The 57,671-nt window shown below is 42.4% G+C and carries 56 protein-coding genes (1 of these 56 running past the window's edge); 34 read left to right on the top strand and 22 right to left on the bottom strand.

Translation table 11 applies throughout. The annotated features are described in order from the left end of the window. The 8 genes in view from HGG78_RS12795 to HGG78_RS12760 are tightly spaced (at most 60 nt apart) and all read right to left on the bottom strand, a layout consistent with a single transcriptional unit that may run on beyond the window. Window positions 1–307, bottom strand: partial view of an LpxL/LpxP family acyltransferase gene (locus HGG78_RS12795; protein ID WP_172533101.1) — the 5' portion only. It extends 1,400 nt beyond the left edge of the window; 307 of the gene's 1,707 nt are visible here — the first part of the coding sequence; the start codon lies at window positions 305–307; its stop codon lies off the left edge, out of view. Further along, entirely contained in the window at window positions 300–668 is a 369-nt protein-coding gene (locus HGG78_RS12790) for an ApeI family dehydratase (protein ID WP_172533100.1), read from the bottom strand. The genes HGG78_RS12795 and HGG78_RS12790 overlap by 8 nt, the downstream gene beginning before the upstream one ends. A 17-nt stretch (window positions 669–685) precedes the next feature. Next, window positions 686–2,062 carry an AMP-binding protein gene (locus tag HGG78_RS12785; protein ID WP_172533099.1) on the bottom strand — a complete coding sequence of 459 codons (1,377 nt, stop codon included), beginning with the start codon at window positions 2,060–2,062 and terminating at the stop codon, window positions 686–688. A gap of 7 nt (window positions 2,063–2,069) precedes the next feature. Continuing rightward, window positions 2,070–2,627, bottom strand: a complete 558-nt coding sequence (locus HGG78_RS12780; RefSeq protein ID WP_172533098.1) for a COG4648 family protein — start codon at window positions 2,625–2,627, stop codon at window positions 2,070–2,072. Continuing rightward, window positions 2,627–2,881, bottom strand: a complete 255-nt coding sequence (locus tag HGG78_RS12775) for an acyl carrier protein (RefSeq protein ID WP_053309266.1) — start codon at window positions 2,879–2,881, stop codon at window positions 2,627–2,629. The genes HGG78_RS12780 and HGG78_RS12775 overlap by 1 nt, the downstream gene beginning before the upstream one ends. Window positions 2,882–2,893: 12 nt before the next feature. Beyond that, window positions 2,894–3,157 (bottom strand): phosphopantetheine-binding protein, encoded by a 264-nt coding sequence (locus HGG78_RS12770; protein ID WP_053309267.1) that lies wholly within the window; start codon window positions 3,155–3,157, stop codon window positions 2,894–2,896. 60 nt (window positions 3,158–3,217) lie between these two features. Continuing rightward, the gene (locus HGG78_RS12765) at window positions 3,218–3,985 is read right to left on the bottom strand and encodes a lysophospholipid acyltransferase family protein (protein ID WP_053309268.1); all 768 of its coding nucleotides are present in this window, start codon (window positions 3,983–3,985) and stop codon (window positions 3,218–3,220) included. Next, a complete protein-coding gene (locus tag HGG78_RS12760; protein ID WP_172533097.1) occupies window positions 3,979–4,707 on the bottom strand; it encodes a beta-ketoacyl synthase chain length factor in 729 nt (242 codons plus the stop codon). Before HGG78_RS12760 ends, HGG78_RS12765 begins: the two co-directional genes overlap by 7 nt. Window positions 4,708–4,871: 164 nt before the next feature. On the opposite strand from HGG78_RS12760, the gene HGG78_RS12755 reads away from it, so the two are divergent. The 8 genes from HGG78_RS12755 to HGG78_RS12720 all read left to right on the top strand — a co-directional run bounded on the left by HGG78_RS12755 (window position 4,872) and on the right by HGG78_RS12720 (window position 14,632). Next, window positions 4,872–5,942, top strand: a complete 1,071-nt coding sequence (locus HGG78_RS12755; RefSeq protein WP_168521686.1) for a methyltransferase — start codon at window positions 4,872–4,874, stop codon at window positions 5,940–5,942. Between the two features lie 22 nt (window positions 5,943–5,964). Next, a complete protein-coding gene (locus HGG78_RS12750) occupies window positions 5,965–7,203 on the top strand; it encodes an NAD(P)/FAD-dependent oxidoreductase (RefSeq protein ID WP_172533096.1) in 1,239 nt (412 codons plus the stop codon). Between the two features lie 728 nt (window positions 7,204–7,931). Then, complete coding sequence (locus HGG78_RS12745; protein ID WP_172533095.1) at window positions 7,932–9,563, top strand: ABC transporter substrate-binding protein; 1,632 nt, start codon at window positions 7,932–7,934, stop codon at window positions 9,561–9,563. 119 nt (window positions 9,564–9,682) lie between these two features. Then, the gene (oppB, locus tag HGG78_RS12740; protein ID WP_053309272.1) at window positions 9,683–10,603 is read left to right on the top strand and encodes an oligopeptide ABC transporter permease OppB; all 921 of its coding nucleotides are present in this window, start codon (window positions 9,683–9,685) and stop codon (window positions 10,601–10,603) included. Between the two features lie 15 nt (window positions 10,604–10,618). After that, a complete protein-coding gene (gene oppC, locus HGG78_RS12735) occupies window positions 10,619–11,521 on the top strand; it encodes an oligopeptide ABC transporter permease OppC (RefSeq protein ID WP_053309273.1) in 903 nt (300 codons plus the stop codon). A 23-nt stretch (window positions 11,522–11,544) separates the two neighbouring features. After that, on the top strand, window positions 11,545–12,516 hold the full coding sequence (oppD, locus tag HGG78_RS12730; protein ID WP_172533094.1) for an ABC transporter ATP-binding protein: 972 nt from the start codon (window positions 11,545–11,547) through the stop codon (window positions 12,514–12,516). Continuing rightward, window positions 12,513–13,505: a murein tripeptide/oligopeptide ABC transporter ATP binding protein OppF gene (gene oppF, locus HGG78_RS12725; RefSeq protein ID WP_053309275.1), complete on the top strand. Its 993-nt coding sequence runs from the start codon at window positions 12,513–12,515 to the stop codon at window positions 13,503–13,505. Before oppD ends, oppF begins: the two co-directional genes overlap by 4 nt. 176 nt (window positions 13,506–13,681) lie before the next feature. Continuing rightward, window positions 13,682–14,632, top strand: a complete 951-nt coding sequence (locus tag HGG78_RS12720) for a glutathione S-transferase family protein (protein WP_172533093.1) — start codon at window positions 13,682–13,684, stop codon at window positions 14,630–14,632. Between the two features lie 104 nt (window positions 14,633–14,736). Here HGG78_RS12720 and pta read toward each other — a convergent pair whose 3' ends face one another. Next, on the bottom strand, window positions 14,737–16,881 hold the full coding sequence (pta, locus tag HGG78_RS12715) for a phosphate acetyltransferase (RefSeq protein ID WP_053309277.1): 2,145 nt from the start codon (window positions 16,879–16,881) through the stop codon (window positions 14,737–14,739). A 144-nt stretch (window positions 16,882–17,025) separates the two neighbouring features. Continuing rightward, window positions 17,026–18,222: an acetate kinase gene (locus HGG78_RS12710; protein ID WP_053309278.1), complete on the bottom strand. Its 1,197-nt coding sequence runs from the start codon at window positions 18,220–18,222 to the stop codon at window positions 17,026–17,028. 349 nt (window positions 18,223–18,571) lie between these two features. On the opposite strand from HGG78_RS12710, the gene yfbV reads away from it, so the two are divergent. The 5 genes from yfbV to HGG78_RS12685 all read left to right on the top strand — a co-directional run bounded on the left by yfbV (window position 18,572) and on the right by HGG78_RS12685 (window position 23,675). Next, a complete protein-coding gene (yfbV, locus tag HGG78_RS12705) occupies window positions 18,572–19,024 on the top strand; it encodes a terminus macrodomain insulation protein YfbV (RefSeq protein WP_053309279.1) in 453 nt (150 codons plus the stop codon). Between the two features lie 249 nt (window positions 19,025–19,273). Then, window positions 19,274–20,239, top strand: coding sequence for an ABC transporter substrate-binding protein (locus HGG78_RS12700; RefSeq protein ID WP_172533092.1), 966 nt, complete (start codon window positions 19,274–19,276; stop codon window positions 20,237–20,239). 61 nt (window positions 20,240–20,300) lie between these two features. Next, entirely contained in the window at window positions 20,301–21,245 is a 945-nt protein-coding gene (locus tag HGG78_RS12695) for an ABC transporter permease (protein WP_172533091.1), read from the top strand. After that, window positions 21,242–22,036, top strand: a complete 795-nt coding sequence (locus HGG78_RS12690; RefSeq protein WP_168521697.1) for an ABC transporter ATP-binding protein — start codon at window positions 21,242–21,244, stop codon at window positions 22,034–22,036. Before HGG78_RS12695 ends, HGG78_RS12690 begins: the two co-directional genes overlap by 4 nt. A 181-nt stretch (window positions 22,037–22,217) precedes the next feature. Then, window positions 22,218–23,675, top strand: a complete 1,458-nt coding sequence (locus tag HGG78_RS12685) for a GGDEF domain-containing protein (protein ID WP_172533090.1) — start codon at window positions 22,218–22,220, stop codon at window positions 23,673–23,675. A gap of 15 nt (window positions 23,676–23,690) precedes the next feature. Here HGG78_RS12685 and dusC read toward each other — a convergent pair whose 3' ends face one another. Then, complete coding sequence (gene dusC, locus HGG78_RS12680; protein ID WP_053309284.1) at window positions 23,691–24,641, bottom strand: tRNA dihydrouridine(16) synthase DusC; 951 nt, start codon at window positions 24,639–24,641, stop codon at window positions 23,691–23,693. 115 nt (window positions 24,642–24,756) lie between these two features. Between dusC and HGG78_RS12675 the strand changes: the two genes are divergently transcribed. From HGG78_RS12675 to serS, 4 genes are all read left to right on the top strand, one after another. Beyond that, entirely contained in the window at window positions 24,757–25,362 is a 606-nt protein-coding gene (locus tag HGG78_RS12675) for a YecA family protein (RefSeq protein ID WP_172533089.1), read from the top strand. Window positions 25,363–25,460: 98 nt separating this feature from the next. Next, window positions 25,461–26,063, top strand: coding sequence for an outer membrane lipoprotein periplasmic chaperone LolA (gene lolA / locus HGG78_RS12670; protein ID WP_172533088.1), 603 nt, complete (start codon window positions 25,461–25,463; stop codon window positions 26,061–26,063). 19 nt (window positions 26,064–26,082) lie between these two features. After that, window positions 26,083–27,432: a replication-associated recombination protein A gene (locus HGG78_RS12665; protein WP_171980984.1), complete on the top strand. Its 1,350-nt coding sequence runs from the start codon at window positions 26,083–26,085 to the stop codon at window positions 27,430–27,432. A 103-nt stretch (window positions 27,433–27,535) separates the two neighbouring features. Further along, window positions 27,536–28,843, top strand: coding sequence for a serine--tRNA ligase (serS, locus tag HGG78_RS12660; protein WP_172533087.1), 1,308 nt, complete (start codon window positions 27,536–27,538; stop codon window positions 28,841–28,843). A gap of 65 nt (window positions 28,844–28,908) precedes the next feature. Here serS and bioA read toward each other — a convergent pair whose 3' ends face one another. Then, on the bottom strand, window positions 28,909–30,198 hold the full coding sequence (gene bioA / locus HGG78_RS12655; RefSeq protein WP_172533086.1) for an adenosylmethionine--8-amino-7-oxononanoate transaminase: 1,290 nt from the start codon (window positions 30,196–30,198) through the stop codon (window positions 28,909–28,911). 133 nt (window positions 30,199–30,331) lie between these two features. Here bioA and bioB point away from each other — a divergent pair, with 133 nt between their 5' ends. The 4 genes from bioB (at window position 30,332) to bioD (ending at window position 34,059) form a co-directional block, all read left to right on the top strand. Beyond that, window positions 30,332–31,384 carry a biotin synthase BioB gene (bioB, locus tag HGG78_RS12650; protein WP_053309290.1) on the top strand — a complete coding sequence of 351 codons (1,053 nt, stop codon included), beginning with the start codon at window positions 30,332–30,334 and terminating at the stop codon, window positions 31,382–31,384. Beyond that, on the top strand, window positions 31,371–32,522 hold the full coding sequence (bioF, locus tag HGG78_RS12645) for an 8-amino-7-oxononanoate synthase (RefSeq protein ID WP_172533114.1): 1,152 nt from the start codon (window positions 31,371–31,373) through the stop codon (window positions 32,520–32,522). The genes bioB and bioF overlap by 14 nt, the downstream gene beginning before the upstream one ends. Window positions 32,523–32,620: 98 nt before the next feature. Then, window positions 32,621–33,379 carry a malonyl-ACP O-methyltransferase BioC gene (gene bioC / locus HGG78_RS12640; RefSeq protein ID WP_254068213.1) on the top strand — a complete coding sequence of 253 codons (759 nt, stop codon included), beginning with the start codon at window positions 32,621–32,623 and terminating at the stop codon, window positions 33,377–33,379. After that, window positions 33,376–34,059 carry a dethiobiotin synthase gene (bioD, locus tag HGG78_RS12635; protein ID WP_172533084.1) on the top strand — a complete coding sequence of 228 codons (684 nt, stop codon included), beginning with the start codon at window positions 33,376–33,378 and terminating at the stop codon, window positions 34,057–34,059. Before bioC ends, bioD begins: the two co-directional genes overlap by 4 nt. A gap of 54 nt (window positions 34,060–34,113) precedes the next feature. Here the strand turns inward: bioD and HGG78_RS12630 are convergent, their stop codons facing one another. Then, the gene (locus HGG78_RS12630; RefSeq protein WP_168521717.1) at window positions 34,114–34,281 is read right to left on the bottom strand and encodes a hypothetical protein; all 168 of its coding nucleotides are present in this window, start codon (window positions 34,279–34,281) and stop codon (window positions 34,114–34,116) included. Between the two features lie 316 nt (window positions 34,282–34,597). Between HGG78_RS12630 and htpX the strand changes: the two genes are divergently transcribed. From htpX to HGG78_RS12585, 9 genes are all read left to right on the top strand, one after another. After that, the gene (gene htpX / locus HGG78_RS12625; RefSeq protein ID WP_053309293.1) at window positions 34,598–35,464 is read left to right on the top strand and encodes a protease HtpX; all 867 of its coding nucleotides are present in this window, start codon (window positions 34,598–34,600) and stop codon (window positions 35,462–35,464) included. 247 nt (window positions 35,465–35,711) lie between these two features. Next, the gene (locus tag HGG78_RS12620) at window positions 35,712–36,131 is read left to right on the top strand and encodes a nuclear transport factor 2 family protein (RefSeq protein WP_172533083.1); all 420 of its coding nucleotides are present in this window, start codon (window positions 35,712–35,714) and stop codon (window positions 36,129–36,131) included. Continuing rightward, window positions 36,128–36,859: an SDR family oxidoreductase gene (locus HGG78_RS12615; protein ID WP_172533082.1), complete on the top strand. Its 732-nt coding sequence runs from the start codon at window positions 36,128–36,130 to the stop codon at window positions 36,857–36,859. Before HGG78_RS12620 ends, HGG78_RS12615 begins: the two co-directional genes overlap by 4 nt. 25 nt (window positions 36,860–36,884) lie before the next feature. After that, complete coding sequence (locus tag HGG78_RS12610; protein ID WP_172533081.1) at window positions 36,885–38,159, top strand: NAD(P)/FAD-dependent oxidoreductase; 1,275 nt, start codon at window positions 36,885–36,887, stop codon at window positions 38,157–38,159. Window positions 38,160–38,182: 23 nt separating this feature from the next. Next, window positions 38,183–38,965: a DUF1365 domain-containing protein gene (locus HGG78_RS12605; protein ID WP_172533113.1), complete on the top strand. Its 783-nt coding sequence runs from the start codon at window positions 38,183–38,185 to the stop codon at window positions 38,963–38,965. 12 nt (window positions 38,966–38,977) lie between these two features. After that, entirely contained in the window at window positions 38,978–40,225 is a 1,248-nt protein-coding gene (locus HGG78_RS12600; protein ID WP_172533080.1) for an SAM-dependent methyltransferase, read from the top strand. Continuing rightward, window positions 40,222–40,767 (top strand): DUF2878 domain-containing protein, encoded by a 546-nt coding sequence (locus HGG78_RS12595; RefSeq protein ID WP_254068212.1) that lies wholly within the window; start codon window positions 40,222–40,224, stop codon window positions 40,765–40,767. Before HGG78_RS12600 ends, HGG78_RS12595 begins: the two co-directional genes overlap by 4 nt. After that, window positions 40,700–41,260: a chalcone isomerase family protein gene (locus HGG78_RS12590; RefSeq protein ID WP_254068211.1), complete on the top strand. Its 561-nt coding sequence runs from the start codon at window positions 40,700–40,702 to the stop codon at window positions 41,258–41,260. Before HGG78_RS12595 ends, HGG78_RS12590 begins: the two co-directional genes overlap by 68 nt. Then, window positions 41,257–41,781, top strand: coding sequence for a DUF3833 domain-containing protein (locus HGG78_RS12585; RefSeq protein WP_172533079.1), 525 nt, complete (start codon window positions 41,257–41,259; stop codon window positions 41,779–41,781). The genes HGG78_RS12590 and HGG78_RS12585 overlap by 4 nt, the downstream gene beginning before the upstream one ends. 41 nt (window positions 41,782–41,822) lie before the next feature. Here HGG78_RS12585 and HGG78_RS12580 read toward each other — a convergent pair whose 3' ends face one another. Then, window positions 41,823–44,084 carry a YgiQ family radical SAM protein gene (locus HGG78_RS12580; RefSeq protein ID WP_172533078.1) on the bottom strand — a complete coding sequence of 754 codons (2,262 nt, stop codon included), beginning with the start codon at window positions 44,082–44,084 and terminating at the stop codon, window positions 41,823–41,825. Window positions 44,085–44,472: 388 nt separating this feature from the next. Between HGG78_RS12580 and HGG78_RS12575 the strand changes: the two genes are divergently transcribed. From HGG78_RS12575 to HGG78_RS12565, 3 genes are all read left to right on the top strand, one after another. Further along, window positions 44,473–46,833, top strand: coding sequence for an EAL domain-containing protein (locus HGG78_RS12575; protein WP_172533077.1), 2,361 nt, complete (start codon window positions 44,473–44,475; stop codon window positions 46,831–46,833). 63 nt (window positions 46,834–46,896) lie between these two features. Next, a complete protein-coding gene (locus HGG78_RS12570; protein ID WP_053309303.1) occupies window positions 46,897–47,577 on the top strand; it encodes a hypothetical protein in 681 nt (226 codons plus the stop codon). A 69-nt stretch (window positions 47,578–47,646) separates the two neighbouring features. After that, window positions 47,647–47,847, top strand: a complete 201-nt coding sequence (locus HGG78_RS12565) for a DUF4250 domain-containing protein (RefSeq protein WP_053309304.1) — start codon at window positions 47,647–47,649, stop codon at window positions 47,845–47,847. A gap of 16 nt (window positions 47,848–47,863) precedes the next feature. Here HGG78_RS12565 and metR read toward each other — a convergent pair whose 3' ends face one another. Further along, a complete protein-coding gene (metR, locus tag HGG78_RS12560) occupies window positions 47,864–48,775 on the bottom strand; it encodes an HTH-type transcriptional regulator MetR (RefSeq protein WP_172533110.1) in 912 nt (303 codons plus the stop codon). A gap of 263 nt (window positions 48,776–49,038) precedes the next feature. Here metR and metE point away from each other — a divergent pair, with 263 nt between their 5' ends. Then, window positions 49,039–51,327: a 5-methyltetrahydropteroyltriglutamate--homocysteine S-methyltransferase gene (gene metE / locus HGG78_RS12555; protein ID WP_172533076.1), complete on the top strand. Its 2,289-nt coding sequence runs from the start codon at window positions 49,039–49,041 to the stop codon at window positions 51,325–51,327. A gap of 67 nt (window positions 51,328–51,394) precedes the next feature. On the opposite strand, the gene HGG78_RS12550 is transcribed toward metE, so the two are convergent. The 7 genes from HGG78_RS12550 to HGG78_RS12520 all read right to left on the bottom strand — a co-directional run. After that, window positions 51,395–51,784, bottom strand: coding sequence for a GspS/AspS pilotin family protein (locus HGG78_RS12550; RefSeq protein WP_053309307.1), 390 nt, complete (start codon window positions 51,782–51,784; stop codon window positions 51,395–51,397). 1 nt (window position 51,785) lies between these two features. Continuing rightward, a complete protein-coding gene (locus HGG78_RS12545; protein WP_053309308.1) occupies window positions 51,786–52,082 on the bottom strand; it encodes a YciI family protein in 297 nt (98 codons plus the stop codon). An 89-nt stretch (window positions 52,083–52,171) separates the two neighbouring features. Continuing rightward, window positions 52,172–52,573, bottom strand: coding sequence for an acyl-CoA thioester hydrolase YciA (yciA, locus tag HGG78_RS12540; protein ID WP_053309309.1), 402 nt, complete (start codon window positions 52,571–52,573; stop codon window positions 52,172–52,174). 111 nt (window positions 52,574–52,684) lie between these two features. Beyond that, window positions 52,685–53,248 (bottom strand): septation protein A, encoded by a 564-nt coding sequence (locus HGG78_RS12535; protein ID WP_172533075.1) that lies wholly within the window; start codon window positions 53,246–53,248, stop codon window positions 52,685–52,687. 86 nt (window positions 53,249–53,334) lie between these two features. Then, on the bottom strand, window positions 53,335–53,589 hold the full coding sequence (locus HGG78_RS12530) for a hypothetical protein (protein WP_053309311.1): 255 nt from the start codon (window positions 53,587–53,589) through the stop codon (window positions 53,335–53,337). Window positions 53,590–54,007: 418 nt separating this feature from the next. Further along, window positions 54,008–56,590, bottom strand: coding sequence for an ATP-binding response regulator (locus HGG78_RS12525; RefSeq protein ID WP_172533074.1), 2,583 nt, complete (start codon window positions 56,588–56,590; stop codon window positions 54,008–54,010). Continuing rightward, window positions 56,590–57,671: acyl-homoserine-lactone synthase (locus HGG78_RS12520; RefSeq protein WP_172533073.1), on the bottom strand; the 1,082-nt coding region annotated here is incomplete at its 5' end. The genes HGG78_RS12520 and HGG78_RS12525, both read right to left, overlap by 1 nt.

Below are 57,671 nucleotides of genomic sequence, written 5' to 3'. Positions count from 1 at the left end.
TAGGGAGTGCTTGTACATCATGTTGGCCATCAGCATCAATTTGGATGACATGGCTAAAACCGAGTTGATGGGCATAACGAATACCAGCCATTACCGCTCCACCTTTGCCTTGGTTTTCCGTCAGGGTGAGCAGGTGGAGGTTGTCGCGTGAAGTGAGTGCATTTAATGCATGTTTTGTCTCTAGATTGCTACCATCATCGACCAATAACACAGGAAGTGTGAAAGACTCGAGTGATGAAACGACATTTGCGACAGTACTGCCGTGGTTATAGCATGGGATCAAAAAGCAGGCTCGATAGTCAGACACTAGGTTCACCAAGTTTCATTTTGCCTGAAGAGTGAGTGACTGTGTTGTCACCTCGTTGAGAGTTATAGCTGAACGAGAGTTTATTTTTCTCAGCATCCCATACCAGTGTCAGTTGTATGGTTGCATTGGGCAGAATTGGCTCTTGAAATTTAACCACTTCCATACCTTTAAATGCGGATGATACTAGTAAATATTCTTGTGCGTAGTGTAAAGCCCAATCAATCTGAGTCACTCCTGGTAGCAGAGGAAAATGAGGGAAATGCCCAGTAAAATCCAAAATATCGGAGTCAACCTTGAATGTTAAGACCACGCTATCGGATTGGGTCTCTGTAGCTAATAATGTCGGTTTTCGTTTGACCATAGTGTTGGGCTTAATCATCATGATGGTTGAAATAGTGTGACGAGTTCTGTCATTAGGCGTTTGCCTTGACTGTTGAGTGGGATCTCTTTTACCACTCTAAAGCGGCGAGGCAAAGCGATTGGTTCAAGCCATTGACGTAATTCAGAACGTAATAATAACCAGAGTTTTCCTTTTCCGAGCTCAGCTAGTTTGGCCTCTCCCTCAGGTGATAACACAAGTGCAGCGACTAGGATTAAGCGCTCGCCATCTTGTAGTGGAAGAACGGCGCTTTCAACTATCCAAGCTAATTGCTCAAGTCGTTTTTCGACTTCGACAAGAGATACCCGCTTTTCTTCGATTTTTATGATGCGATCGGTACGCCCCTTAAGAATAAAGTGTCGTGTGTCCGTGAATTCACATTCATCAGCCGTTTGGTACCAACCGTTAGGATCAATATGAGCTGAACGCAAAGCTAAGCAGTTTTCATGATTGAGCTGTGCATCAATAGACGGAAATAATTGCCAAGGTTGCATTTCATTGTGCTGCTGTCTGTAGGCTATCCCGCCAGTTTCTGTACTGCCATAGACTTCTATCGGGCGTTGATGAAATAGGGTGTCCGCATGACAGGATGCGCTATAGCTGAGTGGCCCCCCAGAAGAAAAAACAGCGCACATTGGCTTGGCATGTTCTTCTTGAGTTAGTCGTTTCAATAATGCTGGACTACTAATCAAGGTCGTATTTGGTTGCGCGTGAGCGATCACTTGTTCCGGGAATTCTAAGTTGTAAATTGCGAATGCTCGACCAGAGCATAGGGGCCATAATAGGCGAAATAGTAAGCCGTAGATGTGTTGATGCGAAACGGTACTTTCTATCTTTGAATCTTGCAGCACAGCCCCCCAGAGCTTTTCTAAAATAGCAATTTCAACGTCAAGTTGATGCAGTGTTTTAATGATAGCTTTCGGTATGCCACTGCTTCCAGACGTAAACAGCGTGACGCTATGTTGAGTTAGATCGAGTGTTGGGAATTCAATCAATGAGCTGGGATGTTGTGAATGTTCTAGAAGCAAACTGTCGGTTAAATGGGTGTGATGAATAGTTTCATCACACAGCAGAAGTTCGAAATAAGGGCTGAGTTCGGCTAAAGCCGCTGGTTGATAGTTTCCCGGTAAAACCAAATATTTATTGGCATGACACACCGCAAAAAATCCAACAGCAAAGAGATAACTATTATTAGAGCATAATGCAATATGGTGAGCGTTATGCTGACGCAGTCGATCTCGTAGTTGAGCTATGTCAAACAGAAATTGTGACCAACGGATGTGCTTTCCCCGATCAAAAGCAACGACATGATCACGGTCTTTGGGCGATGACAATAAAGTGGAAAGTGAATAAAAATCGTTGTTGTCGATATTCATAGTTTGCCTAGCTTTGACGAATTTTTTGTCTTACAAGCCATTCCCCAGCAAAGATAGCACCTGCAAGGAGGTAGCTGATGAGGCCGTTGTATAAGGTCCAGATTTCGATAGATTGAAAACAAGTAAATAGGGCAATAACGCCATTGAATATAAAATAAACACACCACACTTTGGTTACTGTGCGCGTGTAGGCAATGCCACTTTGCGGGAGGTCTGGTTCTTGTAAGCGAGCGAGTCGTTCAATGATGGTCTGCTTTTGTTTAAGGCTTAACGCAAAAACACTCAGCATGCATACATTGACGACAACGGGATAAAATAGTAACCAACCATGCTGTTTAAAGACTATGCCTAAAAGGGCTAAAGTCAGGCCAATCAGCCCACTTATCCACGCTAATTGCTTCAATTCCTGAATTTTGGCCTGCTGCCCTGCTACTATTCTTAAGCCGAAAATACAGGCTAGTAGAATTCCAACAGTCTGTAGACCAAATTCATTGATCCCTAAATAGACCGCGAAAGGATAGGCAAGCAGGACAATTGCAGACAAAACTGTCAGCAATTGGCGCATTAGTTTTCCTTCACGAGTTCAATTACCGCTTCTACAACGTCATTAACAGTGCGAACGGCTTTAAACTCTTCAGGTTTAATTTTCTTTCCTGTTACTTTTTGTAGATGGACGACAAGATCGACAGCATCGATACTGTCGAGATCTAAATCTTGATACAGATGTGCGTCAGGTTGAATTTCAGATTCATCAATTTCAAATAATTCAACGAGAGCTTCTTTAACCTGATCAAATACTTGTTGGTTTACTTCTGTCATAACGCTATCTGTTTATTTGTGGTTAGTTTGAGATGAAATATAACGTGCTAAATTTGCCACTGATGCAAAGTGTTGGCGAGTATGGGAATCATCAGCGTCAATAACGATATTGTACTTCTTTTTAATCGCCAAACCGAGCTCTAAAGCGTCAATAGAATCTAAGCCTAAGCCATCACCAAATAATGGTGCATCGGAGTCAATCTCTTCAACAGTGATATCTTCGAGGTTAAGAGCTTCAATGATCAGTTGTTTGATTTCTTTATGTAGTGTTTCCACGTAAACCTGCTTGTTTGTATGCAAATAGTTGCTAAAAATATTATCGTTTTTTAGTGAATACTAATGTTGTTTTGATGGGAAAAGCTTATCTGCAAGATGGCGGTTTAAATGCCTAGCTGCAGTGGTTGCATTCACAGCTTGATCGATAAAGGGCTGCGTCTCGATTTTACCTTTAATTTCCACATGGAAAAAGGGTTTAGTTTTGGGTACCTGATACCATTTGCTTTCTTTAGTAAGAAAGTGAGGAGAAACAGTAATATGGATGACTCGCAAATCACGTTGGGTTCTTATCGCAATTTGTGCTGCGCCACGTTGTAGTTTTGACTTAATCCCCGGGGTGGTGCGAGTCCCTTCAGGGAAAATTAACAGTACATTGCCTTGATCAAAGCGCTTTTCACACAAATTCAATAAATCATCTGGAGTTTCATTAGGTATGTAGCCCGCCGCTTTAACAATATGTTTCATAAATGGGTTCGCCCAAATTGCAGATTTGACTAAGCAATCGCATTGTTTTAACTGCGAAGCAATTAAAACATAGTCAATTAAGCTTGGGTGATTAGCGACAATAAGACAGTTTTTATCTTGTTTTAAAATATCTGCACCATCAATTTTATAATCAATTGCTCCGGTGAGTTTCATTAATTTGCAAAATAAATTGAATGTGAATTGGATGTTTTTTTGTACTCGATATTCACGCTTGATGCTTTGGCGAGAAAACAATGAAATAAGCGGGATGGCAATAAAACTGAGAAACAGGCCACCAAGGCCGAATATAGCGAAACAAAAACCAGTGGCGAAAACTCGCCAATATTGATTGATCTTTAACATGTACGTTGCCATTGCCAAGCATGCGTTGAGCCTTCAATTATCCAGCTAGATTGATTGGATAAATAGTGCTTAAGAAAAGTTAACGCTTGAGGCATTGTGAGTTTTTCGTTAGTTGAAGGGCAAGATGATATCGTTAAATTTGAACCTTGAGAAATAACGAGACCTAAGGCGTAACCCTGGTAATGATGAGTTTCAAATTGTTGATATTCATCTGGCAAAGGTTCGTCGAAATCAACTAACAGTACTTTGTTGTTTGGATGTTCTGCGAGATACAGCCAAGCTTCTAGCAGAGCACTTTGGAAGGTATTTTGTGAAGCGGCGATAGAGGTTAATGGTATTGGTTGTTTAGTCGCTATGGTCGCTAACCCTGCAGATGTATTATGAACCGATTGTGAAAATGCCATTGGTGATGCTTCTTCACCTTGCAATATAGCCTTGACGATATCGACACTGCGGTGTAATTCGCCATGGCGGCAAGAAAAAACCATGTAGTCAATTTTTTGATCTTCAATTATTTCCAGTGCGGTTTGAACGGCGATCTTACTTAAAGTACTCATACGACGACGCATCATCGCAGGAATATTGGCAACATTTAATGTCGCATCTTCTGGCCATATTTGAGTACTTGCCCATTCTTGCCAATCTTGATAGTTACTTAGGCCAGCCGAATTTGCTTTCCAAGTATCAATATTTAGTGTGATTAATTGCTGTTGATTTGACATAAGATATTGAATTGTTTTCGCTAGGGTTAAATACTATGGCACATGATGAATCCTTACAACTATAACTGTTTGTATCATTGACTTAAATAATGTTTTTAATGAATTGAGCGGAAGTTGGATTAAGTGTTGGGATATTGTTCGAAAATTTTAAATTAGGTTTTTACGTGTTAAATCAAAAAATAGATCCTTACAACGCTTTAGAAGCGAAAACGGAAGCACAAAAGCTTTCTTTTGCTCCCATTGTTTTTCATACAGCTCGCACACTGCGTGATCTCGGTATTTTAGCGGTTTTAGATGAGGCAGGAGCGGAAGGATTAGATGCAGAAAAAATAGCGCTGTGTACTGGTGTGTCTGAATACGGTGTGAAAGTGCTACTAGATATGGCCATTAGCGCTCATATCGTTTTATGGGATAAGCCTAATTATTCACTCGCTAACCTTGGTATCTTTTTGCTTCATGATGGGATGACGCAAGCGAATATGGATTTTACTGCTGACGTTTGCTACGCGGCGATGATGCATCTAACGGAATCCATTACTGAGGGCAAACCTGCGGGTTTAAAAGAGTTGGGGGATTGGGAAACTATTTACCAAGGTTTATCGCGATTACCACAGAAAGCCAAAGAGAGCTGGTTTAAGTTTGACCATTTTTATTCTGATCGCTCATTTCCCGTATTGTTAGCCGAGGTTTTTGCTAACAAACCTAAGCGCTTGGTGGATATTGGTGGCAATACGGGTAAATGGGCGTTGCAATGCTGTGGCTATGATGCTGATGTAGAAGTGACCATTGTTGATTTACCTCAGCAACTTGAGATGGCAATGCGCAATGCAGACCAACAAGGTTTTGCGGATCGCATTCATCCGTTTCCAGCCAATATGCTTGATAAATCACAACCACTTCCTGAAAAGGCAGATGTGTGGTGGATGAGTCAATTTTTAGATTGTTTCTCACCGATGGAAATATTGAGCATTTTAAAGCGAGTACGCGCTAACCTTACACCTGACTCCACAGTGTATATTCTTGAACTGTTTTGGGACGCACAGAAATATGATGCTGCGTCTTTTAGTCTCAATGCTACCTCTCTTTATTTCACTTGCTTAGCTAACGGGAACAGTCGTTTTTACCGTAGTGAGGATTTCTTAGAAATTGTGGCTGAAGCGGGGCTGGGAATTGTAAAAAGAACGGATAACATTGGTCTTGGCCATACTTTATTACAACTAAAAGCCCAAGATTAACTCCAGAAATATGAGTCCTATTATGAATAAAGAGAATACACAAGTCGTCATTATTGGTGCGGGTCCTTCAGGTTCGACGGCTGCTGCGTTGCTCCATGCTCAGCAGATTGACGTTATTGTTCTAGAAAAAGCTCAGTTTCCTCGTTTCTCTATTGGCGAAAGCTTACTTCCGGCTTGTATGGAAGTGATTGAAGAAGCAGGGATGCTGCAATCGGTTGTCGACGCTGGCTTTCAATATAAAGATGGTGCAGCTTTTCGCAAAAATGGCGTCTATACCCAATTTGACTTCACCGATAAATTTTCATCGGGCCCAGGAACGACCTTTCAAGTGCAGCGAAGTCACTTTGATAAAGTCCTTGCCGATTCTGCGGCTGAACAGGGGGTTGAAATTCGCTATCAGCATGAATTACTTGATATCCAGTTCCAAGATGATCAATCACTGTTGCTTGTTAAGGATTCAGAGGGTGTCGAATATCAGATTGAAGCAGAATATGTACTTGATGCGAGTGGATTTGGTCGTGTGTTGCCAAGGCTACTTGAATTGGAAGAACCTTCTTGTTTACCACCGCGTAAGGCTATTTTTACTCATATTGTTGATAATATCGATTCACCTCAAGAGCAATATGATAGGAATAAAATATTAATTTCAGTTCACCCGGTTAACCCAGATGTGTGGTATTGGCTTATCCCATTTTCAAATGGTGTCTGCTCGTTAGGTGTTGTCGGAGAGCCTGATTTTTTCGCTCAATATCCGAGTGAAAAAATTGATACCATTCAACAATTAGTGAGTGAAGTTCCAGAGTTTGCTGCAATTCTAAATAACGCACAATTCCCTAATCCTGCAGGAGAGTTGGGCGGGTATTCGGCGAACGTAAAGCAATTAGCGACTCGTCATTATGCTTTGTTAGGTAATGCTGGTGAATTTTTAGACCCCGTATTCTCTTCTGGTGTCACCATCGCGATGAAGTCCGCGCAATTGGCTACATCGTGTGTCGTTAATCAGTTAAAAGGTCAACGGGTTGACTGGCATCAAGATTATTCACAACCATTAATGGTCGGCGTTGATGTGTTTAGAACCTATGTGGAAGGGTGGTATAACGGCACATTGCAAGATGTGATCTTTTATGAAAATCCGAACTCACGCATTAAACAAATGATTTGTTCAATCCTTGCGGGATATGCTTGGGATGTGAGTAACCCTTATGTATCAGAGCATCAACGCCGTTTAATCAACCTTGCTGAATTTATCCACTCTTCTTAGTCGCGTCTTTCATCTCTGAGTGTCATTCTCGCTATTTTATAAAGTAGTGAGAATGGCGTTATTCAATCCTCATTGTCGTTTTAATGCGACAACCGGGCCGTTTACAGTTAGCTCTATACCCTTCCTACTTGAAGTTGCAGCGGTGTTGGCTACATTCGCTCACCCCAATCACATAGTTTATCTATGCTCATGGGGATGAACTCACTTGCCGCCTACCTGCAACTTCAAGTTGTTTGGGTATATCATTTATTATTCATTAATTTGTAAATATTACTTTACAGGTTGTCGTGGTGTTATTTTTCTGAAAGGGTAACTTTCTTCACAGAACATGTAATTAGGAAAGTTAATCGTTAGTTAACGCTAGATCTACGATACCGCTAGTGCTAGATTTTTCAGCAAATCTCTAGCATAAGATGTTGTAAAATCGTGTTGTGGTAGATGATTTGGTACCGTGATCACAATCAAAATGTATTATTTGCTTTAATGAACTGACTTTTGGTTATTAGACATTTTTTTCCACTGATTTAAGTGTCTGGTCGGAGGATTATGCGACTTTTTACGACGTTTTTATGGCAAATTATTTCAATGATTGATAATGTGTGCCGCACTCCTTGTAAGGTTTTAGATTTTTCTGCTTAGTTTTTGCGCTAAATAAATCTAAATATCTAGCCGTTCTAGATACCTTGTGAGGAAGTCATGGATGCAAAATAAAAACTTGGAGTTTATGCATGTATAAAAATAAAATCACCCAAGCCCTTCTTCTAGGTGCTGGTTTGGCAGTGGCTGCCACTTCTACTATTACTCTTGCAGCTGACGTTCCAGCTGGTACTCAATTGGCAAAAGTTCAGGAACTCGTTCGTGGTAACGGTACTGAGGTTGCTTCTCTTGATCCACACAAAACTGAAGGTGTGCCAGAGTCAAACGTAATTCGTGACCTGCTGGAAGGTTTGGTCAACCAAGATGCCGACGGCAACACTATCCCAGGTGCCGCGGAAAGTTGGGAAACGACAGACAACAAAACGTTCATTTTCCATCTGCGTAAAAATGCAAAATGGTCAAATGGCGATCCTGTAACGGCTGAAGACTTTGTTTATAGCTTCAAGCGTTCAGTAGATCCAGTGACCGCATCTCCATACTCTTGGTACTTAGAAATGACTACCATGGAAAATGCGGCAGATATTATCGCAGGGAAAAAAGACAAAGAAGCTCTAGGTGTGAAAGCGTTGGATGCTAACACGCTTGAAATTAAACTAGAGTCAGCACTGCCATATTTCGTAAAAATGATGGGGCACACAACAGTGAAGCCTGTTCATCGTGCGACGGTTGAACAATATGGTGACAAATGGACTAAGCCAGAACATTTTGTTGGTAATGGTGCATACGTTCTTGAAAACTGGGTAGTGAACGAGCGTTTAGAGCTAAAGCGTAACCCTAATTACTGGGATAACGAACACACGGTTATTGATAAGGTCACTTACCTACCAATCGAAAACCAAGTGGCGGAAATGAACCGCTTCCTCTCTGGTGAAATCGACATCACCCATGAATTGCCTATTGAGCACTTCAAACGCTTGAAAAAAGAATACCCAGAGTCTGTTCAAGTTCAAGGTAACTTGTGTTCATACTACTATGGTTTCAACAACCAAAAAGCGCCGTTTGATGACGTTCGTATCCGTAAAGCACTATCGTACGCGATTGACCGTGACATCATCTCTGATGCTATTCTTGGCCAAGGCCAAAAACCTGCTTATTTCTTGACGCCTGAAATTACAGCTGGATTCAACCCTGAAATGCCGGCTTACGGTAAATTGAACCAAAAAGAGCGCATTGCTGAAGCTAAAAAGCTACTAGCAGAAGCGGGTTACGATAAGTCGAATCCACTCTCTTTTACGCTTCTATACAACACATCTGAAAACCACAAGAAAATTGCTACAGCAATTCAATCTATGTGGAAATCATCACTGGGTGTGCAAGTTGCACTAGAAAACCAAGAGTGGAAAACGTACTTAGATACGCGTCGCCAAGGTAACTTTGATGTGACTCGCGCTGGTTGGTGTGGTGACTACAATGAAGCATCGGCATTCCTTTCTTTAATGCAATCGAACAACAGCTCGAACGATCCTAAGTATCATAGCGCTGAATACGATGCAGTGATGGATAAAGCCATGGCCGCAACGTCAGATGCAGAAACATCGGCATTGTATGTTGAAGCTGAGAAATTGCTAGCGCGCGATATGCCTATAGCACCGATTTATCAATACGTTAAATCTCGTCTAGTCTCTCCACAAGTTGGTGGCTATCCATCAAACAACGCGGAAGATAAGATCTACTCAAAAGATCTTTACATTAAAGCTAAGTAATTCAACTTACGCTTATAAAAATATAATGACTACAGACACTGCATGTATTTATCAACTGATAAGAATGTACATGCAGCGTCTTTTTAATTTTAATTGTCACAGACTGAAAGAGTGAGTTTATGCTTAAATTCATCGCAAAAAGGATATTTGAAGCGATCCCAACCCTGTTGGTATTGATCACGGTATCTTTCTTTCTCATGCGTTTTGCTCCGGGTAGCCCGTTTTCAAGCGAACGTACATTACCACCTGAAGTTGTCGCCAACATCAACGCAAAATATGGCTTAGATAAGCCAGTGTCAGAACAGTACCTCACGTACTTGACCAATATATTGCAAGGCGATTTTGGACCTTCTTTTAAATATAAAGATTTTACAGTAAATGAACTGGTTGCTGATGCACTTCCTGTGTCAGCCAAGGTCGGCTTTGCTGCGTTTATTTTTACCGTCATTATGGGGGTGTCGGTCGGTACGATTGCTGCGTTGAAGCAAAATACCTGGCTTGACTATTCGATCATGGCGACCGCTATGCTCGGGGTGGTGATGCCTTCCTTTGTGCTGGCGCCAGTCCTTATCTACATATTTTCGATTAATCTAGGTTGGTTCCCTGCGGGGGGATGGAAGGATGGCTCCTTTGCCTATATGGCACTGCCCGTCATTGGTATGTCGATGTTATACGTTGCGACTTTTGCGCGTATTACTCGTGGTTCGATGATTGAAACGCTCAACAGTAACTTTATCCGTACCGCGCGCGCTAAAGGTCTGAGTTACGGCTATATCATCATCAAACACGCCTTAAAGCCAGCCATGTTACCTGTGGTTTCTTATATGGGACCTGCATTTGTCGGCATCATTACCGGTTCTGTTGTTATCGAAACGATTTTTGGCTTGCCTGGTATCGGTAAGTTATTCGTTAATGCTGCATTTAACCGTGACTATTCGTTGGTCATGGGTGTCACTATTCTCATTGGTTTCTTATTTATCATATTCAATGCGATTGTGGATATTTTGCTCGCTTATATCGATCCTAAAATTCGCTACTAACAGGGACGTATGGTTATGTTAACGAAAAAAGAAAATTTAGAAGCGATTGAGAAATTTTCAGCAAGTCTGGAAATTGAGGGTCGCAGTTTATGGCAAGATGCTCGTATCCGTTTTATGCGTAATAAAGCGGCGATGGTGAGTTTGTTCATCTTATTATTAATTACCTTGGCGGTATTCTTCCTGCCAATGTTCTCAGCTTATACCTATGAAGATACCGACTGGTATTCAATGCACGCAGCGCCTTCTATGGAGCACTTATTTGGTACAGATGCGCTCGGGCGCGACTTGTATGTGCGTACTTTGGTTGGTGGACGTATTTCGTTACTAGTTGGGGTAATGGGTGCATTGGTTGCGGTACTGATTGGTACTTTATATGGCGCCGCTTCCGGTTTTATTGGTGGCCGTGTTGACCGTATCATGATGCGTATTCTTGAAATTCTGTACGCAATCCCGTTCATGTTCTTGGTGATTGTCTTAGTGACTTTCTTCGGGCGCAATATTGTCCTGATCTTCGTCGCTATTGGTGCCATCGCTTGGCTCGATATGGCGCGTATTGTGCGTGGTCAAACGTTGAGCTTACGTAGTAAAGAGTTCATTGAAGCGGCACATGTCTGTGGTGTGAGTAAATGGAAAATCATTACTCGTCATATAGTGCCAAACGTTTTGGGTATTGTTGCGGTTTATTCAACACTACTGGTTCCAAGTATGATTTTGACTGAATCATTCTTATCTTTCCTTGGTCTTGGTGTGCAAGAGCCAATGACAAGCTGGGGGGCATTGCTACAAGAAGGCGCAAATACGATGGAGGTTGCAATTTGGCAACTGTCGTTCCCAGCAGCATTCATGGTGGTCACCCTGTTCTGCTTTAACTATGTTGGTGATGGTCTGCGCGATGCGCTGGATCCTAAAGACAGATAATTAAAAGTATTAAGGAAAGCAATATGAGCTTATTAGATGTCAAAGATCTGCGTGTCGAATTTACCACTCAAGATGGTATTGTTACCGCAGTAAACGACTTAAACTTCTCGCTGAATCAAGGTGAAACCTTAGGTATCGTAGGTGAGTCAGGTTCCGGTAAATCGCAAACGGTATTTGCTATTATGGGACTGCTGGCGAAGAACGGTATTATTAGCGGTAGTGCAAAATTTGAAGGAAATGAGATTCTTAATTTGCCAGAAAAAGCACTGAACAAAGTTCGTGCTCAGCAAATAGCGATGATTTTCCAAGACCCAATGACGTCACTGAACCCTTATATGAAGGTAAGTGACCAATTGATGGAAGTACTCATGCTGCATAAAGGCATGGGTAAAGCTGAAGCGTTTGAAGAATCGGTTCGCATGCTAGAAGCGGTGAAGATCCCCGAAGCTCGCAAGCGTATTACTATGTATCCACATGAATTTTCAGGTGGTATGCGCCAACGTGTGATGATTGCAATGGCGCTGTTATGTCGTCCAAAACTACTGATTGCTGATGAGCCTACAACGGCACTGGATGTAACAGTTCAAGCACAGATCATGGATCTGTTGAACGAACTTAAGAGTGAATTCAATACTGCCATTATTATGATCACTCATGATTTAGGTGTTGTTGCTGGCTCTTGTGACAAAGTGTTGGTGATGTATGCAGGACGTACGATGGAGTACGGTTCTGTTGATGAAATATTCTATAACCCAAGCCACCCTTACGCTGAAGGCCTATTAAAAGCCATTCCTCGTTTAGATACGGAAGGTGAAATCTTACCAACTATTCCAGGTAACCCACCAAACCTACTGCGCTTACCACCAGGTTGCCCTTACCAAGAACGTTGCCATCGTGTAACGGACCGTTGTAAGCGTGAAGCACCCGTGTTGCTGCCATTTGCAGATGGCCGCCAGCGTGCTTGTTTTTCTGATTGGGAGGCTTGGACAAAATGAGCGTACAAAAACCATTATTACTCGATGTAAAGAATCTCAAAGTTCACTTTAATATTGCCTCAAAATCGGCTTGGCCTTGGTCTAAACCGTCAAACTTAAAAGCGGTGGATGGTGTTAATGTCCGACTATACGAAGGCGAAACATTAGGCGTAGTTGGTGAGTCAGGCTGTGGTAAATCCACGTTTGCTCGTGCCATTATCGGTTTAGTTGAAGCGACAGAAGGCGAAGTCGTTTGGTTGGGTGATGACCTGACTAAAATGAAAGAAGTTGAACGTCGTCAGACACGTAAGCAAATTCAGATGATTTTCCAAGATCCACTTGCCTCATTAAACCCGCGAATGACGGTTGGCGATATTATCGCTGAACCGCTACAAACGTTTTACCCAGAGCTTTCTAAGCAAGAGGTGAAAGATCGCGTTAAAGAGATGATGGCTAAAGTTGGTCTGTTACCTAATGTGATTAACCGTTATCCGCATGAATTTTCAGGTGGTCAATGCCAGCGTATTGGTATCGCGCGTGCACTTATCCTGAACCCGAAAATGATCATTTGTGATGAACCAGTCTCGGCGCTTGATGTATCGATTCAGGCGCAGGTGGTTAACTTGCTTAAAGAGCTACAAAAAGAGCTCGGCCTGAGTTTAGTTTTCATCGCTCATGATTTATCGGTAGTGAAACATATTTCAGACCGTGTATTGGTGATGTACTTAGGTAATGCAGTTGAACTCGGTACTTCAGAGGCGTTGTTTGCTAACCCATCACACCCTTACACCAAGGCGTTGATGTCGGCGGTACCGATTCCTGATCCAAAACTAGAGCGTTCGAAGAAAATCCAAATGTTGGAAGGCGATTTACCGTCGCCAATTAACCCACCATCTGGTTGTGTATTCAGAACTCGCTGTCCTCAAGCAACGGACCTTTGTGCGCAACAAAAGCCTCAGATTAAAGGCAGTGATGTCCATGCTGTTTCATGCTTGCATGTTGACATGTAAATTCAGCCTGTGACGGGCATAAGCGCGGCTCCTTGTTTGGGTCGCGCTTTTTTTATTCTAGTCGACCAAAGATCTGTTCGAATTTTTTGAATGACAAGATCAATCGAGTCGGGTTTTGCCCTGTACTGTGGTCTCTATAATGGGATGATAAAGCAGCGATATTAAGAGGGTGAATCATGGGAAAGTTAGTGCAAGGTGTGTGGCATGATGTTTGGTACGATACCAAGGCGAGCAACGGTAAATTTATCCGTGAAGATGCAGGTTTTCGTAGCTGGATAGAAAATAAACCGGATGCGCTATATCAGCCAGAATCAGGTCGCTATCATCTCTATGTTTCTCTTGCCTGTCCATGGGCACACCGCACGCTGATTTTTCGTGAGTTAAAAGGATTAACACAACATATCGATGTCACCATTGTATGCCCAGACATGCTTAGCGAGGGCTGGTGCTTTGGTATTCCAGAGCCGTTATATGGCTATACTCGTTTACACCAAATTTATACCCAAGCAAAAGTGGATTATACAGGTAGGGTAACCGTTCCCGTTTTATGGGATAAAAAAACCAACACGATTGTGAGTAACGAATCGTCTGAAATTATTCGTATGTTTAACAGTGCATTTGATCAACTGACGGGGAATCAACAGGACTATTACCCTGACGCTTTGCGTGCAGCTATCGATGAATGGAATGATTATATTTATCCTAATATCAATAATGGGGTATATCGTTGTGGTTTTGCAACCACACAAGAGGCTTATGAAGAAGCGTATCAATCGCTTTTTGCTGCTCTTGATAAGGTGGATAGCCACCTAGCGACTCATCGTTATTTGGTGGGAGGTCAGATCACAGAAGCGGATTGGCGTTTATTCACTACATTGATACGCTTTGATGCAGTTTATGTTGGTCACTTTAAATGCAATAAAAAGCGCATTGCTGATTATAAGTACCTCAATGGTTACTTAAAAGAGCTATACCAAGTTTCTGGAGTGAAAGAAAGTACCGATTTTTACCATATTAAACGTCACTATTATTTCAGTCACAGCGGGATCAACCCAACTCGAGTGGTGCCCGCAGGCCCTGAATTGGATTTAGAAAGTCCGCATGGTCGCGAGAGTATCGCGATATAAATACCACGTTATACCACTCACAGTAATTAAGTGATCAGCTTGAAAAAAAGCCCTCAAGGTTAACCTTGAGGGCTTTTGTCATTGGTTAAACCAAAATCTAAAAATTATTTAGTTTCTTGTCCAGCCTGAATAGCGGTTAGGGCGATAGTGTAAACAATATCGTCAACCAATGCGCCACGAGACAAGTCATTGACAGGTTTGCGCATACCTTGCAGCATTGGACCAATAGAAACAAGGTCTGCTGAACGTTGTACCGCTTTGTAGGTTGTATTACCCGTGTTTAGGTCTGGGAATACGAATACCGTTGCTTTACCTGCTACTGGAGAATTTGGTGCTTTAGAAGCTGCTACGTTTTCCATGATTGCGGCGTCGTATTGTAGAGGACCGTCAATGATAAGATCAGGACGTTTCTCTTGAGCAATGCGAGTAGCTTCACGTACTTTATCAACATCTGCGCCTTTACCAGACTCACCAGTTGAGTATGAAATCATCGCAACACGTGGGTCGATACCGAATGCTGCTGCTGAATCTGCAGATTGAATCGCGATTTCAGCCAATTGCTCAGCATTTGGATCTGGGTTGATTGCACAGTCGCCGTAAACCAATACTTGATCAGGCAGTAGCATGAAGAAGATCGAAGATACGATCGATGCATTCGGTGCCGTCTTGATGATTTGGAATGGCGGTACAATGGTATTTGCAGTGGTATGTACTGCACCAGAAACTAGGCCATCAACTTCATTCGCTTCAAGCATCATTGTGCCAAGGAATACTGAATCTTGCAGTTTTTCACGAGCAACGACTTCAGTCATGCCTTTCGCGCCGCGAAGTTCAACTAAGCGTGCTACGTAATTTTCGCGTACTGAATCGGCATCGATAATCTCAACACCAGCGCCTAGCTCAACACCTTGCTGAGCCGCAACGCGGCGGATTTCTTCTGGGTTACCAAGAAGTACACAAGTAGCAATACCGCGTTCAGCACAGATAGCTGCAGCTTTCACTGTACGTGGCTCATCACCTTCAGGAAGAACAATGCGCTTGCCTGCACGACGAGCGTATTCTGTTAATTGGTAACGGAATGCGGGTGGGCTTAGGCGACGAATGCCTTGCGTGCCTTCAGATAAAGAGTTAATCCAAGGACCATCAATGTGGCTTGCAACGTGATCGTTGATGAACTCAATACGCTCTTTATCATCAGCTGGAACTTCTAGACTAAAGCTTTGTAGGTTTAGTGAAGTTTGCCATGTGTTGCCTTGTGCTTTGAAAATTGGCAAGCCACTTTCAAATGCAGGTTTGCACAGGTCAGCGATTTCTTTTGGAATATCATAGCCACCGGTTAGCAATACCGCACCGATTTCTACGCCGTTCATAGCCGCTAGAGAGGCCGCAACGATAACGTCAGGACGGTCAGCTGAAGTGACTAGCAGAGAGCCTGGTTTGAAGTGCTCAATCATGTGCGGTAGAGAGCGCGCACAGAATGTGATGCTCTTAATACGGCGTGTTTTGATTTCACCTTCATTAATGATTTCTGCATTAAGGTGCTTGGCCATATCGATAGCGCGAGTCGCGATTAAGTCGATGCTCCAAGGCACGCAACCTAGCACACGAATTGGGCTAGAGTTGAAGATTTGCATCACTTCAAGGTTAGCTTGCTTGGCACTGTCTGCATCATCAAAGATTTCTGATAGATCAGGACGAGTACGACCTGCATCATCAACAGGTGCATTGAGCTTGTTAATGATAACGCCAGAAATGTTCTTATTCTTTGTTCCGCCAAAGTTTGAGCACGCCACTTCAATGCGTTCTTTCAACTGAGTTGGATTATCCGTACCTGGGGTGGCCACAAACACAATTTCAGCACCCAGAGTTTTCGCAATTTCAGCGTTTACTTGGTTAGCAAATGGGTGTTTACGAGTTGGTACTAGACCTTCAATCAGCGTTACTTCTGAAACTTTATTAATGTGGTTGTAACGTTCAACGACCGTTTCAAGCAACACATCCATCTTCTCGCTACCGATTAAGGCTTCAGCGGCTGACATCATCATTGGTTCAGCAATTTTGATATCGCTGTTACGGCCGATAATGGTAGAGGTAAGATCAGGTTGATCGCCACCAGAACGTGGTTGTGCAATTGGCTTATAAAAAGAAACGCTAACGCCTTTACGCTCCATTGCGCGAAGGACACCCATGCTTACGCTAGTAAGACCAACACCAGCGCTAATAGGGATAAGCATAATAGTACGGGACATGAGTAGAGTACCTCAAACTATTGAAATCAATCTAATCGAGATTAGATTACAAAAGGAACAAAGCTCAACATTACCAGTAGTAGGAATTATTTGTTGAGCCTCGGTAAAAAACTGGCTAACTCGAGGAGTTAGCCAGAAAGTCAATTAAAGACCTGTTAGACGAGCGGTATCTTCAGCGATGACTAGCTCTTCATTAGTAGAGATAACCATTGCAGGGATGCGGCTGTTCTCTGTTGTGATAACACCTTCGCCGCCGAAACGAGCTTTAAGGTTAGCTTCACCATCCACTTCGATACCGAAGATAGCTAAACGGTTTAGAACCATTTCGCGAATTGGTGCAGAGTTTTCACCGATACCACCAGTGAAGACGATAGCATCTAGACGACCTTCCATAGAAGCCGTGTAGCCAGCTACGTACTTAGCTAGGCGGTGACAGAATACGTCCATCGCACGTGTAGCTTCTTCTTTAGTACCGTAGTTATCTTCAACGAAACGGCAATCAGAAGTCACACCAGTAAGACCTAAGAGGCCAGACTCTTTAGTGAACATTGTGTTGATTTCAGCAACACTCATACCTAATTTGTCATGTAAATGGAACATTACCGCAGGGTCAAGATCGCCACAACGAGTACCCATTACAAGACCTTCTAGTGGAGTTAGGCCCATAGACGTATCAACTGATTGACCATTTTTAATAGCACAAACAGACGCACCGTTACCTAGGTGGCAGTTAATGATGTTTACTTCATTAGCTGGTTTACCTAAACGCTCAGCCGCTTCACGAGCAATGAATAGGTGAGAAGTACCGTGTGCGCCATAGCGACGAATACCGTGATCTTTGTATAGGTTGTACGGTAACGCGTATAGGTATGCTTCTTCAGGCATTGTTGTGTGGAATGCTGTGTCAAAAACGGCAACATTTTTTAGATTTGGAAATGATTTTTGAGCCGCTTTAATGCCGATGATGTGCGCTGGGTTATGAAGTGGTGCGAAGTTCGCTGCATCTTCAATACCTTGCAGTACTTCATCAGAGATCAGTGCTGAAGCAGTAAATTGTTCACCACCGTGAACAACACGGTGACCAACGGCTGCAATATCGGCTGCAAGTTCAGGCTTAGAAGCAAGAATAGTTTCAACCATGAACGCTAGTGCTTCTTCGTGTGCTGCACCTTCGCCCAATTGAGCTTCATGTTTACCATCAAGTTTCCACTTGATGCGTGCTTCAGGAAGGTGAAGACATTCAGCAAGGCCTGATAGGTGCTCTGCACCTGATTCTGCATCAACAACAGCGAATTTAAGAGAAGAACTACCGCAGTTTAAAACTAAAACTAGCTTAGACATGTGTGACTACCTGTAATAATCGGTTAAGATAAAAATCATTCTCAAGAATAGTCCAACCTTTACGGAGTGCTACTAATCTTGGTCAATAAAACTTGAATTTCCGTATAATGAGACGTGACTTTTTGAGTAAAATCAGTCGGTGCATTCCTTGCAGAATTCATCTCGGAGTTGCCTAAATGCTAAATAACAGCAACAATGAGATTGAGGGTCTGCAAAGGATAGCGATATTGGGCCAATATAACAAAAAAATTTTGAAAGAATATTAACTTTCATCAAATTTTTACGCGATTAGTTGAATCATTAAACTATTTTTTAGTTAAATGAGCGGCATCTAGAGTGAGAGAGCGCTATGAATAATAAAGTTGGAATCGTTCACAGCTTGAAAGATGGCCAGAAGTACATGGATACTTGGCCTATCCGTAAAGAGTTGGGATTTATTTTCCCAGAGCAGCGTATTATTAAAGCAACGCGATTCGGCGTTAAAGTTATGCCGGCTATTGCAGCGATCAGCGTGCTGACTCAAATGGTGTTTCATAATGCACAAGCGATGCCACAGGCCATCGTGATTGCACTTTTTGCGATCAGTCTACCGCTACAAGGTATGTGGTGGTTAGGTAATCGTGCCAACACACAACTTCCTCCGTCATTAGCGGGGTGGTATCGTGAACTGCACCAAAAAATTGTTGAAAATGGATTTGCTTTAGATCCGATGAAAGCAAAGCCGCGCTACAAAGAGTTAGCCGTGATTCTCAATCGTGCGTTTCGTCATTTAGACAAAGCAGCATTAGAGCGTTGGTTTTAAATCGTGCTAGCCAGTTAGTTGTACTCTGAAATTAACCGTTGTAGGACTTCCAGGTGGAGTCCTCTTGGATTTCCTCTTTAATACCGTAAGACCGTATTCTCACCTCTCTTTTTGTTATTTTACTGTTAAATCTCACTTCCCTTTATTCTAAGTTACTGGTAATAATGTTGTTAGTTGCGCATTAAGTGCACACTTATAAAAATATAAAACACAACATCCAATACCAAGTGCTTAAATCAAGGAGTTAAGATGAAAGCAGGCAAAGTCATTGCTACCGCCGTTCTCGCTGGAGCCGCATTACTATCTTCAACGAGTATCATGGCAAAAACTGCCAAAGTTGCAGTATCACAAATTGTTGAACACCCGGCCTTAGACGCCACTCGTCAAGGTCTTCTTGATGGCCTCAAAGCAAAGGGCTATGAAGAGGGCAAAAACTTAGAGTTTGATTTTAAAACTGCTCAAGGTAACCCTGCCATTGCTGTACAGATCGCTCGTCAATTTGTCGGTGAAAATCCAGATGTATTAGTTGGTATTGCAACACCAACAGCGCAAGCGCTAGTGTCTGCTACTAAGAATATTCCTATTGTGTTTACCGCAGTTACTGACCCAGTAGGGGCAAAACTTGTTAAGAAGCTAGAGCAGCCAGGTAAAAATGTGACCGGTCTTTCTGACCTATCACCGGTAGAACAGCATGTTGAATTGATTAAAGAAATTATGCCGAATGTGAAAACGATCGGTGTGGTTTTCAACCCTGGTGAGGCTAATGCCGTTAGTTTGATGGAACTATTAAAATCAAGCACCAAAAAGCATGGCATCGAATTAGTAGAAGCGACGGCGTTAAAAAGCGCGGATGTTCAAACCGCAACTCAAGCTATCGCGGCCAAATCTGACATTATTTATGCCTTGATTGATAACACGGTTGCTAGTGCTATTGAAGGCATGATTGTGTCAGCCAACCAAGCTAAAACGCCAGTATTTGGTGCGGCGACTTCGTATGTTGAACGTGGCGCAATAGCAAGCCTTGGTTTTGATTATTATCAAATTGGTGTGCAAACGGCCGATTATGTTGCCGCTATTTTAGAAGGGCAAGAGCCTGGGAAGCTGGATGTTAAAGTGGCGAAAGGATCAGATCTTTTTGTCAATAAAACCGCTGCAGACAAACTTGGTTTAACCATTCCTCAATCCATTCTGGATCGTGCGACGAGCGTAAAATAAAGAAAATTCAGAGTTGGGGTCATAGTACTCCAGCTCTGTTTAAGCAGAGAAAGGAGTTGTTATGTCTGCTTTTGCTTTTTTTGGCGCTCTAGAAATAGGGTTGCTTTACGGGCTGGTGGCACTGGGTGTTTACCTGACTTTCCGTGTCCTTGATTTTCCCGATCTGAGTGTTGATGGTAGTTTCCCAATGGGAGCCGCTGTAGCTGCGACAGCCATTGTTGCTGGAATAAATCCTTGGGTTGCGACTGGCATGGCTATCTTAGCTGGGGCCTTCACTGGCTGGGTTACTGCCTTTCTGGCTGTCCGTTGCGGCATCTTACACTTGCTTGCCTCAATCTTAACGATGATTGCCGCTTTCTCAATTAACATCCGGATCATGGGGCGCCCTAACATCGCGTTGTTGGGTGAAGACACGATCCTGACCCCATTTGAAGCTTTAGGTGATCCTGTTTATATCCGCCCACTGGTAGTTGGTGTGCTGGTGCTTATATCGGCATGGGCAGTGGTTCGCTTGCTTAATAGTGATTTTGGACTTGGCCTACGTGCCACTGGTGTTAACGCGCGTATGGTTTCAGCACAAGGTGGCAGCACCGCATTTTATACCTACTTTGGGCTGGCATTATCCAATGGCTTTGTTGGTTTTGCTGGTGCCTTGTTTGCGCAAACCAACAGTTTTGCTGATGTAACTTCCGGTGTGGGGACTATTGTTGTCGGTCTTGCCGCCGTTATTTTAGGCCAGACATTAATTCCAGGACGCAAAATATGGGTAGCCGTAGTAGCGGTTATTGTAGGATCTGTGCTTTATCGCTTAGCGGTAGCTTTTGCGCTGAGTTCTGGAATGTTTGGCTTGCAAGCGTCGGATCTCAACTTAGTAACGGCTGTACTGGTCGCGATTGCACTCATTGCTCCAAAACTTAAAAGGAATTTCAAGGCAAAAAAGGGGAGTAATCCTGCTCAGAAGTCCGTTGTTGCTAAGCAGGATAAAGCGTCAGGAGAAACATTATGATCCGTTTAGAAGATATTCAAGTTACTTTTAATCCTGGCACTATTTTAGAAAATCGAGCGTTAAGAAGTATCAATTTGGAAGTGCCAGAACATCAATTTTTGACTGTGATTGGGTCAAATGGAGCTGGTAAATCGACCTTATTAGGGGCCGTAACTGGTGAGACACCGATGGTAGGTGGAAAAGTATTGGTTGATGAGATTGATGTCACTCGTCAGACAGTTGATCAGCGAGCCAAAGTCTGTGCGCGCGTTTTTCAGGACCCATTAGCAGGTACATGTGGTGATTTAACGATTGAAGAAAATATGGCGCTAGCGTTTATGCGTGGTAAGCGAAGAGGGTGGGGTTTATCACTTTCTGCGTCTCGCCGAAAGCTATTCCAAGAGCGTATTTCGATTCTAGGGTTAGGTTTAGAAGATCGCCTCGGTGATAATATCGGTTTGCTGTCTGGTGGACAGCGTCAAGCCGTGAGTTTAGTGATGGCGACTTTGTCAGATAGCAAACTTCTGCTGCTTGATGAGCACACTGCGGCTCTTGATCCCCGTATGGCGGCTTTCATTATCGATTTAACCAAAACTATCGTCAAAGAATTCAATTTGACGGTAATGATGGTAACGCATTCAATGAAAGATGCCCTAGCATGTGGTGATCGAACTGTCATGCTTCACCAAGGTGAAATTGTTCTTGATGTGTCTGGTGAGCAGCGTGCCAATATGAAAGTGCCTGATCTACTAGAAATGTTTTCCAAGGTCCGTGGTGAGGAACTGGCTGATGATAGCCTATTACTCAATTAGTCTAGGCGTTGCATGCCCTTCAAGTGGTTTGGGTATATAACGCTATGATTTTATAATATACGCTGTTAAGGAACGTCTGCTGGTTAGTTTGGTTTTGTTTTACCGAATTTATGTCGAAAGCCCATCAATTGTATTAAACTTTTGATGGGCTTTAATATCTCTATCTGAACTAGGATGCTGAATGAACCACAATGTAAGTCTAAAATCGATTATTTTGGGGCCTATTGTTTTTGCTCTGATTATGGTGATGCTTGTTGTACACAATTATATGAATATCGTAAATGAGGATATTGATAACCAGTACGCGTATATTGATGCATCGCTTACACGCTCAGCAAAAGTTATAACCTCGCTAGATTATAGCTTTACTAGTTATTTCAAAAATAGGGATGTGCAGTTAGTTGATCTTAACCGAGAGGTATCGGGGGGGCTGTGTCGCATGTGGCCTTTTGAATCGTCAATTTTAGCTGACAATAAAAGCCATGACATTCCAACTGTTGAGATCAGTTATATGTTGGTGGGAAAGGAGTCGCTGTGTGATGAGAGTAGTGCATTATTTAAACGCGCAGCAAGAAAAATTGCATTAGCACCAATATTGTCATTTTTACATGATTTAGATGATTTTATTTACGGTATTCATTATGTCGATAATTTTGGTTATGTGATGTCATCGCCAGATACGGTTTCCAAAAATATTAATAAAGATACACTTGCTATTGTAAAATCACGTCCTTATTGGCAAAAAACAGCTGCAAATCATAACCAAGTTACAGTGTCAGGCCCCGCAATTTTGGGGGAGTTCTCCTTAAGCGAACCGGTTTTATCCATGACATTACCGGTAATGTACAAAGACAAATTCCAAGGAGCTATCGCTTTAAATATCGAGGTCGATAAACTGCTCAATAAGCAGAGTAAACTGACCAATTTAATACATTTGATTGACAATAAAACCACCCCTGTTCCCGATAATGCTTACCGGGAAAAATTGCTTAATATTGATGGGCTCGACTTCCATCACTTACTTTACTATGAATTAAATTGGCATGATGAATTTAAAAATTTCCTCGAGGTGAAAAAATTCAACTTAACCGTCGTATTCATTGTTTATCTATTTTCTGTTGTCACATTGTTTTATTTTAATTCGCGTGTTGAACAAGCCCATTTAAAAGACTTAGCGGCTCGAGACCCAATGACAGGTCTACTTAATCGCCGAGGTTTAGAGACTTTCTTGAGTAAAATAAAGTACGGTGAATATGCCGTAATTGCGGTGTTGGATATAGATGACTTTAAAGTAATTAATGATACTTATGGGCATGACGTGGGGGATAACGTAATTTGTTACGTTGCTGATCAGCTAGAAACGAATACACGTGATAGTGATGCAGTTGCAAGGTTTGGTGGCGAAGAGTTTGTGGTGTACCTGACAGGGCATAATGTGGAAAGAATGAAACAGATCATGCAACGGGTAAAAGATGCAATAGTGACTGATTCAAGTCGAGTTATTGACTCTGGATTTACTATTTCAGGTGGCGTAGAAGTGGTTAAAAAAAGCTCTGGCGACTTCGAAACTTGGTTTAAAGCCGCCGATGAGAAACTGTATCAAGCTAAAAAAACAGGCAAGAATAAACTCGTATTTTAGCCTTGAGCTCAAAGCTTAGGCATGTAAGCTAGCGCGGTATCGTTCTATGTGTTCAACGATAGGAGCTGCGGTATTGAAGGTACGTATTTCTCTGAATAGTTCGTTAGCTTGAGGATATTGTTGACGTAGGTAAGCGAACCACTGTTTGACGCGATTCGGGTAATAAAGCCCTTTGTCACCTTTTATTTCATACTGAGAATAGCGCAGCATCAGATCAACGACATCATACCAAGGCATCACTTTATGGTTATGTTTGACCACATTGCCTAAATTGGGGACATTAAATGCACCGCGACATACCATCAATGAATCAACGCCCGTAGTTTCAATACAAGCTTGTCCGTCTGCGTAATTCCATATTTCACCATTGGCGATTAAAGGAATCGACGTTTTTTGACGAATTTGATTAATGTAATCCCACTTGATTTCACTGGCTTTGTAGCCACCGGCTTTAGTTCTGGCGTGCACCGTTAACTCATTAGCACCGGCTTGTTCAATCGCATCTACAATTTCAAAGCAATCATTAGGGTCTTCCCACCCCAGACGAATTTTAGCTGAAACAGGAATATGGTCGGGCACGGCATCTCGACACGCCTTGACCACTTGGTAGATTAACTCGGGGTGTTGTAATAATGCTGCGCCGCCTTTACTGCGGTTTACAAGCCTTGCTGGGCAGCCAAAGTTGAGGTCAATTCCTCGAGCGCCTAAGCTTGCGGCTCGGACGGCATTTTCTGCCATCCAATTTGCTTCTTGACCGAGTAATTGCACATGAACAGGTACACCGGACTGGGTACAAGAATCATTTTCTAACTCAGGACAAAGGCGATAAAAAACATGATCAGGCAGCAGTTGGTCGATAACACGCACGAATTCGGTAACACACAGATCGTAATCATTGATCTGAGTGAGTAGTTCACGCATTAAATGATCTAACACACCCTCCATTGGGCCCAAAATTACTCGCATTATCATATCGCCTTAGAAATTTGAGGCGAGATTGTAGTGGTTGAGGAATCAAAAGTCACTAACCGCAAGAGTTAGTATATAATTAGCGGCCAAATGCACGTAAAGACTGAATTCAATGACCTACCATCTTATTAATATTTCTGAGGCTGAATGCCAACATTCCCCACTGTTTCTAGAAGGTGCGATACTTGCCTCCAACTTCGCTACTCAACCGCTTGAACCGAGTGCATGGTTAGAACCTTTGGTTGGTGAAAAGGTCAATACTATTGAGCCTTTGGTTGTTGAGCAGATAAATCAGCAATATCATTTACTCAAGCGCAGTGAATATTCTGCCCTTGCTTTGTTAGATACTCGTGAGCAATGGGCTGATTACGCGCAAGGCTTCATGAATGTTTGGCCTGTAGTTGAAGAGCATTGGGTCGAACACCAAATTGGGGATGGCAGTTTACGCATGCTTCAAGCGTTGCTTACCACTTTTATGCTTGCTATTGATGAAGAGCAAACCCAACAACAGATGAAAGAATCTGGATTTGAGATACCACCCAGTTTAAGTGATTTTGCCGAGCAACTGGATGTGATGATCACTGAAGTGGCTTTGATGGCTGATGAATTAATGCTTGGTGCCAAAACACAAAGTGTTAACCCATTCAAAAATGTGGGCCGCAATGATGCTTGTCCGTGTGATAGCGGCAAAAAATTTAAGCAATGCTGTGGGAAATAGCGGTCAATGCAGCGTTAAAATCTCCACAAAACGCTGACAAATCAAGGTGAATAAACACCTATAAAGAACGTAATTATTGTCTAATCGGAGTGATATCCATGAATAAAGTATTGGCCTTATTGCTATGCGGCTTTTCTGTATCTGTTTTGGCTGCCCCAAAAGATGAGCTTAGCCATCGCCTTGCACTCAACGAAGGATTTAGTGCAACTTTCACACAACAAGTTGTTAGCCCTGATGGTGATATTGTAATGGAAGGCCAGGGTAAAGTTGATATTGCTCGTCCAAGCCTTTTCCGTTGGGAAACCACCGCACCTGATGAAAACCTTTTAGTGTCAGATGGTAAAAGCCTCTGGTATTACAGTCCGTTTATTGAACAGGTCAGTATTTACAATCAAGCTCAAGCTACCGAACAAACTCCTTTTGTATTACTCACACGTAACCGCGCAAGTGATTGGGATAACTACCAGGTTGACCAAGCGGATGACCGTTTCACATTAACGCCGACAGCTGCTGATTCCAATCAAGGCCAATTTCAAATTGATATTGGCAGTAAAGGTATCGTCAAAGGTTTTAACGTCATTGAACAAGATGGCCAAAAAAGTATGTTTACGTTTAACAATGTTAAATTAGATAAACCCAATGCAGCTTCGTTCACCTTTAAGATTCCACAAGGGGTTGAGGTCGACGACCAGCGTAATTAATTGAGCAAGAAGGGTTAGAGTGAGTAACTACAGCTTAGATTTTTCAGGGGATGAAGATTTTCGTCCACTGGCAGCGCGAATGCGCCCACAAACTGTCGAACAATATATTGGTCAGCAACACATTCTTGGAGTGGGGAAACCATTACGCCGAGCATTAGAAGCGGGCCATATTCACTCGATGATTCTGTGGGGGCCTCCTGGCACAGGAAAAACAACACTAGCTGAAGTTGCGGCGAATTATGCCAATGCTGAGGTTGAGCGGGTTTCTGCGGTTACATCCGGTGTCAAAGAAATTCGCGCCGCGATAGAGAAAGCACGTGAAAACAAAATGGCTGGACGTCGCACTATTTTATTTGTGGACGAGGTGCACCGTTTTAATAAATCTCAGCAAGATGCTTTTTTACCGCATATCGAGGATGGCACGGTTACTTTTATCGGTGCCACGACCGAAAACCCTTCATTTGAACTCAATAACGCACTGCTTTCTCGTGCTCGTGTTTATAAGCTTACTTCACTTAATAGAGACGAAATCTTACTCGCACTCAATCAAGCCATTGCAGATCAAGACCGAGGTTTGGGTAAGATTGCCGCGCAGTTTATGGATAACGTGCTCGAACGCTTGGCTGAATTAGTCAATGGTGATGCACGTATGTCACTGAATTACCTTGAGCTTTTGTTCGATATGGCGGATGAAAATGCGCAAGGAGAAAAGTTAATTACGTTGAAGCTGCTAGCGGAAGTCGCTGGTGAAAAAGTTTCTCGTTTTGATAATAAAGGGGACATTTGGTACGACTTGATTTCTGCCGTGCATAAATCGATTCGTGGTTCAAACCCTGACGCAGCGCTGTATTGGTCCGCGAGAATGATTGCTGCTGGGTGTGACCCGCTGTACATTGCCCGCCGCTTGTTAGCTATCGCTTCAGAAGATGTTGGTAATGCTGACCCGCGCGCGATGCAAGTGGCATTAGCGGCTTGGGATTGCTTTACCCGTGTTGGTCCTGCTGAAGGTGAGCGCGCTATTGCACAAGCAATAGTCTATTTAGCTTGTGCACCAAAAAGTAATGCGGTTTATACTGCATGGAAGCAAGCTTTAGCTGACGCTCATAATTTACCAGAATACGAGGTGCCGCCTCATTTGCGTAACGCCCCGACCAGTTTGATGAAAGATCTTGGTTATGGTGCTGAATATCGTTATGCCCATGATGAACTCGGTGCTTATGCGGCGGGGGAGCGTTATCTGCCTCCTGAGATGATCGAAACTCGCTACTATTTGCCAACAAATCGAGGTTTAGAAACCAAAATTGGCGAAAAGTTAGATTACTTGGCTAGTTTAGACGCAAAAAGCCCACAAAAGCGCTATGAAAAATAGTGTCTTTTCGTTATCTTTGTCTGGTTCAATTTTCTATACGTGCTGCTCTTACTAAAAAGGGATGCAGGCGCGTTTTTTCATAACTAAAAGCATAGGATTAGCAATGCTGGATTCTAAATTACTTCGCACTGAGCTGGATGAAACAGCTGCAAAATTAGCGCGTCGCGGTTTCAAACTCGACGTTGAGACAATTCGTCAACTTGAAGAACAACGTAAATCCATTCAAGTAGAAGTTGAAAATTTACAATCCACGCGCAACTCCATCTCCAAAGAAATTGGCCAAAAAATGGCAGCTGGTGATAAAGCTGGCGCAGAAGAGATCAAAAAACAAATTGGTTCTCTAGGGAGTGATCTTGACGCGAAAAAAATTGAGTTGGCTGATGTCCAAGCAAAATTAGATATGGTGACTCTGTCGGTACCAAACCTGCCAGATGACTCTGTACCAGATGGTAAAGACGAAAATGACAACGTAGAAATTTCTCGTTGGGGTGAGCCAAAAAGTTACGATTTCGAACTGAAAGATCACGTTGATTTAGGCGAGATGGCTGATGGCCTAGATTTCGCAAGCGCTACTAAAATCACTGGTGCACGTTTTATCGTGATGAAGGGGCAATTTGCTCGTCTACACCGCGCTATTGCACAATTTATGTTGGATCTTCACACTCAAGAACATGGCTACACAGAAATGTATGTGCCTTACCTTGTGAACTCAGACAGCCTATTCGGTACTGGTCAACTACCTAAATTTGGTCAAGACCTATTCCACACTGAGCCACTAACTGAAAAAGTGAATGATGAAGAGCCACGTAAACTGTCTCTTATCCCAACAGCCGAAGTACCGGTAACGAACTTGGTGCGTGACACCATTTCAGATGAAGCGGATCTGCCACTTAAAATGACGGCGCACACACCATGTTTCCGTTCTGAAGCGGGTTCTTATGGTCGTGATACTCGCGGTCTTATTCGTATGCACCAATTTGATAAAGTTGAGTTGGTACAAATCACGCGCCCAGAAGATTCAATGGCTGCGTTAGAAGAGTTAACCGGTCACGCTGAAAAAGTACTGCAATTGCTTGAGCTTCCATACCGTAAAGTCGTACTTTGTACTGGCGATATGGGCTTTGGTGCACGCAAAACCTATGACTTGGAAGTGTGGGTTCCAGCACAGGGGACTTACCGTGAGATCTCATCTTGTTCAAATATGTGGGATTTCCAAGCACGTCGTATGCAAGCTCGTTTTCGTCGTAAAGGCGCGAGCAAACCTGAGTTGGTGCACACCCTTAACGGTTCTGGTCTTGCGGTTGGTCGTACTATGGTTGCTATCTTGGAAAACAACCAACAAGCGGATGGTCGTATTGTTATCCCTACTGCGCTGCAATCTTACATGGGTGGCGCAACACACATCGGTTAATGATGCTGTTGATTCAATGCAAAAACCGACTTTCGAGTCGGTTTTTTTATGCATAATCGTAACGTTTAAAGGTTATCAAATTGAAAGCATTGCCAATTTTTTAGCGCGGCTTCAACAGCTTTAACTAATTTTTCAATCTCATCAGGCTGAGATATAAACGGTGGCATCATGTAAATTAAGCGACCAAAGGGTCGAATCCAGACCCCGTGTTCAACAAACAGTTTCTGAATCACTTCCATATTGACAGGATAGTGAGTTTCAACCACACCAATAGCGCCCAGCCAGCGAGTTTCTTTTACTAAGTCAAAGTCGTTCAGCTTTGGTAGCAAATTAGCAAATTGCGCTTCAATGCGTCGGGTTTGCTGTTGCCAATCTCCTCGTTCAATCAGCTCTAAACTGGCGGTTGCGACAGCACAAGCAAGTGGGTTGCCCATAAAAGTAGGGCCATGCATAAAGCAGCCTGCCTCACCGCCGCATACCGTGTCTGCAACTACTTGTGTGGTCAGCGTTGCGGAAAGCGTCATATATCCACCCGTTAAGGCTTTACCGACACATAAGATATCGGGCTTAATGGCGGCGTGTTCACAAGCAAACAATTTCCCAGTACGGCCAAAACCAGTAGCAATTTCATCGAGAATTAAAAGCACGCCCGTTTCATTGCACAATTGGCGAACTTGGCGTAGAAATTCAGGGTGATAAATTCGCATTCCTCCGGCGCCTTGGACTATTGGTTCTAGGATCACAGCTGCAATTTGTTGATGATTATCCAAAAGCTTATGCTTAAAGTCGGCAATGTCATTCTCATCCCACTCTTGCCAATAACCTGAAGTGGGTGACTGAGCGAAAATATGCTCTGGCAAAAATCCTTTATAAAGGTTATGCATTGAATTATCAGGGTCGGTGACTGACATTGCCGCAAAAGTATCACCGTGATAGCCATGACGTAGTGTGAGAAATTTTGGTCGCTGTTCTCCCTTAGCATGCCAATATTGCAGCGCCATTTTTAAACTCACTTCTACTGCCACAGAACCAGAATCAGCCAAAAAAACTTGCGCTAGGTTACTGGGTGCCAATGCGAGCAATTTTTTACACACATCAATGGCGGGTTGATGAGTAATACCGCCAAACATCACATGCGACATCTTATCAATTTGTTGATGTGCGGCTTGATTAAGGTATGGGTGGTTGTAACCATGAATCGTTGACCACCAAGACGACATGCCATCAATTAAGCATCTGCCATCTTCCAAATAGAGGTTTACACCTTGGGCATGGGTCACTGGGTAGCAGGTCAGAGGTGTTAAGGTCGAAGTGTACGGATGCCAGATATGCTGGCGGTCGAAGGCTAAATCCATTGCAAATCCATATGATATTGATGGTTATAAAATAACCAGATGTAAATCATCGTGTTTTCTTATTGTTGACAGTCTATCGCTTGTAGCTAAACTAGCCAAGCATCAAAATAATAAAACTGATTAAGGAATACACGTGGAAGCTCGTCATAACTGGACAGTTGCTGAAGTCAACGAACTGCTCAAAAAACCTTTTATGGATTTGCTGTTTGAAGCGCAGCTCGTTCATCGTCAATACCACCCACATAATTATGTTCAAGTCAGTACGCTGCTTTCGATTAAAACTGGCGCATGCCCTGAAGACTGTAAGTATTGTCCGCAAAGTGCCCACTACCGTACGGATGTCGACAAAGAACGTTTGATGGAAGTTGAGCGCGTGTTAGATGCCGCACAAAAAGCAAAGAATTCTGGCTCTACCCGTTTTTGCATGGGAGCGGCGTGGAAAAACCCGAAAGCACGTGACATGCCTTTGCTAAAAGAGATGATTGGTGGCGTAAAAGAGATGGGTTTAGAGACGTGTATGACTTTGGGAATGTTAACGCCAGATCAAGCACAAGAATTGGCAAGTGCAGGGCTTGACTACTACAACCACAATCTTGATACCTCGCCAGAATATTACGGCAACATTATTACCACGCGTACTTACCAAGACCGTTTAGATACCTTGTCACACGTTCGTGATGCAGGCATGAAAATTTGCTCTGGTGGCATTATTGGCATGGGTGAAAGTGCTAATGATCGCGCTGGATTATTGGTGGAATTAGCAAACTTACCAACTCAACCTGAAAGTGTGCCGATCAATATGTTGGTGAAAGTTAAAGGCACACCGCTTGAACAAGCCGAAGATGTGGAAGCGTTTGATTTTATCCGTTTGATCGCTGTGGCTCGCATTATGATGCCTCAATCGGCAGTGCGCCTTTCTGCTGGTCGAGAAAATATGAATGAACAGATGCAAGCTCTGTGTTTTATGGCCGGCGCTAACTCTATTTTCTATGGTTGTAAGCTGCTAACTACGCCAAATCCGGATGAAGACAGTGATATGCAGTTGTTCAACAAGCTCGGTATCAATAGCCAACAAGTCAGTCAAAAACCGGATGAAATCGAAGCAAGTGAATTACTTGATCGCGTGGTAGAGCGGGTAGCCTCTCGTCCAAGCAAAGATGACCTTTTTTACGATGCTAGCGTTTAACTCTCGCGTTTCAGCCGCTCTTAGTCAGCGTCGTGAAATGGGACTTTCTCGAAGTCTCGTTACTGTTGAGGCGGGTAACCAAGCGCAATTAATCAAAGATGGAGTGAGTTTCCTCAATTTTTCCAGTAATGATTATCTTGGTCTTGCGAGCGATGCTGAGCTGATTCAAGCCTGGCAGCATGGGCTGACTTTATATGGCTGCGGAAGTGCAGCTTCTCCGCTGGTGACGGGGTTTAGCCCTGCCCATCAAAATCTTGAAGCCAAACTGTGTGAATGGCTCGGTTATGAACGCGCCATTTTGTTTGGTTCTGGTTTTAGTGCCAACCAAGCCATGTTATTCAGCTTACTCGAAAAAGGCGACTTGCTGTTGCAAGATAAGCTTAACCATGCGTCCTTAATGGAAGCGGGTATGCTTTGTGATGCCACGATGAAGCGCTTCAAACACAATGATGCTAATCATCTATGCCAATTACTTGATAACGATAGCAACACTTTAGTTGTTACTGAGGGGGTGTTTAGTATGGATGGTGATCGCGCACCGCTTGGTGACATCGATAGCGCTTTGCAAGGCAAAGCTTGGTTGGCAGTCGATGATGCACATGGAATCGGGGTACTTGGTGATGGCGGGTCGGGCAGTTGTAATGCGGCTGGCATTAAGCCACAGTTATTAGTGATCACTTTTGGTAAAGCATTTGGTTTGTCGGGGGCGGCTGTTTTGTGTAGCCATGCGGTGGGAGATTTTCTTACTCAGTTTGCTCGTCATCATGTTTATTCTACCGCGATGCCACCTGCGCAAGCTTATGCTCTTTCCTATGCTATTTCGATGGTTAGGCAACAGCAGTGGCGCCGAGAAAAATTATCAGAGCTGCAAGCGCATTATGCGAGCCGTATGAAGAGTTTTAGTGGTTATGTTGATACACCGACACCGATTAAGCCGTTTGTGATTGGTGATGCGTTTAAGGCGGTTAATGTCGCAGAACAATTGCGCCATGCAGGGTGTTGGTTAACTGCCATTCGCCCACCGACAGTGCCGCAAGGAAGTGCAAGGCTACGGATTACATTAACCGCTAACCACTCAATACAACAGGTTGAACAATTAACGACTCAGCTTCAGCGCTCGTTAGAGGAACATCGGTAATGTCACAAGTCAATTACCTAGCAAACGATGTGCAACTGGAAAGCTATCTACAATTGGAAGCCGGTTCAAAACCAGAAATCCATCAGACAACAGACAAAATGGCAGTCGCTCAGGCGTTTGGTAAAGCCGCTAAACGCTACGATGTGCATGCCGCGTTTCAACGTGATGTTGGGCAGCGTTTATTGGATAAAATGCCTCAAGACTTAACGGGCAAAACGGTCTTAGACTTGGGCTGTGGTACTGGCTATTTTTCTGAGCTATTACGCCAAAGAGGGGCAAACCTTATTTGCGCTGATCTTTCGGTAGAGATGTTGGCTCAAGCCAAAAAACGATGTGGTGATGACGGGGTGGTATATTTTCAAGCTGACGCTGAATACTTGCCTTTTAAAGCCCATAGCATTGATTATGTTTTCTCTAGTTTAGCCTTGCAGTGGTGTGATGACTTATCAAAGCCGTTAGATGAAATACGCCGTGTGCTTAAGACGTCAGGAGTGGCGTATTTTTCTACGTTGCTTGATGGCTCGCTGTTTGAGCTTAAACAAGCGTGGATGAAAATTGATACATATCAACACGTCAATGATTTCATTACCTTCAATCAGGTAAAAATTGCGTTAGCGCAATCTCACTGTCATCAGTATCAATTAGACTTGCCCTCGATCACAGTTTGGTATGACAAAGCATTTTCTTTAATGAAAGATCTCAAAGGTATTGGTGCGAATCACGTAAGTGGACGCTCACCAGGCCTAAAGAGTCGATACATTTTGCTCCAAGTGGAACAGGCATACCAAGCATTTCAAAACCATCAAGGTCTTCTACCTGCAACTTATCAGGTTTGTTTAGGGGTTATACATCGATGATTGATGCATTTTTTATTGCGGGTACGGACACCGACGTTGGAAAAACAGTCGCTTCAAAAGCGGTATTACAAGCATTAGCCGCCAAGGACTTAGCGACTATTGGTTACAAACCGGTTGCCGCAGGCAGCGATAAAACAGAATTTGGTTTTCGTAATTCAGATGCATTGCATTTGATGAAAGCGGCGACTAAAGAAATGGCATATGGGGATGTGAACCCATATGCTCTTGAGTTACCTGCATCACCGCATATCGCGGCAAAGCATGAAAACCTCGAGATTGACTATGCACTTCTGAGTGAAAAACTAGCCAAGCACAAAGCACATGCGGATATCGTTTTGGTTGAAGGTGCGGGTGGCTGGCGAGTGCCAGTGTCAGACACTGACTGCCTCTCGACATGGGTTAAGCAAGAACAACTACCCGTCGTATTGGTGGTGGGTATTAAACTTGGTTGCTTGAGTCACGCATTGCTCACGGTTGAAAGTATCAAAGCTGACGGTTTGAATTTAGTCGGATGGATAGCAAACCGAGTCAACCCAGGGACAGAGCATTACGCTGATATTATTGAGATGTTGCAAGGGCGTATCGACGCTCCTAAGCTGGGTGAAATTCCTTATGTACCAAGTGCTAAACGTCAAGATCTTGGTAAGTACATTAATGTCGAGCCGTTGCTATCTAAATAAACAGGTAATACAAAAGGGCTGCAGATTCGCAGCCCTTTGTTTTTAATCTTCTTATTATTTTTCTTGCGACAATCCCATCAAAGCCTGGTAAGTGTCGGTAATGTGTTGCTGCACAGTTGAAGCACTGCCAAGTCCCAATTGTTGCTTAGCTTCTTCTTCTGAAATACCTAGGTGGCAGCACAGTAAATCAATCGCCATTTGATAGTTGTTAGTTTCAGCCATGATGAATTCCTTATGCATGGGGGAAATCAAGATTCTGCCAGCAATGTAGTCGTTTTAATCTCTGCGCTCAATACGACCAAAGTCTTAATGAAAACAAAATCTTTGTCGTAACTTGCCCACTCTTATTTCTATACTTGATATCAATAAGGTTGGTAGTATTTATCGGGCGAATGAGTTGGACATTAAATGTTTCAATTTATCACTTAACCTTGTTTTCCAAATCCTAGACTATATATGTATGAAAAACGGCTGAGGTGAATGTTAGCGTCGCTGACTGTCTGAGCCACATAATAAGCGTTCCATTCGGAGAAAAGTAATGAAGCGAGTCATGTTATTTCTAGCGACCAACCTTGCGGTGGTGCTGGTTCTTAGCGTTGTGTTAAATATTGTTTATGCTGTCACAGGTATGCAGCCTGGAAGCCTATCTGGCTTACTCATCATGGCGGCCGTGTTTGGTTTCGGTGGTTCATTCATTTCATTATTGATGTCAAAGAGCATGGCATTACGTTCTGTTGGCGGAATGGTGATTGAGAGCCCACGTAATGAAACAGAACATTGGTTGCTTGCAACCGTAAGTCGTCAAGCCTCACAAGCGGGTATTGGTATGCCGACGGTTGCGATTTATGACTCACCAGATATTAACGCTTTTGCAACGGGGGCAAAGCGTGATGACTCGCTGGTGGCGGTTTCAACAGGCTTATTGCATAGCATGACGCGAGATGAAGCTGAAGCGGTATTGGCCCATGAAGTTAGCCACATTGCTAATGGTGACATGGTAACCATGACGCTAATGCAAGGTGTCGTGAATACCTTTGTGATTTTCTTGTCACGTTTTATTGCTAATATTGTTGCTTCTCGTGATTCAGAGGAAGGCGAAGGTGGCAGCAATATGATGATTTATTTCGGGGTATCGATGGTTTTAGAGCTAGTCTTTGGTTTCCTAGCAAGCTTTATTACCATGTGGTACAGCCGTCATCGTGAGTTTCATGCTGATGCCGGTGCTGCAAGCCTCGTGGGTAAGCACAAAATGATCGCGGCGTTGGAGCGTTTGAAAATGGGTCAGGAGTCGCAGTTAGAAGGCTCAATGATGGCATTTGGAATTAACGGTAAGCGTTCAATGACCGAGTTGTTGATGAGCCACCCACCGCTTGATAAGCGTATTGCAGCGCTACGAAACTCTTAATAGTTAGTGTAATCAACGAATAATGATAAAGGCCAATGTTTCGACGTTGGCCTTTTTTATGCCTATCCCAAAGCATTACCGATAAGTAACAGTTTGGTTTTTAAATGATATTTTTGATCTAATTCGCAATTGTTTACGTATTTACCGAACAGAAGCTCAGTTATACAAAGTATTTTTTGTATAACTTTGCAGGTTGTACTATTTTGTACATGTTATCTTTTTGTATAACTTTTGAGGTGTAAGACAAATGGATGTTCAGTCGGTCAGTGAGGTTTATCAGAAACTCAATAAAGCGAATCTTCATTTACTTGATGAGGTCTATCACAATGATGTTGTGTTTGAAGATGCTGCTCATCGCCTTGAAGGTAAGGTTTCGCTTTCCGAATATTTCAATAACCTTTACCAAAATGTGACTCGTTGTGATTTTATCATCCATGAGCAGCAACAAATGGGAAATTCTGGTTTTCTCACATGGACTATGGCCTTGCAGCACCCCAAGTTAGGAAAAGGCTCTCTTATTCATGTTCAAGGAATGAGTCATCTAAAATTTCAAGATGGCAAAGTGATTTACCATCGAGACTATTTTGATCTTGGAGAAATGCTTTACGAAAACTTACCACTACTCGGAAGTGTTATTCGTGCGGTAAAACAGAGGCTAGGGCAATGAACGCGGTATTGATTACAGGGGCGACGTCAGGAATTGGTTATCAACTTGCCGTTGATTATGCCAAAGATGGGTGGCAGGTCATTGCTTGTGGACGCAATCACCAAACATTACAAGCGCTACAACATGCTCATCCGCAACAAATTTTCCCATTAGCGTTTGATATTACCGATGCAGCTCAGACCAAAACAGTATTGGATGACTTACCCTTTGTACCTTCGCTATGGGTGTTAAACGCCGGAGACTGTGAGTATATAGACGATGGCAAGATGGATGCAGCATTGTTTGCTAGAGTCATTAACATCAATGTTATTGGTTTAGCTAACTGTATTGAAGGTCTTCAGCATCACTTAGTCCAAGGTCACCGCCTTGCCATTGTCGGTTCTATCGCGAGTGAAATCGCGCTACCGAGAGCAGAGGCGTATGGTGCTTCCAAAGCCGCTGTGAGTTATTTAGCTCGAACTTTAGCACTAGATTGGCAGGCTAAAGGTATCGCTGTCAGCACAATATTTCCCGGTTTCGTTTCAACCCCATTGACCGATAAAAACACATTTTCTATGCCGATGATGGTTTCCACTGAATATGCGTCTCAGGCGATTCGCCAAGGTTTAGCGAAAGGCAAATCCAACATCTATTTTCCGGCGCGTTTTACGTCAATTTTGCGCGTCATCGGTTCATTGCCATATGCATGGCAAGGTAAGTTAGTCTCGGCATTATTGAATCGTTCTTAATGGGCCGTAACAAAGGAGTTTAGTTATGAAAATAGCCATTATTGGTACAGGAATTTCAGGATTAACCTGCGGCTACCATTTATATCAACAACACGATGTCACCCTGTTTGAGGCAAACCACTATATTGGTGGCCATACCGCAACGGTTGATGTTGAGGTAGAAGGTCAGCATTACGCGATAGACACTGGTTTTATTGTTTACAATGACAGAACCTATCCTAATTTTATTCAGATGATGAACGACATTGGAGTGCAAGGCCTACCGACTCAAATGAGTTTTAGTGTGCGCAATGATGATAATGGTCTGGAATATAATGGGCACACGGCAACAAGCTTATTCGCGCAAAAGCGTAATTGGGTTAATCCTAAGTTCTATCGCTTTATTTTTGAGATAATCCGCTTCAATGGTCTGGCTAAAGAGCAAGCTGAAAATGCGCACCAATCGATGCAAACCTTGGGCGATTTTCTTAATCAATATCAGTTTTCTGACTATTTTTGTGAGAACTATATCCTGCCTATGGGCGCGGCAATTTGGTCGTCGTCATTAGCGGATATGCGTGCATTTCCATTGAGCTTCTTCTTACGTTTCTTCCTTAATCATGGTTTATTGGACATCACTAATCGCCCACAGTGGTATGTGATTGCAGGCGGATCTCGTGCTTATATTGATCCGCTTACCCAAGGTTTTAAAGATAAAATTCGCCTTGATAGTCCAGTCACTTTGGTAAATCGCACGCCATCAGGTGTTGAGATTACGGTTAATGGCAGCGTTGAACTGTTCGACCACGTTATTTTTGCTTGTCACAGTGATCAAGCATTGTGTCTGTTGGCGCAGCCATCTGAAGCCGAACTGTCAGTGCTAGGGGCAATGCAGTACCAAGCTAATGAGGTTGTTTTACATACCGATGCAAACCTATTGCCGAAGCGCAAGGCCGCATGGGCTTCTTGGAATTACTGGTTGGATGGCAGTGAAGGTGAAGAATCCCGTTTGCCGGCACTGACGTACAACATGAACATCTTACAACATATTGATAGTAAACATACTTTTTGTGTTTCATTAAATAGTACCAATCGGATTGAGCCGAGCAAAATACTGCGCCAATTTACGTATCATCACCCCGTTTTCACTACCGAGTCGATAGCAGCACAACAGAGAAAAGCCGAAGTAAGCGGTGTCAATAACACGTGGTACTGTGGGGCCTATTGGCATAACGGATTCCATGAAGATGGCGTAAAAAGTGCGTTAGATGTTGTTACTAAGCTTGAATCGCAAATCGCTCAAATCAAGGGTGCCGCATAACGATGGTGATGGAAGATGAAGCTATGCAAAGTCGCTTAATGGTGGGAACGGTTCGCCATCGACGCTTTACCCCTGTGGAGCATGCGCTCAATTACCCGTTATTTATGGCTTGTATTGATCTCGATGAGTTGCCACAACTGACTAAAAACGTCTGGGGTTTTGGTGATAAGTGGTGGCATTGGGCACGATTTCATCGTCAAGACTATTTGGGAAGCGGTGAGTTAAAGCAAAGCGTGCAAGATAAAGTCTTTGAGCTCACCGGTGAAAGAGTCAGCGGTAGAGTGCTGGCGGTTTGTCATCTTCGTTATTTAGGAATTTATTTCAGTCCAGTCAATTTCTACTATCTTTATGATAATGACGGTGAGTGGCGTTACTTATTGGCAGAAGTGAGTAATACCCCATGGAATGAACGTCATTATTACGCAATTCAAGCAGAGGCCGGTGAGCAAGATTGCAATTGGCAGCATGAGAAAGCCTTCCATGTCTCACCGTTTAACCCGATAGAGCAGCAATACGTATGGAAACTGAAGCCATTAACCTCTTCATTAATGGTGCATTTAGAGTGTCATCGCAATGGGAAGGAATTCGATGCAACGCTGGCGATGAAAGAGCAAAGCTTTAATTCAAAAAATTTACTTAAGTTATTGATCAAAACACCGGTAATGGCAGTAAAAGTCACCATAGGCATTTATTGGCATGCTTTAAAACTTTGGCTGAAAGGGGCACCTTTTTATTCTCACCCACCGTCAGTTGAAGTCAATCAGCCATCCGCATCTGAAACGTCATCAAAACAGAAAGAACAATAAGGAGAACGCTCAATGCAGAATTCAGGATCTTTAGAGTTGCCCAAGCAACTGACGAGTTTGCAAAAGAGTGCACGCAGTATCACTTTAAAATGTCTGCAGCGTTTAGAAGTTGGAACACTGACTATCATTGAATCGTTTACTGATGGTTCAGTGACAGCAAGAGAAACATTCGGTACGCCAAGAGAGGGTGAACCGAATGCTAGCATTGAAGTTCGAGATCCTCACTTTTATGCTCGCCTGTTAAAGGGAGGCAGTATTGCTGCTGGTGAAGCGTATATGGATGGTTGGTGGGAGAGTCCAAACTTGACCACACTGATGGAATTAATGGCGAGAAACCTTTCCGCATTGGATGGCATTGAAGCGAAAAGCAGTATCTTCACAAAGTTGCTCTATAAAATAACCCATTGGTTTAACCGCAACTCGATTGATAAAGCGCGGGAAAACATCCACGCCCACTACGATTTGGGAAATGCGCTTTATCACACCTTTCTTGATGAAAAAATGCTTTATTCCAGCGCGTTATTTTTATCAAAGGATGACAGCTTAGAGCAAGCGCAGATCAATAAGATGGAACGACTTTGCCAACAATTGCAACTGACTAGCCGTGATCATGTGATTGAAATTGGTACCGGCTGGGGGGCTATGGCTATTTACATGGCCAAGACCTACGGTTGCCGTGTGACAACAACCACAATTTCTGATGAACAGCACCAATATGCCGCGCAGCAGGTTGCTTTGAGTGGTTTAGAGAATCAAATTACGTTACTCAAACAAGACTACCGCCTGCTAGAAGGTCAATACGATAAGCTGGTCTCTATCGAAATGATTGAAGCGGTCGGTAAAGAGTATTTGCCTTCTTATATTAAAAAATGTCAGTCGCTACTCAAACCGCAAGGTTTAATGGCAATTCAAGCGATCACCATCACTGATCAACGTTACGACTATTACAGTAACAACGTCGACTTTATCCAAAAATACATCTTCCCGGGAGGGTTCTTGCCATCGGTAACCGTGCTTGCACAAGCGGCGACCAAACACAGTGACTTGGTGATGCGTGATCTATTCGACATTGGTTTAGATTATGCAAGAACCTTAGAGGAGTGGCGTAAGCGGTTTGACGCCGCAGAGCAACAAGTTCGACAATTGGGTTACGATGAAAAATTTATTCGCATGTGGCGCTACTATTTTTGTTACTGCGAAGGTGGCTTTCTGGCGAAAAGCATTAGTACGGTGCACATGACACTGCAAAGGCCGCTATGATGAAAAAATTGTGGTTAGTATCGGTTTGGTTTCAAATCCTTTGGCTGGTCGCTGTGCTAGGAACATACGCATGGCAGTGGGTCACGGTTTGTCTGGTACTGGCCACTTTTATCTATACCGTCATCAAGCAGCCTATCGCCTTAGAAAGAGTGATCATCTTGGCCTTTATCGGTATAGCGATTGATTTGTTGAATATGGAGTTCGACGTTATCGTATTCCCAACTTCTCAGTTTCCAATATGGCTAATGGCGCTATGGTTCGCGTTTTCTTGGTACGCCTATTATATCGTTCAATATGTGAACCGTTTCCCTTCTGCACTCGTATCAATGATTGGAGGCATTTCCGGTTGCCTCTGTTACTGGGCAGCACAAAGACTTGGCTCTGCTCAATTTGGATTGCCGACATTAGCAGTTTTGCTGATTCTGTGGCTCGAATGGACAATGATTTGCGCATTGATGCTAAGGATATTCAGAAATGTTCAACTTAAAAACAAAGAGTTATCTACTCGCCATCACTCTGCAATGCACAATCACAAGCGCTAGTGCTGCGACTTCTCAAGCATCCACAGCAAGTTGGAATTCGTGGCCAGTTGTTGGCCAAGCCACTCTTTCTTGGCTGTGGCTAGACATTTATTCTTCACAATTGCGTTCTCCGCTCGGTGTCTATCAGCAGTCTGACGATGTATCTCCACACCCTATTGCCCTCGAAATCCGTTATCAAAGAGCTATTAGCCAACCACAACTGCTTAAAGCCACAGCCGAGCAATGGACAAAACTAGGGTACTCAGACAGCCAGGTACAAGGCTGGATAACGCAGCTACAAACCATTTTTCCCGATGTTTCGGATGGTCAACGTCTGGTCTATATCTCGGATGGGCGGTTAGGACAATTTGTTTTCATACCCGTTACAGGCGCAGAGCAAAGGATTGGTGAAATTGATGATGAAGCACTCAATGACGCATTTTTATCCATTTGGTTATCTCCGAACAGTGAATATCCGAAGCTTCGAAGTCAGCTGATAGGAATGAATCGATGAAACAACTAAAGAGCACTTTGTGTGTAATACTCCTTTTGCTAGCTGGCTGTTCGGCAGATTTAGACGATTACCGCAATCAGACACCAACATTTAATCTATTTGAGTATTTCTCGGGGACCACTTTAGCTTGGGGAATGGTGCAGGATTACACCGGTCAGCAAACTCGACGTTTTGAGGTCAAAATTCAAGGGCAAGTTGAGGGCGATACCTTAACCTTGATAGAGGATTTCGTGTTTGATGATGGTGAAAATAGTCAGCGCATCTGGACGATTAAGCGTACCGATACGAATCAATACGTTGGCAACGCAGATGATATTATCGGTCAAGCCAAAGGCAGCGAGCAAGGTAACGCATTGCAATGGCAATATGATTTCGCGCTGCCATATGGTGATTCAACGGTGACAGTGAGCTTTGATGATTGGCTATACCGCCAGGATGAAAAGCGCGTGTTTAATTTAACCAAGATTAAAAAGTTTGGCATCGAAGTGGGCACGTTAACCCTGTTTTTTGAAAAGCAATAAGGCTCCACTCGGAGCCTTATGGTTAGCTTAGCCTGAAAATATTACCTAGCTCGTTGCGGATTGCTCTTAGAACCTGGGCGTGACATCTGGTTATTTCCGCCTCGCTTGCCGGCACTGTTCTTGTTGTTTGCCACGCTAGCAGAGCGCGGTTTGCTTGATGACGTAGCACTTTCCTTACGTGGATTTAGCGCATCAAAACCAGGTTGAGTTTTAGTGTGTTTAGTGGCAAAACGGTTTGCACCGTGACGACCTGATTTACGGCGTTGCGCAGGTGTACGCGCATCAAGGTCTTCAGCTGGTACAAGGCAGTTAGGTCTGTCACCAATCAAGTGTTTTTTACCCATGTTAATCAACGCTTCACGAATGATTGGCCAGTTTAGTGGGTCATGGTAGCGTAATAATGCTTTATGCAAGCGGCGCTGACGTTCACCTTTCGCCACTGGCACCTCTTCACGTTTTTTATACTTCACACGTTTCAGCGGGTTAGTTTCTGAATAATACATCGCCGTCGCGTTACACATAGGTGATGGGTAGAAGTTCTGAACTTGGTCACATTCGAAGTTATTAGACTTGAGCCATAACGCCAAGTTCAGCATATCTTCATCTTCAGTGCCCGGATGAGCGGAGATAAAGTAAGGGATCAAATACTGTTTCTTACCTGCTTCAGCGCTGTATTTTTCAAACATCTCTTTAAAGCGATCATAAGTGCCCATACCCGGCTTCATCATCAGATCAAGCGGGTTCTTTTCGGTGTGTTCTGGAGCGATTTTTAGATAGCCACCCACGTGGTGCGTTACTAGCTCACGAACATATTCTGGTGATTCAATGGCCAAGTCATAGCGCACACCAGAAGCAATCATCACTTTTTTGATGCCTTTTACTTTACGTGCTTCGCGATATAAATCGATAGTGTGTTTGTGGTCGGTATTAAGCTTGTTACAGATCCCCGGGAAGACACAAGACGGTCGGCGACAGTTCATCTCAGCTTTGGGATCACTACAACCTAAACGGTACATGTTTGCAGTCGGTCCACCTAAATCCGAAATTGTTCCAGTAAAGCCGGGCACTTTATCACGTATCTCTTCCATTTCATTCAAAATTGATTCTTTAGAACGGTTTTGGATAATACGCCCTTCATGTTCGGTAATAGAACAGAATGAACAGCCGCCAAAACAGCCACGCATGATATTGACCGAGGTTTTGATCATATCGTACGCCGGAATTTTCGCCTTTCCGTACATAGGGTGAGGTACGCGGGCATAGGTTAAACCAAAGACATAATCCATTTCATCAGTTGTGAGTGGAATAGGCGCTTGGTTAACCCATAGTTCACGGTCGCCATGGCGCTGAATCAATGCGCGACCTGAATATGGATTGGTTTCTAAATGCAGCACACGGCTGGCGTGGGCATAAAGAATGCGGTCATTATTGAGTTTTTCAAATGCCGGTATGCGTACCGCTGTCGTGGCAGCATCATGACGAGAAGGACGAATGGTGATTGGTTTTGCTTCGGTTTCTTTTTCTTGATTAGTTTCGCATTGTGTTTCCACCGCGTATGGGTTGACTGGTACAAATGCTTTGCCCGGTTTTTCAATACGCGATGAATCAATAATGGTGTAATTTTCTGGTGCGGACGCAAGGTTAACCGCTGTACCACGAATATTAGTCATGCTAGTGATATTCTCGCCATCGGCAAGGCGGTGCGCAACTTCAACTAACGCACGTTCTGCATTACCAAACAGCAAAATATCAGCTTTGGCGTCAAATAAGACCGAACGGCGTACTTTATCTGACCAGTAATCATAATGCGCAACGCGTCGTAAGCTTGCTTCAATACCACCGAGTACAATAGGGACTTCTTTGTAAGCTTCGCGGCAGCGCTGCGAATAAACAAGCGTTGCTCGGTCTGGACGTTTACCACCTTCATTATTGGGTGTGTAAGCATCGTCATGACGTAATTTTTTGTCAGAGGTATAACGGTTGATCATCGAGTCCATGTTGCCGGCGGTGATACCAAAAAATAGATTTGGTTTCCCCAGAGCCATAAAAGCGTCTTTGTTGTGCCATTGTGGTTGTGCAATGATACCGACACGGAAGCCCTGCGCTTCCAAAAGACGACCAATGATCGCCATACCAAAACTTGGATGATCAACGTATGCGTCACCAGTGACGATTACAATGTCACAGCTGTCCCATCCTAGGGCATCCATCTCTTTTCTACTGGTTGGCAAGAATGGTGCAATTCCAAAACACTCGGCCCAGTATTTTTTATATTGATGAATAGGAGTGATGTTGCTGTGCATATTTTGACCTCTGATTTATGAGCCGGGCATTATAGCGATTAAGATCAAGAGTAGCCAGTTCTACCTACTTCACATTCGAAAAGCCTAAAATATGAGATTATATGAATAATAACGTTCTATACCCTTCCTACTTGAAGCTGCAGCGGTGTTTGCTACATTCGCTCACCCCAATCACATAGTTTATCTATGCTCATGGGGATGAACTCACTTGCCGCCTACCTGCAACTTCAAGTTGTTTGGGTATATACTTGTCATTAAGTGGCAGAGTTTATTATGGAAAATAGCAAATGCAGAAAGGATATAGACCGTGATAGAAGGTAGTTTACAGAATAGACAAATGTGGTGGTCTTTCAACATTAACACCTCAGATTTTGATTGTGATAAACACATGTTTACCACTCTTTTCCCTGATGATTCAGCACCACAAAAGGTCAACGATATTTTGAGCTATATGACGCAAGATATCGCTGCCCATGCCAAAGAACTCTTTACTAACGTATTGAAAACAGGGAAAAGTGAGCAGTTCTCTTGTTGCCTAGTCACCCAGTCTTATGCATTTTGCTTTGTCAGTTTTTCTGTATCCCTTGAGCAGCGGGGTGTACTAAGTGGACTGATGACCGTCTTGTTATGTGAGAAAACGCGAGTCAGCGTGGCGGGGTTATTCCAAAGTATTATCAATAACCAACACCATGGTATTGTGATCTCTGACAGCCAAACACGTATTTTGGCTTGTAACACTTTATTTGAAAAACAAACTGGTTATTTGCAGCAAGAGTTGCTCGGTTGTAAAACCAATATTTTTAATGCTGGAAAACACTCGCCAAGTTTTTTTAAACAAATGTGGAGTGATATTGAAACCAAAGGTTATTGGAATGGTGTGGTTTTAAACCGCCATGCAAAAGGTCACGCATCACCGCGAGAACTCACGGTTCAGAAAATACAGCTAGAAAATGGGGATAGCTATTATCTCGGTTTAACGTTGGATGTTTCACAAAAAAGAGAAGTAACGGCGCAAGTCAAAATTGATGAGGTCGATGTCCACACCCAGTTACCTACTAAGAGCAAGCTAATCTCTCTACTCGATCAAATCTGCGAAGTGGGTAATCATAATCGTTTAATTATTTTGATGGCCTTAAACCCTACTTTTGAGGGGGATTCCGCCTATTCTGATCGCAAATTATTTTCAGATATGCTGATCAGAAGTGCGACCGCACGTATTTCAGGCTACTTAGGCGCTGATATTTTTGGTGTCTGTTTAGCAACAACCTGTGAAGGAAATAGTAATCAAAGTGCTCTGATTTCGTCAGAAATTAAAGCGTTCATCTATGAAATTAAACATGAGATGTCACCGCAGATATTTAAGATGATTTCAAGGTGTCGAATTGGGGTCTCTGTTTTTGGGCAAGATGCAAATAACCCAAGAAATATGGTTTCACATGCGATACAAGCAATGTTAGAGATGCATGGTGGTCAGGGTAAATCGGTTAATTTCTATCAAAGTAGTATTCATGAACAGCTTCAACGACGAAAAGCGTTGGAGGATTTAGTGACCAAAAAAATAGCGACGGGCGATATTGCCGTTTATTTCCAAGCGATTGTCGATACCAAAACACTCAAGATAGCTAAATTTGAAGCGTTGTGCCGTTTCACTAATGAAGCTGGTGAACTGGTCGACACTCAAGAAATGATCACCATTGCTGAAGAGCTGAACATCATTCCTCAGCTTGATAAACAAGTGGCTTTTATCTCTCTGCGAAGTTTGGCTACTTTACAAAAAATATTTGGTTCAGAGACAGGAATTACCATCAATCGATCTTTGAATACATCGCTAAGCTCAGATGTAATACTAAACAACACCGCAGCTATTATTAAAAGTAGTGGTTGTAACCCCAAACACATCACGATTGAATTGACGGAAAGTGCCTATTTTTCGAGCCAGGAAACGGGCGGGAAATCTTATGACGCAATGAATGAATTGCGTAAGTTAGGTGTATCTGTTGCGATTGATGACTTTGGTACGGGTTACTCTTCCTTCACTTATTTAAGTGATCGTCAATTCGATTTATTAAAAATTGATAAGGAATTTGTGACGGATATTGCAGTTGGTACTCGTAAGTACAGTATTGTCAAAATGGTTACAGACCTTTCTCATACTCTAGGTGTTAAGGTGGTTGCCGAGGGGGTGGAAACCGAACAAGAAATGAAAGTGTTAAGAATGCTCGGTGTTGACTACTTGCAAGGGTATTTATTTTCTAAACCGTTACCATTAGAAAATATTGCTCATGCGAATCGTTACAAAGCACATTTGAATGTGGTTAATACAACTGAAGATGAAAGCGATAGGGCCAATACATTATTGCTCTTGGTTCGCTCAAACGTGCCTAGGCTAGACCCTGGTGATTCCATTTTCTTAGCTAATCAGTACGTTCAAGCAACGGAGCTCAACTCATTGCCTGTTATCAATAATGGGCAGTGTGTCGGCTTAGTGCATAAATCCGCATTGAATTTACACTTGAGTCCATCAATGGGCACGGAACTTGAAAATGCAAAAGAAAGTGTTATTTGGAAGCGCCCTGTCAATCAGCTAATGAGCACAACCTTCACTCAATTAGATGTTATGACGGAACTATCAACGGTGACTCACCTAATTAAGAAAAAAATCCCTTTTCCTTGGGTGCTTGTACGAGAGGGAAGATATGTAGGAATAATAACGGCAGATGATGTTTTGATGCATCTGAGTACGAACTGACTTCTAGTCAGCTGAATAAATTTGCTATCATCGCGCCCAGACACATTTTAATGGCCATATAGCATGATTCAATCGTTACTTTCTGTTTTTGCTCCGATGTTACTGGGTGCACAAATTATCTTGACTCTCGTATTAGTTAGAGGGGAGATTTGTCCGGGGCAACGTGGGCGTATTCACCGCTTATTGCCAGCGATTGGCGTTTTGTGGCTCGCGGTGGCTTCTCTTAAAATTGAAGCGTTCATGGTCGTATTTGCCATTTTCTATTTTTACTCTCAAGTACAAACCAAGAAAACACGTGATGAAGGCCCATTATGGGTACTTTACCTAGCTAACGGGTTGTCATTAGCTTATGTTGCCATTCTGGTGTCTGAGCAGGCGAATTGGCCAGCATCCGTTGCCAATGTGATATTAGTGGGTTTACTTGGGTCATGTTTTTCTCATCTACTGTTGACGATTGCACGTACGCGTCTGCAAGCATTTCACCGACTACTTCCTATCATCGGCATTTTATGTGCGATGGGGGTTGCACTTTGTGTTGTACCGAAAGCTTATGGCTTAGATGATCAAGCGTTAACACAAGCGACATTGGCTTTGCTAACCAGTTTTGGTTTGATGATCGCAGGAATTATCGCCTGGTGTTGGCATATTTTATTTTCAAAAAGTGCAGAAAAAATCCAGCTAGGTATTGCCCTACTGTTTATGTTAGCGGCAAGCACAAGTTTCCAAGGTTTATTTATTCTCTAGATATTGGTCACTTTTTGCAGATGATTTTGCGACTAGGCTTTCATTACCTCGTTGGTAAAGGAGCTTGTGATGGACCTAAGTAACGTCAGCCGCTTTGATAGTGTTATTTTACTGGGCATTGTGAATGAAAAACTGCGCTTAGAGTGCGACAGCTTTGAAGAACTTGCCAGTATGTACGAAATGGATGTGGAAGGTGTTATTGGTAAACTAGATGTCTTAGGTTACCAATACGATCCACTGACTAACCAATTCAAATCCTATCCCCGTTAATATTTTTGTTTAACTATCAAGCCATCTTGATGCCATCAAGGTGGCTTTTGCATTGTTGTCGAGCGGTGACGAAAAAAGCTTGCAGATAATGTTTATCCTTTTCGCTATGACGGGTGGCTGCAAATAACCGCCTCCATAAACCGTTACCTAATGGCTTACTGGTGATCAGTCCTTGCCTAGAAAATTCACTGATTGCCCAATTAGGCAGTGCGGCTACCCCTAAACCTGCAGATACCATTTGTACCAACATCAATGTGTTATCAGCTTGTTTCCATTTTGCCGGCTCAATGCCTGCGGGTTGCAGAAAGTGTTTTACGACATCCAAGCGGTTTTTTTGGACCGGATAAGTCAACATGGTTTGCGAGGCTAAATCGTTAGGTTCGATGATCGTTTTTTCTGCAAGAGGGTGAGCGGTTGAGGTGATAAGACGCATTTCAAAGTCGAATAGAGGCTCGTAGTGGACTTCGGAGCGAGGCAAAATATCGGAAGTTATGACAAGATCAAGTTCTCCTGCTAGCAAAGCGGGTAAGGGTTCAAAACCGAAGCCGGATGAAAAGTCTAACGTGACACTTGGCCAAGCCAATTGATATTCCTTTAATGCTGGCATTAACCACTGGAAGCAAGAGTGACACTCAATTGCCATGTGCAAACGCCCATTTACGTCTTCTTTCAGACTCGCTAAGTCATTTTCAGCTCTTGCCATTCTGGGTAAAATTTCATCGGCAAGCTTGAGTAAAATTTCTCCCTCTGAGGTGAATTTTACAGGACGAGTTTTGCGTAAAAACAACTGCCCGCCAATTCTTGCCTCTAAATCTTTAATTTGATGTGAAAGCGCTGATTGTGTTAAGTGGAGAGACGTTGCGGTCGAGGTCAATGAACCCGAATCTCTTAGCGAAGCTAACGTTCGCAAATGCTTAAGTTCGATCATCGTGACTATTTCCTCATTATCTCTTGAAATAGATGGCTTTAATTGCACTAACTTACGCTGTATGTAGGGAGCTGTAAACATCTAGATGGCTATTTATTTTGAGGTAACCTAACGTTGTCGAAAACAACATGAATTTATTTAATGAACATGTTGAATAATTGGATGTTGTTCGCTTGCCCATTCAAGTGGATAGTTTAGCCATCTGGACTTCTTAATTATCAAGATAAAAGTTCAACACTACCAACAGAATAAGGGCTAGGAAGATGACGACAACCACACACATTTTAGGTTATCCGCGTATTGGTGAAAAACGTGAACTCAAGTTTGCGCTTGAAAAATATTGGCGTGGAGAAAGCACGCAAGATCAATTAAAACAAGTGGGTAGCACCATTCGTCAGCACAATTGGGCTCTACAGCAGCAAGCTGGGCTTAGTTTTACAACAGTAGGGGATTTTGCTTGGTATGATCATGTGCTCACCACCACATTGCTACTCGGACATGTTCCTAAGCGCCACAATAATGGTTTTCCTGATTTAGACACTTTGTTTCGCGTTGGCCGTGGTCAATCGCAAGCAAGCTGTGGCTGTGCTGGTAGTGCAGCCTCAGATATGACCAAGTGGTTTAATACGAATTACCACTACATTGTGCCCGAATTTAGCCAAGATGATACGTTTAGTGTCAGTTGGCCACAGTTATTTGAAGAAACCAATCAAGCGTTGAAGGCCGGGCATCAAGTGAAACCGGTGCTGCTTGGTCCACTTAGTTATCTTTATCTAGGTAAAGAAATAGAAGAAGGGTTTGATCGCCTCACTTTATTACCTCGTTTGTTAACCGCATACCAAACCATTCTTGCCAAGTTAGCTAAACAAGGCGTTGAATGGGTGCAAATCGACGAACCGATTTTATCGTTAGAGTTAGAAAAAGAGTGGCAAGATGCACTAAAACTGGCTTACCAAGTGATCAATGGTGATGTGAAATTGTTATTAACTACCTATTTTGATTCGGTGGTTGATACGCTTGATAAGATTGTTGAGCTGCCGGTTCACGGCTTACATATCGACCTTTCCGCCGCTCCAGAACAGCTTGAAGCTGTAGTCGAAAAGTTGCCAAGTGATTGGGTACTCTCGTTGGGGGTCGTAAATGGGCGAAATGTGTGGCGAGCCAATCTTGCTGCGTTATTAGCTCGTTTACAGCCGGTGAAAAATCAGTTGGGTGAGCGATTATGGATTGCTAGTTCATGCTCACTACTGCATAGCCCGATAGATTTAGATCTTGAGCAAAGTTTATCAACTGAGGTTCAAAGTTGGTTCGCATTTGCTAAGCAAAAAGTGACGGAAGTGGCTTTATTGGGCAAGGCATTAGATGGCGATCCAGCCGCTATTTTATCTTGTGATACCTATAGTTTGCCGATTGTAGCGCGTCAGAGTGCAACTCATGTGAATAAACCTCAGGTCCAAGCTCGCGTAAATAGTATTACTTCTGCATTGTCGGAGCGAAGCGCACCTTATGTAGAGCGTGCGCATCACCAAGCGGAAGTTCTTGGTTTGCCATTTTTGCCAACAACAACGATAGGTTCTTTTCCTCAAACAGCGGAAATTCGCACCCAACGTAGTGCTTATCGGCAAGGTCAACTTTCTGAAAGCGAATATGTAGCGGCATTAAAAGGCCACATTGCCGATGCTGTAAAACGCCAAGAGGCATTAGATTTAGACGTATTGGTGCACGGTGAAGCTGAACGTAACGATATGGTGGAATATTTTGCTGAAAATCTTGCGGGCTTTCAAACCACTCAGTTTGGGTGGGTTCAAAGTTACGGTTCTCGTTGTGTTAAACCAGCCATCGTGGTGACAGATATAGAGCGAGAGAAGCCAATAACCGTTAAGTGGTCAACTTATGCTCAGTCGCTAACGTCTAAACAGATGAAAGGCATGCTAACAGGGCCAGTAACGATCTTGTGCTGGACATTCCCTCGTGAAGATATTTCTCGTAAGGAAATTACTCAACAGTTGGCGTTTGCGTTGCGTGATGAAGTCGCAGATTTACAACAGGCAGGCATTAATATAATCCAAATTGATGAACCTGCTATTCGAGAAGGTTTGCCGTTGAAAAAGCGTGACCATGAGGCGTATTTACAATGGGCGGTGGAGGCCTTTAAAATCTCAGCCGCCAGTGCGAAACCAGAGACACAGATACACACTCATATGTGCTACAGCGAATTTAATGAAATTATTGACTCTGTAGCAGCATTGGATGCCGATGTGATTACTATTGAGACATCGCGTTCTAATATGGAACTGCTGAAAGCGTTTGAAGAATTCAATTACCCGAATGAAATAGGACCAGGAGTGTACGATATTCACTCTCCGAATATCCCATCACAGCAATGGATTGAAGGTTTAGTCCGAAAAGCGGCCGAGAAGATCCCAGCGGAGCGTCTGTGGGTTAATCCAGATTGTGGTTTGAAGACACGTAACTGGCCTGAGACTGAAGCAGCGTTGACCAATTTAGTTCTGGCAGCCAAAGCACTACGTAAAGAGCTAACCTTCGACTGATAGGTTCTTTGATCTAATTAAGGCCTCAGATGAGGCCTTATACAATAAGAGTGCAGTTAAATAATCTCTATTGGACAGTACAGCTTTCTTTAGTCACTAACTGGTCGATCATCAACTGACCACGATTATTACGGATTTTAATACGGTAAGTTAAACCGATATCAAGGTTTGACTTTGTTAAAGAGTCAGAGCAGTAGGCACTAATACTCGTTTTCAATACTTGATCAATAGGTTTAGCACCTTGGTGATCAGCATTATAAATCATCATAATTTCTACAGTGCTGCCTTTTGAATTTGCTCTCATAACCGAAAGAGGACCGAATTCTAAAGGTAATTCACTACTGATGGCACTGGCTCGGTTACTTGCTAACAATTCTAGGTGTTCTTGTTGGTCAGCATTTGAGCTACAGCCAGCCATTAACGCAATAATAGCGACGACAAAGGCGAATTTTTTCATTTTAAAACACTTTCTTAAACGGCTTAACGATAACGTGTTGGTAAACACCAGCCTCAACATAGGGATCAGCGTCAGCCCATGCTTGCGCTTGCTGTAAAGACGTAAAATCAGCGATAACGGTTGAGCCAGTAAACCCTGCTTCTCCGGGATTATCAGAATCAATGGCAGGCATAGGTCCAGCTGTAAGCAAACGGCCTTCATTTTGCAGTTTTTGTAAGCGCTCCAAATGTTGCGGTCGGACACTCATGCGTTTTTCCAAAGAGTTTTCCACGTCTTGTGAGAAGATGACGTACCACATATTGATGTCCTTATTGATTGATTTTTAAGTCGAAGCCTTAATGTACTCAAACCGATAGAGATTGAAAGTAATCAAACTCAATTTTTTGATCAGCTACCCGGGTTAATAGCTCGTGGACGTCCATTTGCATCGATGGCGACATAGTTAAAAGTGGCTTCACACACTTGGAATCGATCGCCGACACTATCTTGCTTGATAGGTTTCACCCACACTTCAAGGTTTACTGACATCGACGTTCGTCCAATTTTCGTGCATTCGCCGTAGCAGCAGACAACATCACCGACTTTTACTGGTTTTTTAAAGGTAATGCTGGATACAGAAACTGTGACCACCCGTCCACTCGATATCTCTTTAGCTAGAATGGCGCCAGCCAAATCAAGCTGAGACATGATCCATCCGCCAAAAATATCACCATTAGCATTTGTATCTGCTGGCATTGCAAGGGTGCGCAGCAATAGTTGACCTCTAGGAGCGTTATTTTCCTGATTCATTTTTAGACATCCGCAACAAACGAAACAGCGACCAAATGGTCGCTGTGAAATGACTGTCGATTATAGCGAAACAAGACATGATTTACACCCTCAGAGTCCTCGGATGAGTAGTTAGCTGTCCTTAGATTGATTGGTTTCTGTCGCTTTATCTTCTTTAGGTAAATGTTTATAAATAAACACCCCAGTGAGTAGAGTGTAGGCAAACGTTGCGGCCAGTAAACCGAATACCTTGAAGTTTACCCAGACCTCTAAAGGCAATCGGTACGCGATATAGATATTTAAAACAGCACAGACGCAGAAAAACAGTACCCAAGCCCAATTAATTTTTGCCCACACATGGTCAGGTAAAGATAATTCTTTGCCAAGCATCCCTTTAATGGCGGACTTGCCCATAATGTGGGTGATAGTGAGACCTAAGGCAAAGACAACGTAGACAATGGTGACTTTCCATTTAATGAAGTTATCATCGTGTAGGAATATCGTCATCCCACCAAATACAGCCACCATCAAAAAGGTGATGAGTTGCATTTTTTCTACTTTCTTATAGAGCGCATAAGTCAGGGCAATTTGTACCGCACTAGCGACAATCAATGCACCTGTCGCTACGTAAATATCGTACATTTTAAATAGAGCAAAAAAGATAATCAGTGGAATAAAATCAATAAGTTGTTTCATCAGTATGAACACTTTGGTTGGAATGTTGATGACAGTCTAACGAAAAGTACGCTATAGCTAAATAGGAAGAGGCAATTCGACACAAATTACCTTTCCCAACCGCTAGGTTCCACTAGTTGTGAGATGCCATGTTTCATATCTTCTAAATAACCTTCGCTTTTAAGGTTAGCGACCGTAATTATAAGTTCTTCATTTGTCATTGAAAAACAAGAATCTTTACCTGTAATCAAGCCAAGATATTGATGGTACTCGACTTCATTAAAATGACCAATACGGTCAATCATCAGTTCTTTGATTCCATAGTGAATTAAACTGTAATAAGCATTTCTATGTATATCCATTACTCAGACTCCAAGTCCATCCTTCACTCTTGTTAAAAATCACATACTTTGCATTTTTGAAACTGCAGCGGTCTTGGCATTGGCTATGTCCGCTCACCCCAATCACACCGTTTATCTATGTTCATTGGAATGAGCTTACTTGCCGCCGACCTGAAACTTCAAGTTATTTAGGTATAAACACATGAAGGGGAAAATCTGTTTTTTGCAATATTAATGCCAATGATGTACTCGTCCATTACATGAATCTACAACTTAACTTTAGGCGTACATGATGTGATTTTGCAAATTGCAATGCAAAATAATCACATACAAGCAACCATACTTAAGCTATGTATATACTTCCTATTTGAAGTTGCAGCGACGTTGGCAGCGTAGCTTACCTCAATCACATCGTTTATCTCTGCTTAAGGGGATTCACTTACTTGCCGTTTACCTGCAATTCTAAGTTGTTTAGACATAGGGAGGCTCCATGCTTGGGATTCGCTGTGTATCTATAAACGGCGGCTTGTAACTCCGCTTTAGTCGTTGGTTTCACCAATCTCCCATCCATTAGTTTATCGATTAAACTTAAGTCGTATTCAGAAGACTCTCCGGAAAGGGCAATAATGGGTATGGATGGCTTTAGTTGCTTAATTCGCCTACTTGCATCAAAACCATTCATTTTAGGCATTTGAATATCCATTAATATTAAATCTATGTGACTATTTGAAAAATGGTTAATAGCAGATTCTCCATTATGAGCTTGGATAACATTCATGCCAAGCTGTTCTAAATAAACTTTGACTAACGCTCTTTGAACTGGCTGGTCATCAACAACTAATATGGTTTTCTTGATGGGTGTGATGTCATCTACATTGAATATTTCCACACGATCTTTGATAGTATCTAAATCTTGTGTAGTTAGTGTTGATAAGCAAAAAGGGTACTGTTTATTAGTAATATTTACAGTAGGAAAATAAAGTTTAAATTCCGTGAACTCACCTGGAATGGAATGACATTCTATACGTCCACTAAAGGTTTCCATCACACGCCTACAGTAGCTTAATCCTAACCCACTACCGCCACTTTTATTGTATGTGAAAAAATCATCAAATATTTTTTGACTTATACTGGCATCTATACCTGGCCCAGTGTCTCTAAATATGGCACAATTTTCTTGTTGGCCGGTATCAATGATAATATCCACTTTACTATTAGGATGAGAGTCAAAATAGTAAGTTGCATTTCTTATTAAATTGAAAAGAACAAAGCTAAACATTGTATCATTCAAATTAACTAAAAAATCCTGATTGTTATGAAAAACAACTCGTTGACGAATAGCATCATTTTCAAAACAGTATCGGCTTAGAGCTTGTGAAATAACGTAAGATATTCGATAAAAAGATGTTGATTCTTGTTTCGTAGATGAATTTCGTACTTCATGTAATATAATGTCAATTATTTGCCTTCCGTTTAGTATGGCTGTTTTCCCCTTATTTATTGAATCGAACAATTCTGAGGCTGGTTGATTAGCATCAATTTTATTTTTCAAATCTTCAAATTGAAGCTGAACCATAGCTAATGGGGTTCGCATTTCATGGGCAATGGAGTGGGCAAGTGATTGATACTGGGTTATTTTTCTATGAGCATTGATATAACCTTGAACTCTACTAATGAGAAATTGTAGAGCCTTTATTTCTTCACTTGAGAACAGCGAACCATCAGTTTTATACTGAGATACCAATAAATGTGAAACTTTATAATCTTGATCAAAAAGAGGCAAGATTAAAGCAGTATTGTTTGAGCCCATTCTCTTTTGTAATTCATGTAATTTTTCTGTCAGTACCAAATCATCACTTATTTCATCTGCGATTAATATCGAACGATGAGTAGAAAGGTATTCAGAGTAGCTACCATTATTATAATCATTGGTGACTAGTTGTAGTTTTTCTTTAGGAATGTCGAGGAGTTTTGCTAATTTTTTAATGGATTCTTCTACGGAGTTTTGGAATTCTTTTTCAAGATTTAAAATTTTATCAATAGGTGTAACCGTTGACCCATAAACCAGTTTGGATGAAGCCATCTTCATTAATTTATGAATGTTATTCCAAATTGCTACAGAGAAAATGAACCATACTGTTGCGAGTATGCAGATCATTTCGATTGAAATTTTCGACGCAAAGGTAATTATGAAAATAAATGGCACGGTATAAGCTATAATAAGCCCGCATGTTAGTGTTAATCCATATAGAATATATCGATAACTATAAAACCTAACAGTAAGTAAAGCATAACCAAAAAAAAATATTTCACTGACTGATAGCGCTGGTGGGAGCCAAGTGAGTGAAAAATCGTTAAGTAAATAAGTAAAGCCAATATTTAGAACTGCTGTGGAAATCATAAAAATGACTATACCACAAAGCATATAATTCATTTTGGTCTTACCAAGCCTATTCGTTGCTTTTCTTAAATGTAATAGATTACTAAAAGTCATATAAACTATTAAGATAAATCCAGCAAAAAAACTGCTAGTGTAGGGGCCAAATTTGATTATGAAATCACTTGGAGCAACTATATCGATAGATTTGATTACTAACCCTGGTACGATATTGACAACGTAAGCATGTGATGAAACAACAGCTAGCAATACATACTTCCAAGCCGGAGTGGGGACTGAGGAAATGGTCGAGCGCAGACTACATGAAAATAAAAATGCAGAGCTGAAGGAGCTAAACGCAGCTAGGTTTGCTAATGTTGCTATGTATATTGCATTTCCAGGTGGATATATCATTAAAAAATTAGTGTGGAAATACGAATTCATTAGAATCCATACAAACAAACCTGATGCGTAAATAATATAAAATAAATGTGCCATTGCATACTTGTTATTTTTCCAACTATCTATTTTATTTTGTGACAAGTTTTTCCTCAGGGATATACAGAAATACAGCAGCCATGCTAGAGCAATGAGAGATGAAGATATTAAAAAAAAACCTTTTGGATACGTTATGTTCTCTAACATTACAAGTTCCTGTAGTTACTTTTTCTCTTATTTTTAATGACAATTTTTTTGTAATTTTTAAACGATGTATTGTTAAGCTCAGTTTTTAAATTGGGGATAATCCAAAAACCTTTGTATGTATTTCTTCCGGTGTCATTTAAGTTTTTATAACTACTACTAAGATAGCCATTAAGTTCTAATTCTTGATAAAAATTCATCAACCAAGGCTGTTCTATTATGACGTAAGCCATATAGAACCCCCTTTCATCTAATTCTCTTATAAGGTGTTTTTGTGTAAGGAATAAATAAAATATACATTCATGGACGGTTCCACTTACACTAAGCCTAATAACCTCACAAATATGATTTTTTTTTAGAATTTTTTCATCGAAATATTTTTCGAATGAATGAATAGAATCTAATTTTGGTATACAACTAGTCTTGAAAACTTTGGTAAGAAGGGGGCTATTTATAATACTACCATGAATACATGGCTGCCAACCTTCATTGGTGAAAAAAGGAGAAAAGGAAAGCCAAGCATGACGTTCATTCCATAATTGAATTCTAGCGGAACCAACAATCGTGGAAATAGACTCGTTAGTTTTTGTTAGTAGTATAAAGTGCCTTCCTGTAGACGATATCGTCAAACTTTCGAGCATTTCATACCAACCTTTATCTGCAATGAAAGTTGAAAGATTCATTAATAATATAGCATCGGACAATGACATGGGCTGTGTATGATGCAGAGTGTAGTATAGCTTTTGAGATAATTGTATATTCTCAACTATCTTAGAGTGATACGCTTCTTCCAATAATGGTAATTTTTTATGCTTATTATCTTCATTCTCTGGATATTTAGATTTAATCTTATATATTTCAAATTCACACCAGAACTGAGCTATGTTCAGAAACTCTCGATGAATTATTTTTTCTAATAAATGATATTCTTTAGGCCAATCAGGAACTTCATGAGTAAGAGATTGTTTATAAGCGGGAGATTTTATGCAACCTGCAATATTTAACTTTTCAGTAGTTGGATCAATTTTTTTTGTTATGGCGAGTCTGCAATTTAATAACTCATAGCAAATGGAGGGTGATATGT

It is taken from the genome of Vibrio aestuarianus (genome assembly GCF_012395185.1).
Classification (GTDB): Bacteria; Pseudomonadota; Gammaproteobacteria; order Enterobacterales; family Vibrionaceae; genus Vibrio; species Vibrio aestuarianus.
Note: the sequence above shows the minus strand (reverse complement) of the source record. Positions and strands in the feature narration are given on the sequence as shown.

Bases quoted from the DNA above. Each gene is read 5' to 3' on its own strand.
- HGG78_RS12545 (WP_053309308.1), bottom strand. From the start codon at position 52,082: ATGTGGTACGTCATCTTCTCACAAGACGTGGAAAACTCTTTGGAAAAA.
- lolA (WP_172533088.1), top strand. From the start codon at position 25,461: ATGAATAAAGTATTGGCCTTATTGCTATGCGGCTTTTCTGTATCTGTT.
- bioA (WP_172533086.1), bottom strand. From the start codon at position 30,198: ATGGATTTAGCCTTCGACCGCCAGCATATCTGGCATCCGTACACTTCG.
- HGG78_RS12630 (WP_168521717.1), bottom strand. From the start codon at position 34,281: ATGGCTGAAACTAACAACTATCAAATGGCGATTGATTTACTGTGCTGC.
- HGG78_RS12535 (WP_172533075.1), bottom strand. From the start codon at position 53,248: ATGAAACAACTTATTGATTTTATTCCACTGATTATCTTTTTTGCTCTA.
- yciA (WP_053309309.1), bottom strand. From the start codon at position 52,573: ATGAATCAGGAAAATAACGCTCCTAGAGGTCAACTATTGCTGCGCACC.
- HGG78_RS12720 (WP_172533093.1), top strand. From the start codon at position 13,682: ATGGGAAAGTTAGTGCAAGGTGTGTGGCATGATGTTTGGTACGATACC.
- HGG78_RS12785 (WP_172533099.1), bottom strand. From the start codon at position 2,062: ATGAATATCGACAACAACGATTTTTATTCACTTTCCACTTTATTGTCA.
- metR (WP_172533110.1), bottom strand. From the start codon at position 48,775: ATGATCGAACTTAAGCATTTGCGAACGTTAGCTTCGCTAAGAGATTCG.
- HGG78_RS12760 (WP_172533097.1), bottom strand. From the start codon at position 4,707: ATGTCAAATCAACAGCAATTAATCACACTAAATATTGATACTTGGAAA.
- bioC (WP_254068213.1), top strand. From the start codon at position 32,621: ATGGCAGTCGCTCAGGCGTTTGGTAAAGCCGCTAAACGCTACGATGTG.
- htpX (WP_053309293.1), top strand. From the start codon at position 34,598: ATGAAGCGAGTCATGTTATTTCTAGCGACCAACCTTGCGGTGGTGCTG.
- HGG78_RS12790 (WP_172533100.1), bottom strand. From the start codon at position 668: ATGGTCAAACGAAAACCGACATTATTAGCTACAGAGACCCAATCCGAT.
- HGG78_RS12780 (WP_172533098.1), bottom strand. From the start codon at position 2,627: ATGCGCCAATTGCTGACAGTTTTGTCTGCAATTGTCCTGCTTGCCTAT.
- pta (WP_053309277.1), bottom strand. From the start codon at position 16,881: ATGTCCCGTACTATTATGCTTATCCCTATTAGCGCTGGTGTTGGTCTT.
- HGG78_RS12570 (WP_053309303.1), top strand. From the start codon at position 46,897: ATGATTCAATCGTTACTTTCTGTTTTTGCTCCGATGTTACTGGGTGCA.
- HGG78_RS12775 (WP_053309266.1), bottom strand. From the start codon at position 2,881: ATGACAGAAGTAAACCAACAAGTATTTGATCAGGTTAAAGAAGCTCTC.
- serS (WP_172533087.1), top strand. From the start codon at position 27,536: ATGCTGGATTCTAAATTACTTCGCACTGAGCTGGATGAAACAGCTGCA.
- HGG78_RS12565 (WP_053309304.1), top strand. From the start codon at position 47,647: ATGGACCTAAGTAACGTCAGCCGCTTTGATAGTGTTATTTTACTGGGC.
- HGG78_RS12525 (WP_172533074.1), bottom strand. From the start codon at position 56,590: ATGTTAGAGAACATAACGTATCCAAAAGGTTTTTTTTTAATATCTTCA.
- HGG78_RS12745 (WP_172533095.1), top strand. From the start codon at position 7,932: ATGTATAAAAATAAAATCACCCAAGCCCTTCTTCTAGGTGCTGGTTTG.
- dusC (WP_053309284.1), bottom strand. From the start codon at position 24,641: ATGCGAGTAATTTTGGGCCCAATGGAGGGTGTGTTAGATCATTTAATG.
- HGG78_RS12765 (WP_053309268.1), bottom strand. From the start codon at position 3,985: ATGTTAAAGATCAATCAATATTGGCGAGTTTTCGCCACTGGTTTTTGT.
- HGG78_RS12595 (WP_254068212.1), top strand. From the start codon at position 40,222: ATGATGAAAAAATTGTGGTTAGTATCGGTTTGGTTTCAAATCCTTTGG.
- HGG78_RS12615 (WP_172533082.1), top strand. From the start codon at position 36,128: ATGAACGCGGTATTGATTACAGGGGCGACGTCAGGAATTGGTTATCAA.
- metE (WP_172533076.1), top strand. From the start codon at position 49,039: ATGACGACAACCACACACATTTTAGGTTATCCGCGTATTGGTGAAAAA.
- oppD (WP_172533094.1), top strand. From the start codon at position 11,545: ATGAGCTTATTAGATGTCAAAGATCTGCGTGTCGAATTTACCACTCAA.
- oppC (WP_053309273.1), top strand. From the start codon at position 10,619: ATGTTAACGAAAAAAGAAAATTTAGAAGCGATTGAGAAATTTTCAGCA.
- HGG78_RS12710 (WP_053309278.1), bottom strand. From the start codon at position 18,222: ATGTCTAAGCTAGTTTTAGTTTTAAACTGCGGTAGTTCTTCTCTTAAA.
- HGG78_RS12695 (WP_172533091.1), top strand. From the start codon at position 20,301: ATGTCTGCTTTTGCTTTTTTTGGCGCTCTAGAAATAGGGTTGCTTTAC.
- HGG78_RS12620 (WP_172533083.1), top strand. From the start codon at position 35,712: ATGGATGTTCAGTCGGTCAGTGAGGTTTATCAGAAACTCAATAAAGCG.
- yfbV (WP_053309279.1), top strand. From the start codon at position 18,572: ATGAATAATAAAGTTGGAATCGTTCACAGCTTGAAAGATGGCCAGAAG.
- HGG78_RS12575 (WP_172533077.1), top strand. From the start codon at position 44,473: ATGTTTACCACTCTTTTCCCTGATGATTCAGCACCACAAAAGGTCAAC.
- HGG78_RS12580 (WP_172533078.1), bottom strand. From the start codon at position 44,084: ATGCACAGCAACATCACTCCTATTCATCAATATAAAAAATACTGGGCC.
- HGG78_RS12550 (WP_053309307.1), bottom strand. From the start codon at position 51,784: ATGAAAAAATTCGCCTTTGTCGTCGCTATTATTGCGTTAATGGCTGGC.
- bioF (WP_172533114.1), top strand. From the start codon at position 31,371: ATGCTAGCGTTTAACTCTCGCGTTTCAGCCGCTCTTAGTCAGCGTCGT.
- HGG78_RS12610 (WP_172533081.1), top strand. From the start codon at position 36,885: ATGAAAATAGCCATTATTGGTACAGGAATTTCAGGATTAACCTGCGGC.
- oppB (WP_053309272.1), top strand. From the start codon at position 9,683: ATGCTTAAATTCATCGCAAAAAGGATATTTGAAGCGATCCCAACCCTG.
- HGG78_RS12675 (WP_172533089.1), top strand. From the start codon at position 24,757: ATGACCTACCATCTTATTAATATTTCTGAGGCTGAATGCCAACATTCC.
- HGG78_RS12585 (WP_172533079.1), top strand. From the start codon at position 41,257: ATGAAACAACTAAAGAGCACTTTGTGTGTAATACTCCTTTTGCTAGCT.
- HGG78_RS12750 (WP_172533096.1), top strand. From the start codon at position 5,965: ATGAATAAAGAGAATACACAAGTCGTCATTATTGGTGCGGGTCCTTCA.
- HGG78_RS12605 (WP_172533113.1), top strand. From the start codon at position 38,183: ATGCAAAGTCGCTTAATGGTGGGAACGGTTCGCCATCGACGCTTTACC.
- oppF (WP_053309275.1), top strand. From the start codon at position 12,513: ATGAGCGTACAAAAACCATTATTACTCGATGTAAAGAATCTCAAAGTT.
- HGG78_RS12600 (WP_172533080.1), top strand. From the start codon at position 38,978: ATGCAGAATTCAGGATCTTTAGAGTTGCCCAAGCAACTGACGAGTTTG.
- HGG78_RS12685 (WP_172533090.1), top strand. From the start codon at position 22,218: ATGAACCACAATGTAAGTCTAAAATCGATTATTTTGGGGCCTATTGTT.
- HGG78_RS12690 (WP_168521697.1), top strand. From the start codon at position 21,242: ATGATCCGTTTAGAAGATATTCAAGTTACTTTTAATCCTGGCACTATT.
- HGG78_RS12590 (WP_254068211.1), top strand. From the start codon at position 40,700: ATGTTCAACTTAAAAACAAAGAGTTATCTACTCGCCATCACTCTGCAA.
- HGG78_RS12530 (WP_053309311.1), bottom strand. From the start codon at position 53,589: ATGGATATACATAGAAATGCTTATTACAGTTTAATTCACTATGGAATC.
- bioD (WP_172533084.1), top strand. From the start codon at position 33,376: ATGATTGATGCATTTTTTATTGCGGGTACGGACACCGACGTTGGAAAA.
- HGG78_RS12700 (WP_172533092.1), top strand. From the start codon at position 19,274: ATGAAAGCAGGCAAAGTCATTGCTACCGCCGTTCTCGCTGGAGCCGCA.